The sequence below is a fragment of the Shewanella maritima genome (assembly GCF_043643735.1).
Taxonomy (GTDB): Bacteria; Pseudomonadota; Gammaproteobacteria; order Enterobacterales; family Shewanellaceae; genus Shewanella; species Shewanella maritima_A.
Map to the genome: position 1 here is coordinate 152,443 of NZ_JBHZSM010000006.1, position 46,396 is coordinate 198,838.

A 46,396-nucleotide genomic window follows, 5' to 3' on the forward strand; every position below is an offset into this window, starting at 1 on the left:
CTGAAAACTCAGTGTCACCAGTTAAAGTAAACGCTAACTGATAAGCCACATTAGACACGACTGCGGAGCGAGACATTGCTTGCGCTTGGGTAATATTACTGCTGCCGTCACGCGCTTGAGGATCTTGGGTGGTAGCCGTGCAACCCATGAGTAGTTGAGTTGCTGCGATAAAGGCCAGAGATATGCTGACAGCCTTAGAACTAATTTGACTTGTGATAGTGCTGAACAATGACACTGATATCATCCTGATAGGCATAATTTAATTGCGAATAGAGTACCAAGTTAAGCCATAAAAAAAACCGGCAGCGGCCGGTTTTTTTTACTTAAAGCTTGTGAAGATAATCAACATTCATTGATAGTGACAAAATGTGTCATTTACAAACCTAGGAATGAGCGCGTTTTCGCTTTGCGGATTTCTTTTTCATCAGACCATTCAATTAAGCCTGTTTCTAAATCCATCAGGCGCATCGTCATTTTGTAGTAAACGTCAGTTGTGCTGCCTTCTTGTTTCACAATGCTTGATAGGTTGCCATAAAGCATGTATTGCGCACCAATTTGACGACCAAATTGGATAGCGGTTGTTGGGTCAACCATGCCTGAATTGTTTTGGTAGTCCAGTTGCTTACGCACAGACTCAACACGAGTCATATCAATAAAGCGGAATTTACCTGAACGTAGTAACTTGTTGCTGATTGAGTCTGTCACTGATTCAGTATCAATGTGCTCAGAGGTTTTGTTCTTGATTGAGTCGACAAAGATAATTGGGCGATCATTTTGAGTCAGCATCATGACAGGTGGGAAGGTCAACATGCTGTCAACCATCTTAGCCGAAATAGCTTGTAGGTCAGTAGAGCCAAAGTTCTCGTTGACAGTTTCAACTTCTGAGGCGTCACCGTATTGAACCTTGCTTTGACAAGCAGATAAGCCGATAACCGCGGCCAGTACAAATATCAGTTTAAAATGTTTCATAATTGATTCCGTCAAAGATTCTGTTGTGATTAAGGATAAATAAAAACTTAAATAATTATTGAATAAAACCGGCTTTGATTACCAGTTTCTATAACCCAAATTAATGTTGCTCGATTAGGTTGTACTTCAATTTCTGTTGCTGTGCCTGGCCGCAATTGAATATTGTATTGACCCGCGTCGACAAACTTACGTGCAATTTGCGCTTCTTGCGGCAATGTCAGCCAGCTTCGGCGGTCTGCCTGCTCAGTAATGACGTTGAATATCTGCATTGCAATGGCACCAAAATCGTTATTGTGGTTGCCATGCTCACCAGCCACCTTTCGATTCATTTCAGCCTTAGCGTAAACTCGAGCTGCCTGCCTTACTAACGCCGCTGGTAATTCCTCTTTAAGTGCATTGTAAGCCAAGGCATCTATATTAGCGATAGGTTCAGTGCGTAAAACTGTGCCAAGTCCTTGAATATTGCTGTTAGTCATACTCTGACTTTGACCTGGGTAGGTGGCTAACGATGCGGTTTGAATATTGCCATTGATGGTAAAAGGCACGGTAAAACTTTGCTTAACTGGCGCAAAGCCTTTTTCTACCACAAAAACGACCTGACCTTGACCCTCTTGCATTGTGGTTGCTTCACCCCAGCGCTTTTTAAACTCTTGGTATTGTGGCATGGAAAGCTGTTTGGCAAGTCGCACAAGATCTTGTTGAAGGTATGTGTTATTTGGAGTGATTTGTGCAGCTTTGCGGTAATCAATGTAGGCATCATTCGGTTCACCTAATAGCTCATGTAATAAACCTGTAGTGTAAAAACTATAGGCATTTAAAAATGAACTGGTGACCGTTCCTGAGGCTTTGCCCAGTCTGTTGACTTCAGTACTGATAGTACCGTTAGCCATTTGTTTTACTGACTCTTGTGATTTGCGATAACGCCTTTCTTCACTGGCTTGTAATTGGTTGCTCCTGCGCACCTCAACTAATGCACCTTGGGGATCGCCGCTCATCAAGTAATTCATGGCCTGATATTGATGCAGCATAATACGCTCATAGCCAGGCCCGCGATAAGGAATGGCATTGTCATTGAGTAAAATACTACTGGCGCTGGCGCTGATGTCCGATGCACTAATCACTGCGCGATCATCGAACAACCGATATGCTGCCATTGCCTGTTGGTAATAGGTTTTGCTGGCATCAAAATCACCGTCAATTTGAGCAATGCGTCCTGCTTCTTGAGCGTAAAGCAGTCCATCATTGCCATCAATCTTGTCACTAATATTATTGACTGGAATGCCCGTTTTAGACTGGTTCAATTGCTGTTTATAAGGTGCAATTTGGGAAGGATAGTTAATGAATACGCTATTCATTGCGCATCCAGTTAACGTTATGCTGCAGACTAACACGGCCCACATTTTCTTCATGCTTGTGCCTCTTGCCCAGTGGCGTAGGTGCCAACTTTTTTAATTTTGGTGCGCTCAAGCAGAGTGATGCCTAATAGGTGGTCGAGCTCATGTTGGAAAATTCTAGCAACAAAGCCTTCAAGGTGCTGCTGAATTTTTTGGCCGTGAATATTTTGATATTCCACCATGACTGTTTTATACCTAGAAATAGAGAAACGTTTATTGGGAATGGATAAACAACCTTCGAGGCCGTCATCTATATCAATACTATGGTAAATAATTCTTGGATTCACCATTAAAGTTGGATTCATTAACGGGGCATCTGGGTAGCGCTCATTAGGCGCTGATGCAATGATAAACACAGCTAAAGGACTAAATACTTGCGGAGCGGCGATACCAATACCATTCGCGGCTTGCATGGTTTTCAGCATCCTGATTGATAACTGCTTCAAGTGGTCATCAAATTGGGTCACCGCCACGGCCTTTTGTGTCAACACCGGTTCACCTGTGGTTGCGATAGGCAAAATATCTTGCTCATCTAACTGGGATGACTTTATGTTAGTCGGTATAAGTTTTGAAATTAGATTTTTAGTAGAAAACATGTGATTGCTTCTTCGAATCTATTCCTATTATATCCATAAAAATATCAGACTTTACCCTAAACCATTAAATAGCTTAATAATGAGGTGGTGGTGTTTCTTCTGCTTGAGTTGCCATATTGCTCGGCTCCATGGCTTTGAGCTTATTGACCAATAGCACCATTTGTTGCTGATGCGTGGCCAGCATCTCATTGAGCTTAATCACTTCTTGGTTTAACTCTTCAATTGTATGATCTTGGAATGCGATTTTGGTTTCGAGTTCAGCGATTTTTTGTGAAACGTCTTGCATGAATACCTCAATAAAACTAAATAAAGCAAGCTAATCAAGGGTAAAGGTTTCTAAAAGACCTTTACTGCTTATGGATAAAACCTTGTCAGCCTGATGCTGTGCCACAGAGTATACTACAGCGCCGCGCACTTTCGTGTTTTTCGTCAACTGTACTTCCCAGCGATTTAAGCGTTTGCCGTTATCAACTTGCCATAAAAACACTTCTTTGGACGGCGTCCCCGTGAGTAAATACTGGTTTTGTTGGGTGAATTTGGCCGCGCTGAAGTTCATTTGTCTACGTTTGATGTTGAGTTGACTGACTTCTGTGGCATCCTGATTTTGCCAAATAGTCCCATTACCCGTGATGTCGGCAGCAAAGCTTAATTTGCCATCATCGCTGAGCGCGATATGGCTAATACGTGAATCCATCTGCCATTGATGAATAGGCTGGCCTGTTTGAGTTTGCCACAGTATTACCTTGCCGGCATTATCTCCGCTTAACGCTAAAGTGCCAGTGGCCATAATGGCGACGCCATTAACCTTCTCTTGATGGCCTAGAAACTGGATCAGACGGTTTTGCAATATTGATAGAGACATAACCGAACCATCAATTAAGCCAACCAGTGTATGGCCATTATCGGCGATGGCAACATGTTGAGCGTAGGCTGGAAGGCTCCACCAACCTAATGATCGGCCATCGTTAATATCCCATATCGCTAATGAGTCGCTGCTTAAAGTAGCCGCATAGCGATTATTGTTCGATATGGCAGTGTCGATGACGGTATTTTGCTGATCTTGACCATGTTGCCACTGATATTTAATTGAATGCTGATGGATGTCCCAAAGCTGTACGCCATTATTGGCTGTGCTGATCATTAATAAGCCGCCATCCGTTGATATATCTGCACTATAAACGGCTTGAGTTGTGATGACTTGAGTATCTTGGGCTTGTGGCTGGCAAGCTGTTAGCCAGAATGCACAAAATATCAGCATATAAATGCGTGGCATGAACTTGCTCCTTTATTTACTGTCTTATTGTGAAAATCCAGCCTTTGGAAAAGTGAATATCTAAATCTTTGTTAATTTACCTTATTCACTTTGGGGCTTGGTATAACCCTATAGTTAGTATAAAGTGGCTTATCAAAATTACATCTAAGCACTTCATTTTTTTGAAGTCACATATATTGTAACCACTAAAAGATGCTGAGGAAGCTTTTAAATGAAATCTATGTATAAATTATCACTTGTGGCATTAGCTGTTGTAGGCCTGACCGCTTGTAATCAAGAACAACAAGTTGAAGCGCCTAAAAAACTTGAAATCACTACTGATGCACAAAAAGAAGCTTATAGCGTAGGTGGTTCAATTGGTTCTTACATGGCTGGTCACATTAAAGAACAAGAAGAGCTTGGCTTAGCTGTTGATCGCGAACTGATTGTTAAAGGTTTTGCTGATGGCATAAATGAAAACATGCAGTTAACTGAAGAAGAGATGCAAACTGTATTACAAACGCTTGATCAAAAATTGAATGAAAAGCGTCAAGCTCAAGCGACTGAACTAGCTGCTAAAACAGTTGCTGAAGGCCAAAAGTTCCTAGAAGACAACAAAGCGAAAGAAGGTGTGACTACCACTGAATCAGGTCTACAGTTCGAAGTGTTAACAGCTGCAGAAGGTGACAAGCCAGTTGCTGAAGACACTGTACAAGTGCACTACCGTGGTACCTTAATCGACGGTACTGAGTTTGATAGTTCATACTCTCGTGGCGAGCCTGCTAAGTTCCCATTGAACCGTGTTATTCCAGGTTGGACTGAGGGTGTTCAGTTAATGTCTGTTGGCTCTAAGTTCAAGTTTGTTATCCCATCAGAACTCGCTTATGGCGAGCGTGACACTGGAACTATTCCTGCTAACTCAACACTAATTTTTGAAGTTGAATTACTTGATATTGAAAAAGCAGCAACTGAGCAGTAACCGCTGAGCAATTTGTTTAAAGGCGCCTTATAGGCGCCTTTTTTATTGGCTATTGTTTGGCTCTGTCATTGCTGCTATTTATTCATCTCATTCCAATTAGCAATGATTTTTATCATATGAAGTAGCACACTAGTTTTATTGGCAAAATTCAGCAGTGCTATTGAGGCAGGTTAGTCGTTAATAGGTTAAAATAGACCTAGACCCGTAATGTTGGAATTGTCATGGAATATGAATTTCGTCGAAATCGCTTAGAAGGGACTGTCTTTGCGCAATTTAGCATGGAGCATGTTGTATTAGGTCGTTGGTTTACTGAAGAGTTGGGCGCTGATGAAGCGCACATTCGTCATATTTTATCGCAAATATTACTTCTGCAATCAGGTAAAAATCAGCAATGGCACCATGTTGGCGGTGATTTAACCATTGATATCGATCGCGAGCAAGTTCGAGTGTATGTCAGTGCTATTGCCGATGAGCAAGAATATGAATTACAAGAGTCGATGTCTGTTTATAATGCTGAATCAGAAGCATATTGCGGCCTTGAAGACTTCGAACGTGTATTGACTGACTGGCTCAATTTCATCAATGAAGCTTAAGTCTTTAAACATTAACTGGTTATTTGGGCCATCACTGCAAATAGCTGTTAGATGGCTAACCGACAATATTGCAAGAGCACTAACTAAAGAATCCTATCTTGTACATACGTCCACAACAGTTATCGCACAGACTCTTATGCTGTGCGATACTCCTGCTTAAAGCTTTGTTTCAATAGCTTTATTTAAATAAATTTTCCGCTATTGCAGCTTAAATTTATCTATTAAGCTAGTTAGTTCGTTGTTGACGCCGCTAATATCAGTATTGGACTGTGTTTGATTTTGTCCGTGGGAATTTAATGTGGTTACCATGTCATGGATTTGATGCATGCTACGGTTTATGTCTTGTATAACAACATTTTGCTCATTTGCCGAAGTGGCAACCTGAGCATTAATGGTATTGATTTCACCCAAATTGTGGCTCATTTGCTGTAGGTTATTGGCGGTGAGTTCCACTTCGCTCACAGCATTAGTGCAGGCTTTCTCGGTATTCTCAATGGAATTGACCACAGCACTGGCTTCCAGCTTTAATTGACTGAGTGCGGTTTCTATTTCACTGGTACTTGTTTGAGTACGGTTAGCAAGGGCTCTAACTTCATCTGCGACCACGGCAAAACCTCGACCTTGTTCACCAGCTCTGGCAGCTTCAATTGAGGCATTTAATGCCAGCAAATTGGTTTGTTCAGCAATGCTGCCAATAACATCAACAATACTTTGTATGCTGCTGGTTTCAGTGTGCATGTTCTGCACATCTGATGCGGTTTGGCGGATTTGCTTGGCGAGAGTGTGAATTTGTTGCTCTGTTTTCTGTATCGATTGTAACGATTGTGCGCCGCTTTTATCAACGTTTTGGGTCAGTGTCGTTGCGCTTTGGCTGTGTTCAACAACTGTGATAGCTGAGTTAGATAGTTGCTCAACTGCCGTTGCAATTTGCTCAGTTTCTTGGCTGTGACTGGATAAAATCGCTGCGCTACTATCACTATATTTTTTGAGATCATTTAAGCCAGAAGATAGCTGAATCGTGGCACGCTGAATTTCTTGCATCATGCTTTGTAGTTGGTCAATGAAGCTATTGACGCCTTGTGCAATTAAACCAAGATCATCTTGGCTATTAACTTGTAATCGCCTGGTGAGATCGCCATTGCCTTGTGCCAACTCAGTCGTTAACTTCTTTAAAGCCAAAATAGGCTGGTAGAGTTTATTTAACAGTAATAATAACGTCACTAACGCCAGTAGCAGTACGCCTAACATCATCAATGCCAGAGTAATGCTCGCATCGGTTAACTCTGCAAATGCAATTTTCTCGTCTATAGTTATCACCATAAACCATTGCTGCTGGTTCAGTAGTGGAATGGCTTGAATAGCGACTAATTTATCGGTACCCGCAAGATCTATGTATTGTAACTGGCTATTTTTTCCAGTGTTTATCTTAGAAAAGAGTTGGTTAAGTTGGGGCTGTTCAGATAAATGGGTTTGCTTGTCAATATGGGGGGAATTAGAAGCTAATATCAAACCATCTTGGTTGACGATAAAACCTGTCGCACCTTCAATTTCAGTTAATGAGTCTAATTGTTGCTTTAGAAAGTCAAAGCGTAAATCAGCCATAATAATGCCGCCCTCTATTGGGTGCATCACACCAACCATAGGGACTTTTTCTGTACGGGTAAAAAACACGTCACTGATAGATGTCCCTGTATACTGTCTCCCTTTTTGGTACCACGGTCGAGTTCTTGGATCATACTTGTCTTTCTGTCCAACCCCATTAGGGAAAGATTCAGAAGGAATAGAAACAAATGAGCGGCCATCATCAAAGCCGACAATGACTTTTGATACGCCACCTAACTTTTGAGTGTATTGAGTCATGGCAACATGATCTAGTTGCTCTGTGGTTTGTTGATAGATGTTAGCCAGCTGACTCACTGCTTGCGCCGTTTGGCTAAGAGAGCGATTGATTTTAATGACTTTTGTTTCGATTTGATGATGTATCTCGCGCTGTAGTGAAGAGGTAATTTGTTGCTTAAGTAATGAATGGGTCACTAGGCCACTCACTATCAGTGCCAGAATGAGCAAAAAACTGTAGGACAGCACTAAGCTGCCTTTAAAACCCAGTTTAGACATAATCTATCCTTAATTGTTTATTTGTATTATTTATTTTTGGTTTATTTTAAGTGTATGCATGTCGGTAAACTGGTATCTAGTTCAATAATTTGATTATTAACAGTTTCTAAATTTGATTTTACTTTTTGAGTATATGGCTAAGTTGGGTAGGTATAATTCATTTGTCTTACAAAATAGCTTGTATTCCTTCATGACGTGGCCTATTAAGGGGGGGAACAATAAATTAAAGCATTACCTTGGTAGTGCAATATTCAAGTTGGTAGATATTGTATACTGTTTATTTATACAGTACCATTGGTTAATACTGTGCCAGATAAATTGCTTATGCGTAAAATCATTCACATTGACATGGATTGCTATTTTGCAGCTGTAGAGATGCGCGACTTTCCTGAGCTGCGAGATAAGCCTATTGCGGTTGGCGGACGCAGTGATCGTCGAGGGGTGATCAGTACCTGTAATTATCAAGCTAGAGAGTTTGGTGTGCGCTCTGCGATGTCTAGCCACCAAGCATTATTGTTATGTCCTGACTTAGTATTAGTGCCCGGCAGAATGTCTGTTTATAAAGACGTCTCGCAGCAGATCCGTGAGATTTTTAGTCGATACACATCAATTATTGAACCCTTATCATTGGATGAAGCCTATTTAGATGTGACGGATACAGAGCAGTGTCAAGGCAGTGCGACATTAATGGCCCAAGCCATTCGAGATGAAATTTTTAATGAAACCGGGTTAACAGCCAGTGCAGGGATCGCACCGGTTAAGTTTTTAGCCAAAATTGCATCAGATCTAAATAAGCCCAATGGTCAATTTGTGATAACACCAAATCAAATAGATGAATTCGTTAAAACCTTACCACTTAAATCTATTCCTGGAGTGGGTAAAGTCACAGCCAAGAAGTTACTCGACCATGGTTTAAGCACTTGTGCTGATGTGCAGCAATTTCCTAAGGCTAAATTAGTTGCCGCCTTTGGTAAATTTGGACATGTAATACATGAACGTGCGTTCGGTCGAGATGAACGCGCCATCAGCCCAAATAGAGTGAGAAAATCTGTTGGTGTTGAAACCACATTAGCTAAAGATATTTATACACTCGCGCAATGTCAGCAAGTGATGCCCCAGTTAATTCAAGAGTTATCAGCCAGAATGCAGCGAAGCGCCAAAGAGAGAAAAATACATAAGCAGGTAGTGAAAATAAAGTTTAATGACTTTAAGCAAACGACGATGGAACATCGTAGTGATGAACTTTCAGTGAATCTGTTTTCAAGTTTACTGTCTGAAGCCATTCAACGGGCAAATGGTCGAGGTATCCGTTTACTGGGGGTCAGTGTTGGACTCGCTGATGAAACCGTGATGCAACAAGACTCTCAAGCTGTGTCTCAGCTTGACCTACCTTTATAATGATACCAATCAGCACAAGTATGTGGACATGCTTACTGGTTAAAATCGCTTATAACTTCGTTAGAAATTTTGAAGATAGAACAACTGGTTAGCTGCAATTTGAGCCTTGTGCTAAGCGATTTTCCCTGCATGATTTCTGCTCACTTTTTTTATCCCGATTGGTATGACAGAGAGCTTTGAATACACGATTGCTGAAAACGCCTTAAGATGAATAAAAAAGGCTGCAATGTGCAGCCTTTGTTTTATCTATTTGTTTACTGAGTCGGTTTATATGCTGACTCGATTAGCCTTTCGCAGGTATACGCTCAAGTACAGCTAACAATAGCTCCCAATATTGGCCAACAGTAGTAATGTTAACCATTTCATCTGGGCTGTGCGGGTAGCGAATCGTCGGGCCAATTGAAACCATATCCATGTGTGGGTAAGGCTCCTTAAATAAGCCACATTCTAGACCTGCGTGGATCACCATGATTGTCGGGTCTTTCTTGTAGATGTCATTGTACGTTGCACGAACAATTTCCATGACAGGAGAGCTGTTGTCTGGCTTCCAACCTGGGTAAGCACCGCTAAACTCAACACTTGCACCTGATAGGTGACAAATAGAAGTCAGCATACCTTCAATTTCATCCCGACCAGAATCAATAAGTGAGCGGATCAAGCATAAGATTTGTACTTCTTGCTCGTCAGTACTGATCACGCCAACGTTTAGAGAAGTTTCAGTGACGCCTTCTACTTCATCACTCATACGCATCACCCCATTCGGGCAGGCATTTAAGATATCAATTAAGGTGTTTTGAGCTGCTTCTGTCATCACTTTGGCAGGCGTATCGATGCTTGTTAACGTCAACAACATATCAGGATCAGCAATAGCCAGTTCTGCACGGATAAGCGCTTGGAATTGTGCAATAGCAGCTTCTAAGTTTGCTACTTTGTCAGTCGGTACCATTAAGCTGATGCTAGCTTCGCGTGGAATAGCATTTCGCAAAGAGCCACCGCTAAACTCAACCAACTCTAGTGCTAAATCGTCGGCATGGTTAAATAAGAAGCGTGCCAGTAATTTATTTGCGTTACCACGACCTAAGTGAATATTGACACCAGAGTGGCCGCCTTTTAAACCCGATAGCGTAAGGCTAAAGCTACTCATTGATGCTTCTGCTGCTTGCCAGCTCATTGGCACACTGATTTGACCGTCAACACCGCCAGCGCAGCCCATGTAAATTTCGCCTTCTTGCTCCGAATCAGTATTGATCAAGATGTCAGCATCTAGCACACCTGACTGTAAGCCAAATGCGCCTGTCATGCCGGCTTCTTCATCTACTGTTAGCAGCACTTCGATTGGACCGTGTTTAATGTCATTGCTGGCTAAAACCGCTAATGCTGATGCCATGCCAATACCATTGTCAGAACCTAGCGTAGTACCTTTAGCTTTAACCCATTCGCCATCAACATAAGCTTCAATTGGGTCTTTTTCAAAGTCATGCTCTTTGTCAGCATTCTTTTGCGGCACCATATCGATATGAGCTTGAAGTGCAACGACTTTACAATCTTCCATACCTGCAGTAGCAGGCTTTTTGATGATCAGGTTTCCAACTTCATCTTCGATGACTGGTAAGCCTTGAGATTTGGCCCAATCTTGAATGTGTTGAGAAAGTGCTTGCTCGTGCTTAGAAGGGTGGGGAATTGAGCAAATTTGTTCGAACCATTGCCAAAGTGGCTGCGGATATAATTGGTTTAATGCTGTCACTGGAAGTTCCTCAAAGATTGACTGATTTATCCGTTTGCAGGAGGCACTTTAGCACATTTAATGTATGAACTTGTTAACTGGCAGTGCATTTTCAAACAAATAGGATTGGTTTAAAGCCCATTTTTTGTAAATATTAGTTCACCAATTGCTATCAACTCTTATGAAGGATTCAACATGTTTCAGAGCCATATCGTCGACGTCACGACACAACAAGCTATTTTTGAAGGGGAAGGTTGGGATGCAGTAGTAGTGATAACGCCATCAATCACCGCAATTGAGCAGGACGAAATAAAGCTATTAGCGGAACATGCAGCCACCATTGATCAGCGTGTGGGTAAATCAGCCACTTTGTTATTTGCTCCAGGTTTAGCTGGAGGGCGTTTGATCATTGCACCTGTGGCAAACATTGATGATGAATATGTAGATGTGAGGCAATACGGCCAAGCGGCCAGACAGGGCATTGATATTGCAAAACAAGCAGGTGCAGTAAAGCCATTGTTAGTGGTATGTGCGAGCGATGATGCTCGTTTTGTGCAAGCAGCCAATGTGGCCGCTTTGGCTTGTGGCCAGCAATTATGGCTACCGTTAGAGGCGCGGGAGGCAAATGATCTAACGCCATCCATACAGCAAATAGGTTTATTACACACAGGTGCAAATGCTCAGCAGTTGAATGCCCTAGAAGCGGGTAGAGTGTTAGCACGTGATCTTTGTGGCACAGAGCCTGAGCGTATGAGTGCGATTAACTTTGCGCAATATTGTGTAGATGCTCTTGCTGATTCTGATTTATCAGTATCTGTTATTGAAGATAAACAACAGTTGATTAATGACTATCCTCTTTTAAGTGCAGTTGGTCGTTGCTCATTTGACGTGCCTCGTCATCACCCTCGTGTGGTTAAAATTGAATATGTGCCTGACGGAGAAGTTGAACACAACATTTACTTAGCTGGTAAAGGTGTGATTTATGATACCGGCGGTGCAGATTTGAAAATTGCTGGGGCGATGGCGGGAATGAGCCGTGATAAAGGCGGTGCGGCTGCGGTGGCTGGCGTGATGAAAGCCTTATCGATTCTAAAGCCGAAAGGTGTGCGTGTGGTTGCACAGTTAGGTTTGGTACGTAATAGCATAGGCAGTGAAGCGTTTGTGACTGACGAAATCATCCCAAGTCATGCAGGTGTGCGAGTGCGTATTGGTAATACTGATGCTGAAGGTCGATTAGTGTTAGCTGATTTATTGTCACACCTTAAACAAGATGCTCAGCAAGCGAATAATGCTCAGCTTTTCTCTGTTGCGACATTAACGGGTCACGTGGTGCGCTGTTATGGTGGTTATACTGCGTTAGTCGAAAATAGTGTCGCCCGCCAACAAGCCGTGGCACAGAAGCTTCAAGTTTATGGTAGTGACTGGGGTGAACCGTTGGAGCGCTCATTCTTACGCAAAGAAGACTTTGACAAAATTGCTGATAAGAATGGCGTATGTGATGTTATTTCATCAAATAATGGCCCTTCATCAGTCACCACCCGCGGTCATCAATTCCCCGCGGCATTTTTGATTAAAGCTTCAGGGCTTGAGCAACACGGTTGCAGTTCATCACAACCCTTAGCTTATACCCATGTGGATATTGCCGGTAGCGCAACAGAAGGTGATCCTTTATACGGTAAACCGACAGCAAACCCTGTGGTCGCGTTATACCAATACATCATTGGCCAGTAACCAGCTTGGTTGCACCATAAAACAGCATTAAGCACGTTTTTCGTACAAAAAGAACAAAATCATGTTTCAACAATGTAAATTCGCAACCAGTTTTGTTCTTTTTTTGTGGTTTTTATATCCACTTTTGTAGTTAACTTTCCATTTTCAGCATTTTTGTGACTTTTTTCAAATTAAAGCTTGTAATTAAATTACCAATTTGTATAATTGTTTTCGTTGAGAGGCACTTCTCTCAATTCTAGTGTTATCCAGGATGGATAAAATCTCCAAGGATCCGAGCGCAAGTTGTCACAATGGAATGTGAAAAGTTAGTTCCAAGGAACCGAGCCAATATTTACTAGGTTTACACAACTTTATATTTGGAGAATGACTATGTCTTATTTAGGTAATCGTAATATTTTCTGGCAAAACACTTGGTTAGACACAAAGGTTTTGCAAAGTGGTTTTTACCCAATGAAATAATAGGTTTGTCCGCCTATTTTCATTAATTTCCACGACCCTTTTGTTTGTCGAAAGACACTTTAGACTTCGATTGAGGTATTGCTCAATCATCATCACTAAGTGATGCTAGTTTCCTTTCCCCAAAAGGAATACTTGATACATGTCTGCCTGCTCTGTTTGAGCAGGCTTTTTTTTACCTTTTTCCTGATTAACCTAAGCCAAATTATCACTTTGATGTGAGATCTGCGTTAAAGCCAACAGTGTGATTTGCATCAAATTGTGACTGTTCTCATCCATGCATTAGATGCATAAGCCCTTATACTGCTTGTCAAATCTAGCTATAGCGGCATTTAGTCTTTATAATCAGCACGCGAAGTTGATACATTTGTTTTGTGAAATACTCAGTCGTTTCGAATTGGGAACAATAAAAGATAATTTAACCCTACACACCAACCTTCAAGGAACACTGTTCCATGTTAGAAAAACTATTTAAACTAAAAGAAAATAACACCACCTTAAAACAAGAAGTGATTGCCGGTCTGACTACGTTCCTGACTATGGCGTATATCATTTTTGTAAACCCTATGATGTTAGCCGATGCCGGTATGGATGCTGGAGCGGTTTTTGTTGCTACCTGTTTAGCGGCTGCAGTAGGGTGTTTAATCATGGGGGTAGTGGCTAATTACCCTATTGCATTAGCACCGGGTATGGGATTGAATGCATTTTTCACCTATACCGTAGTGGGCGAAATGGGTTACAGCTGGGAAACTGCACTGGGCGCGGTATTCATGTCAGGTATTTGTTTCCTTATTCTGTCTCTGGTCAAAATCCGTGAGTGGATTGTCAATTCTATTCCTATGTCTTTGCGCTTTGGTATTGCAGCCGGTATTGGCTTATTTTTGGCTCTAATCGGTCTTAAAAGCGCGGGTATTGTTGTGGCAAGTCCAGCAACATTAGTGACCATGGGAGACATCACTTCATTTCCTGCATTGATGGCTGCATTGGGTTTCTTCTTAATTGTGGCGATGGTTTATCGTGGCATGAAGTCTGCGGTCATTTTAAGCATTATCTCTATCACTATCTTAGGTATGATTTTTGGTGATGTGCAATATCAAGGTTTGATTTCAACGCCACCTTCAATTGCGCCAACTTTAATGAAAATGGACCTGTCTAGTGTGCTTGAAATCAGTATGATTTCAGTCATTTTTGCTTTCTTATTCGTTGACCTATTTGACACTTCAGGCACCTTAGTTGCTGTTGCTCAACGCGGTGGCTTCCTTGATGAAAATGGCAAGCTTCCTCGTGTTAAGCGTGCTCTTACTGCCGACAGTGTGGCGACGATTGCGGGTGCGACCATGGGGACGTCAACTACCACCAGTTATATTGAAAGTACGGCAGGCGTGAGTGCTGGTGGCCGTACAGGTTTAACTGCTGTGGTTGTCGGCCTGATGTTTGTAGCGTGTTTGTTTATTTCACCACTGGCTGGAATTGTGCCAGCCTATGCTACGGCTGGTACACTTTTCTATGTTGCTATCTTAATGATGTCTGGGTTAGTCAATGTGTCGTGGGAAGACATTACTGAAGCAGCACCGGTTGTGGTGACTTGTTTATTAATGCCATTAACATTCTCTATTGCTAACGCCATCGGTTTTGGTTTCATTTCTTATGTGGCGATTAAAGCAATGACGGGGCGCTTTAAAGATCTCAATATAGGTATTGTTGTGATTGCAGCGTTATTCGTGGTTAAATTTATATATGGTTAGTTCAGTAATAAATTAAGCCACAAGCTAGATTGATTAAGGGTTATGCAATGCATAACCCTTTTTTATGTCAAATCGCTATTTAGCTCACGGTTTCTAGCAACATGACGTTTCTTCGCTATCAATTAAATTTTTAATTGGTTATAAAAATATGCCAATGTAAATTTAGAGTGGATGGAATGAGTTACCGCCGAGTTGTAGTGAAATTAGGCACCAGTGTATTGACATCAGGCAGTACCCAACTGGATAAAGCCCACATGGTTGAACTGGCCAGGCAAATGGCACAGTTAATGAAATCTGGCGTTGAGGTCGTGTTATGTACCTCAGGCGCGATAGCCGCTGGCCGTGAACATCTACAATTCCCCGCATACCCCGATAACATGCCCCACAAGCAATTGCTAGCGGCTGTGGGTCAAAGCCAGCTTATCTTAGCTTGGTCGCAATTATTCAGTATTTACGGATTACACGTAGGTCAGTTATTGCTAACCCGAGCGGATTTGCATGATAGGGAGCGATATCTCAATGCTCGCGATACGTTAAATACCCTATTAGAAAACAATATCATTCCAATCATTAATGAGAATGATGCTGTGGCAACAACCGAAATCAAAGTCGGCGATAATGATAATTTATCGGCGCGAGCTGCACTCTTGTGTGATGCCGACTTATTGATGTTATTGACAGACCAAACCGGTTTATTTGATGCAGACCCAAGACACAACCCAAATGCAAAATTGATTAAACAAGTGGTCAATATTGATGATAGTTTACGTCAGCTAGCTGGTGGCACGAATAACGGCTTAGGCACAGGTGGCATGGCGACCAAGCTAGAAGCTGCAGACATTGCTAGACGGGCGGGTGTTGAAGTGGTGATTGCGTCTGGGCATCACCCTGACGTCATCACTAAAGTTGCTACCAAAACCTCAGTAGGTACGCATTTTAGTGCTAAAGAAAACCCTTTAGAGAGCCGTAAACAGTGGATTCTTGCCGGTCCAACTACCCAAGGACAAATTGTCGTTGATGATGGCGCGGTTAATGCGGTAGTGAATAATGGCCGAAGCTTATTGTCAAAAGGTGTCATGAAAGTGCAAGGTCGCTTTAATCGAGGCGAAACCATTCTAGTGGTTGACTCAGCAGGCAATACCATTGCCAAAGGTATGGCGAGATACAGTGCGCAGGCTGTCAATATCATTGCCTCGAAACATTCAAATCAAATAGAAGTATTACTGGGCTATAACTATGGTGGTGCAATTATTCACCGCAACGATATGGTTGTGCTAAACAATTAAGGAGCAATTATGACAAACAGCAACAGCGTCGACTTAGCACAATTTGGTCAGCAGGCTAAAGCCGCCAGTTTTGCTTTAGCACAGTTATCTTCGGTGCAAAAATCAGCTTTGTTATCCACTATCAGTCAGCGGTTAACAGAAAACAGTGCTGCTATTCTAGCTGCCAATGCGATTGATATTGCCCAAGCGAAAGACAATGGACTAACGGATGCATTAATCGATCGTTTATTACTGGATGAGTCTCGATTAGCAGGGATCATCGCCGATATTGATAATGTGATTAAACTCGACGACCCCGTAGGCAAAGAGTCTGAATCTAAGTTGTTAGATAATGGTTTACGTTTATCAAGACGCAGTGTGCCATTAGGGGTCATTGGAGTGATTTATGAAGCCAGACCTAATGTGACGGTGGATATTGCTGCGCTAGCATTAAAAACTGGTAATGCGGTTATTTTACGTGGTGGTAAAGAAACCATTAATTCCAATATCGCCTTAAGCGATGTGATCCGTCAGGCATTGCAACAACATGACTTGCCTGGTGATGCTGTGCAGCTCATTACTTCACCTGATCGCGCTTTAGTGACGCAACTGCTTAAGATGGATCAATATGTAGATATGATCATTCCACGTGGCGGACAAAACTTACAACGTTTGTGCGCTGAACAGGCAACCATTCCGGTGATTTTGGGTGGCATTGGTATTTGTCATTTATATCTTGATAAAGCTGCCGATTTAACTCGCGCGGCTGAGGTGATTATTAACGCTAAAGTGCAGCGTCCTACCGTGTGTAATGCACTCGATACCTTATTGATCCACAAGAATATTGCACAGCAATATTTGCCTCAAATTGGGCAGCAATTACGGGAGCAAGGTGTGACTCTAGTGGCGTGTACAGACAGCCAAAAAATCTTATTGATGTCTGGCATTGAATGCGATGAAGCTGACGAGCAAAGTTATTCAACAGAGTGGCTATCTCTGACATTGGGTGTCAAAGTCGTTGATGATATGGCCAATGCTATTGAGCACATTCGTCAGCACTCTAGTGGTCACTCTGAAGCAATCTTAACTGACAACCTCAGTGCTGCTACCGAATTTATGAATCAGGTTGATTCATCGGCGGTGTATGTGAATGCCAGTACTCGTTTTACTGATGGTGCGCAGTTTGGCTTAGGCGCCGAAGTCGCCGTGAGTACTCAAAAGCTGCATGCCAGAGGGCCTATGGCGTTAGAGGCGTTAACCACCTACAAATGGTTGGCATGGGGAGATTACACAGCAAGAAGCTGATCATTTGTTACAGGTAAAAAACTTAACATAGCGTCCATTTGGGCGCTTTTTTATTGGGGGATTTGGCGTGAAATGAATGAACTGCAGGTTGTTGAATGAGAACAATTAAAGCTGTTTGTGAAAGACGTAGACTGGGTGGTTTAATGGGGTAGCTTTCTGATTTGAAAATGATTTATAAAGCTGTTGCCGGAAAATATTGGTGATAAACCGTGAATAGCCAAATAGCAAAAAAAGCGATACTCATTAAAAATGAGATAATTCTTAAAGCCTGCGCATACTCCATGATCGAGGTAAACAATTGCCTTTGTACTTTATTCGTCAAAAAAGCTGCAATGAGCGCAAACAAACACAGGTACATGCCCGCAAATTGTGACATGCCAGATCCAAATTGGAACTCATGAACCAAGATAAGCACAACAATCAATAAAATCGTGATGCGTATTCTGGACTCAATTTCATCCTTTAAATTCCATCGTGGCATTCCCATTGCCATCACTCCTTAAAAACTAATAGCTAATTTATAGAGCTATTTGTGCATTTTTTCAACACAACAGAGCAACACCAAAGACTTATTTTTGTTTAGATGAGAAAATTTTAGGCCAAATCTTCTGAAGAATGAGGCCTGATAAGATCAGTAATAAGCCAACAATGGTTGATTGATGAATTGATTCTTGCAAAACCGCAGCGATAACACCGACAGACAATACAGGCGTTAAGAAAGCCAACGTACTGATGTTAGCCGTTTTAGTCGTGTTCTTTAGCGCTAACAGCCACAACACAAAAGTTAAACCCATTTCAAATAGCCCAACATACATACCCGCTAATAAGGCTTTGACACTGAGTTGAGGCAGACCTTCCGTCATTAAAAGAGTGATTAAAATAATGGGTAATGCAGCAATAAAGCCCAAAAACAGACTAATGATAGGATCGCCATTGTCTTTGGCATTCAACATCCAATATAAACACCAAATCACAGTGCTCAGTAGCGCTAACCCTACACCTAATGGGCTAGTAATAGACATTTGTGTTATCTGGCCATTGGTGGCGATGACGAATACGCCACAATAACCAATGATCGCAGCCAAAACATCGGTGACGATCAATTTATGCTTTAACATTGGCACAGCTAAAATCGGCAGCAAAATGGCCCAAGTATAGTTCAATGAGAGGGCTTGTTGAGCTGGCAATAAATCATAGGCCTTAAACAGCACAAAGTAGTAAAGAAAAGGATTAAGTAGCCCCATAAAACAATAAAAGAGGGGGCGTTGTTTAAACTGTCTAGCAATCAGGTGCAGCTTCTTTTGTACAACTAATATGGTAAAAATGGCGAGTGCTGAAGTGACGACTGCCACCCATACTAGTTGGATGGGGCTAAAAAAAGTCAGCGCGATTTTAAAAGCGGATGCAACGGTAGACCACAATAGCACCGCACCAAGACCATAAATATAAGCAAGTTGATTAGACGTCACACCGTACCTAGCAAAATTGTATACAATATTCAATACTGTGATTATAGGTAATCATTCTCTCCTCTACAATCTAGTAATAACAAATTTATTTCAAAAAAATGCCAATTAACCCTTGTAAATGATTTTGCTGTCCCAATATAGGAGTTAAGGACGATGTGAAGGGCTAAATTGAACAGGTAAATATACCTTAAATGCTCGCGTCGGCAATCAGATAACAGATTTACAAGCGCAAAATTAGCGCTATTTTCGGAGGACCTCATGGGTAAAATTATTGGTATCGACTTAGGCACAACCAACTCTTGTTTGGCAGTCTTAGATGGTGATACAGCACGCGTAATTGAGAATGCTGAAGGTGAACGTACTACACCTTCAATTATCGCTTATACCGATGATGAAACAATTGTAGGTCAACCTGCTAAACGTCAGGCTGTGACCAACCCAACGAATACTTTCTTCGCAATTAAGCGTTTAATTGGTCGTCGTTTTAAAGATGACGAAGTACAACGTGACGTTGACATCATGCCATTCAAAATCATTGGCGCTGACAATGGTGACGCATGGGTTGAGCAACGTGGTAACAAGATGGCGCCGCCACAAGTATCTGCTGAAATCTTGAAAAAGATGAAGAAAACTGCAGAAGACTTCCTAGGTGAAGAAGTAACAGAGGCGGTTATTACTGTTCCTGCATACTTTAACGATTCACAACGTCAAGCAACTAAAGATGCTGGCCGTATCGCGGGTCTTGATGTTAAGCGTATCATCAACGAGCCAACGGCCGCAGCACTAGCTTACGGTATTGATAAGAAGCAAGGTGACAACGTTGTTGCTGTATACGATTTAGGTGGTGGTACATTCGATATCTCTATCATCGAAATCGATAGTCATGACGGTGACCAAACTTTCGAAGTACTTGCGACCAACGGTGACACCCACTTAGGTGGTGAAGATTTCGATAACCGTTTAATTAACTACTTAGCTGATGAGTTCAAAAAAGAGCAAGGCCTAGACTTACGTCAAGACCCACTAGCAATGCAACGCTTAAAAGAAGCGGCTGAGAAAGCAAAAATTGAGCTTTCAAGCACGACTCAAACAGAAGTTAATCTGCCTTACATCACTGCTGATGCAACAGGCCCTAAGCACTTAGTGGTTAAAATTACTCGTGCTAAGTTAGAGTCATTAGTTGAAGATTTAGTGACACGCTCTTTAGAGCCATTAAAAGTTGCACTCGCTGATGCTGATTTATCAGTATCAGACATCAACGAAGTTATTTTGGTTGGTGGTCAAACTCGTATGCCTAAAGTACAACAGGCAGTAACTGAGTTCTTTGGTAAAGAGCCTCGTAAAGACGTTAACCCTGACGAAGCTGTTGCCGTAGGTGCAGCGATTCAAGCGGGCGTACTTTCTGGTGACGTGAAAGACGTACTACTTCTTGATGTGACGCCACTATCATTTGGTATTGAAACCATGGGTAGTGTGATGACTAAGCTTATCGAGAAGAACACGACTATCCCGACTAAAGCATCGCAAACGTTCTCAACAGCTGACGATAACCAAAGTGCAGTAACCATTCACGTACTACAAGGTGAGCGTAAGCAAGCAAGCTACAACAAATCTCTAGGTCAATTTAACCTAGAAGGTATTGAGCCTGCCCCACGTGGTATGCCGCAGATTGAAGTATCTTTTGATATTGATGCTGATGGTATCTTGAATGTGTCTGCTACCGATAAGAAAACCGGTAAAGCACAGAACATCACGATTAAAGCTAACTCTGGTCTAAGTGACGAAGAAGTTGAGCAAATGGTTCGTGATGCAGAAGCAAATGCAGATGAAGACGCGAAATTCGAAGAGCTAGTGACTGCACGTAACCAAGCTGATGGCATGGTTCATGCGACTAAGAAGCAAATTGAAGAAGCGGGCGAAGAGCTGCCAGCTGAAGACAAAGAGAAAATCGAAGCTGCAATGGCTGAAGTTGATACCGCAACTCAAGGTAACGACAAAGAAGCAATCGAAAAAGCAACTCAAGCATTAATGGAAGCGTCTGCGAAATTAATGGAAATTGCTCAAGCTAAAGCCCAAGCTCAAGGTGGCGCTGACGCTGCTGGCCAAGCACAAGGTGCTGAAGAAGCTAAGCCTGCTGATGATGTTGTTGACGCTGAGTTTGAAGAAGTAAAAGACGACAAAAAATAATTAGTTAGTTAACTAATTACTTGTTAAGCGGGCGTTGAGGTTCACCTCTAACGCCCGTTTGTATAAGTTGGACTTTCAAAAAACTGAGTAAAATACACTTTCTTCGAGAAACGAAAATATTATGTCAAAGCGCGATTATTACGAGGTTCTAGGTGTCGGTCGAGACGCTTCAGAGCGTGAAATCAAAAAGGCGTATAAACGCCTAGCAATGAAGTATCATCCTGACCGTAATCCAGGTGATAAAGAAGCTGAAGTTAAATTCAAAGAATCTAAAGAAGCTTATGAAATCCTAACCGATAGCGATAAAAAAGCGGCTTATGATCAATTCGGTCATGCTGGCGTTGATCCTAATCGTGGTGGTGGTCATGGTGGCGCCGGTGACTTCGGTGATATTTTCGGCGACGTGTTTGGTGATATTTTCGGCGGTGGTCGTCGTGGTGGTGGTCAACGTCAAGCCGCACGTGGCAGTGACTTACGTTACAACCTTGAACTATCACTTGAAGAAGCTGTGCGTGGGTTAACTAAAGAGTTACGCATTCCTACTTTAGCCAGTTGTGATAGCTGTGATGGCAGCGGTGCTAAAAAAGGCACTCAAGCGACAACTTGTGGTACTTGTCATGGCCAAGGCCAAGTACAAATGCGTCAGGGATTCTTTGCTGTGCAACAGGCATGTCCTACTTGTCATGGTCGCGGTAAGATCATTAAAGACCCATGTAACAAGTGTCATGGTGAAGGTCGCGTAGAGAAGAGCAAAACGTTAAGTGTTAAAATCCCAGCGGGCGTAGACACTGGTGACCGTATTCGCCTTTCAGGTGAAGGTGAAGCCGGTGAGTTTGGTGCTCCTCCAGGTGACTTATATGTTCAGGTTAGCGTGCGCGAACACAATATCTTTACCCGTGACGGTAACAACCTTTACTGTGAAGTACCGATTTCATTCAGTAAAGCTGCATTAGGTGGTGAGATTGAAGTGCCAACATTAGATGGCAAAGTTAATCTGAAAATTACTGCTGAAACACAAACGGGCCGTATGTTCCGTTTGCGTGGTAAAGGTGTGAAATCAGTTCGCAGCCATGCGGTAGGTGACTTGCTGTGTAAGGTTGTTATGGAAACGCCAGTCAACCTTAATGAAAAGCAAAAAGAATTACTGCGAGAATTTGAAGCGACATTAACTGGGCAGTCTAAAAAGCACAGTCCTAAAGCTGAAGGTTTCTTTGATGGCGTGAAAAAGTTCTTTCAAGATCTAAATAGCTAAACACTATTTTTGATTTTAAAAGTGCCTCGCTTAATGCGGGGCATTTTTTTATCTGTCGAGTTTCATTACACTATTGGGGTCTGTTAATCTTTGCTGCAAAAATAATCTTGAAAAATCAACAGACCCTAGTAACCCTTTCATCCATATGGAGTTGTCGATGAAGCTTAAACTCACTCTTTCAATCATTACTACTGCAATACTTGTCAGTGGTTGCTTATCAAAATCACCAACTGGCCGCTCACAGGCATTGTTATATTCAAACGACCAAATGCAGCAAATGGGGGCGCAATCCTTTGAAACCATGAAGCAGCAGCAAAAGATCAGTGGTGATAAAGCTAAAACGGCTTATGTAAATTGTATTGCTGACAGGGTGACAAGTGTATTACCGCAAAAGCAAGCTTGGGAAGTTGTATTGTTCGAGTCTGATCAAGTCAATGCATTTGCCTTACCCGGTGGTTATATTGGGATATATACAGGTTTGCTAAATGTGGCAACAAATCAACATCAAGTCGCCACAGTGATGGGGCATGAAGTGGCACATGTATTGGCACAACATGGTAATGAGCAGGTGTCTAGAGCGCAGTTAACGGATATCGGTATGCAAGCTGCAAGCGCGGCTCTCGGTGCAAGTGGCGTTGAAAACCAAGACTTATACATGGCAGGGCTTGGCTTAGGGGCACAAGTGGGAATATTACTGCCATTTGGTCGGGACCAAGAAAGCGAAGCTGATGTGGTTGGTCTGGAGTTGATGGCACAAGCCGGTTTTGATCCTGCTCAAAGCATTGAGCTTTGGAAAAATATGGCCAATAACAGCGGCTCACAAGGGCCTGAGTTGTTATCTACACATCCATCACATTCGACGCGAATTGAAGATTTACAGTCCATGCAAGCAAAAGTGCAACCTTTGTATGTGGCGGCAAAACAGCAAGGCGTGAAAGATTGTCGCTTAACTGAAAATAAATAATGCTCAAAGGGCCTTAAAGGCAACATTTGAAAGTTAATTTATGCTAAACTCCGTGCGAATTTTTAATCGATGAATGAGAGTGAAAAATATGTCTGATACATTCAGCACAATGGAACAGCAAGCAAGCTACGGTGTAGGTCGTCAAATGGGCGAGCAATTAGCTGCAAATCCATTTGATGGAATCGAAATTTCTGCTGTTCAAGCTGGTTTAGCTGACGCATTCGAAGGTAAAGAAAGCCAAGTTTCTATGGAAGACTTACAAGCTGCTTTCACTGAAATCAGCCGTCGTTTACAAGAAGCTCAAGAAGCGAAAGCTGCTGAAGCATCAGCTGAAGGCGAAGCTTTCCTAGCTGAAAACGCTAAGCGTGAAGAAGTTATCGTTACTGAATCTGGTCTACAATATGAAGTACTAGTACAAGGCGAAGGTGACAAGCCAAACCATGAGTCTACAGTACGTACTCACTACCACGGTACTTTCATCAACGGTGAAGTATTTGATAGTTCAGTAACTCGCGGTCAACCTGCTGAGTTCCCAGTATCAGGTGTTATCGCTGGTTGGACTGAAGCACTTCAGTTGATGCCTGTTGGTACTAAGTTGAAGCTATTTGTTCCTCAACACTTAGCCTACGGTGAACGTGGTGCTGGCGCATCTATTCCACCATACTCAACCTTAGTATTTGAAGTTGAGTTGTTAGACATTCTTTAATGTCATTGAAAACGCCTAAGTCATTGCTTAGGCGTTTTTGTATAAAGATTTATTAGCATCGATTTCTTGTGTTGCTAGGAGAGCAAGATGACTACTAGAGTGAAAATTGCTGTTGTTGGGGCCAGTGGCCGTATGGGGCGCACCTTAATTGAGTCAGCCAAACATCAAGACGCGATTTACCTGGGCGCAGCAATTGAACGTTCAGGTTCGACATTAATTGGAGTTGATGCGGGCGAGTTAGCTGGCGTTGGATCAATGAATGTGCCGATTGCAGATTCGCTCGATGATGTTGTAAATGATTTTGATGTACTAGTGGACTTCACATCTCCTGAAGCGTCACTGGTAAACCTTGATTGGTGTGTGAAAAATCAAAAAGCTATCGTGATTGGTACGACGGGTTTTAATCACGCACAAAAAGAACAAATCAGTGCATTTGCAGAGCAAACGCCTGTTGTAATGGCACCCAATATGTCAGTGGGCGTGAACTTGATGTGGAAGTTATTAGAACTGACTGCAGAAGTGATGGGGCATTATACAGATATTGAAATTCTTGAAGGTCACCATCGCCATAAAAAAGATGCGCCATCTGGTACTGCATTAAAAATGGGGGAGGTGATTGCTGAAGTGCTAGACCGTGATTTAGAAAAATGTGCGGTTTATGGGCGTGAAGGCATCACGGGTGAACGTGATCGTGAAACCATTGGTTTCGCTACTGTACGCGCAGGTGATATTGTTGGTGAGCACACCGCTATGTTTGCCGATATCGGTGAACGATTGGAAATCACCCACAAAGCATCCAGTAGGATGACCTTTGCCAATGGCGCTATGCGTGCTGCTTGTTGGCTCAATGATCAAGACGCTGGTCTGTATGATATGCAGCAAGTATTGGGTCTGAATTAATTAAAAAAAACCACCAGTAATTGGTGGTTTTTTTTGGAAAACTAAATATTGATTTTCAGTATAGACGTACTGATAAAAAACCTATAAGATCGCCCGAATTTGTCAAAAATTCGCCTTTGATGGATTGGTATCTTACACACTATAAATACTTTTAATTAAGTGGCTTGGCTCTATTTGGAGGTCGCGTTGACACAGTCTGCCTTACTCGTACTCGAAGATGGAACCGTATTCTCAGGCACAGCAATTGGTGCACAAGGGATGTCTGTTGGTGAAGTTGTTTTTAACACTTCAATGACAGGTTATCAAGAGATATTAACGGATCCTTCCTACTCTCGCCAAATGGTGACCCTGACTTACCCACATATCGGTAACACAGGAACCAATGGTGAAGATGTTGAATCAACAGCAGTTCATGCTTGCGGATTAATCATCAGAGATTTACCTCTCATTGCCAGTAACTTCCGTAATGAACAATCATTAAGTGAATATCTCAAGGCTAACAATATTGTTGGTATTGCAGATATTGATACGCGTAAGCTAACCCGTATCTTACGTGAAAAAGGCGCACAAGCCGGTTGTATCATGGCTGGTGATGTTGATGCTGATAAAGCACTTGAGCAGGCTAAAGCTTTCCCTGGCTTGAAAGGTATGGACCTTGCTAAAGAAGTCACAACAGACAAGACATATTCATGGCGCTCAGGCAGCTGGAAGCTGGTCGGTGGTTTACCATCAGATACGCCTGAAGCAGAACTGAAATACAAAATTGTCGCGTATGATTATGGTGTAAAGCGTAATATTTTACGTATGTTGGTTGACCGTGGTTGTGATGTCACTGTTGTGCCAGCTAAAACGTCTGCTGCTGAAGTATTAGCGATGAACCCTGATGGTGTATTCCTATCAAATGGCCCTGGCGACCCAGAACCATGTGATTACGCCATTGCTGCGATTCAAGAAATTCTAAAAACAAATATCCCTGTATTCGGGATTTGTTTAGGTCACCAATTATTGGCGCTGGCTTCAGGTGCAAAAACACTGAAAATGAAGTTTGGTCACCATGGTGCTAACCACCCTGTAAGTAACCTTGAACAAGGTAATGTGATGATTACCAGCCAAAACCATGGTTTTGCCGCTGATGAAGCATCACTGCCAGAGAACATTAAAGTGACCCATAAGTCATTATTTGATGGCTCTTTGCAGGGAATCCACTTAACTGATAAGCCTGCATTTAGTTTCCAAGGCCACCCAGAAGCGAGCCCTGGACCACATGACGCTGCGCCATTATTCGATCACTTTATCGAATTAATTGAGCAATATCGTCAAAGCGCTAAATAGTTAAGTTACCCAGGAGAAGATTGAAGCAATGCCAAAACGTACCGATATTAAAAGTATTCTTATCCTAGGTGCTGGTCCAATTGTAATTGGCCAAGCCTGTGAGTTTGACTATTCAGGCGCACAAGCATGTAAAGCCCTACGTGAAGAAGGTTATCGAGTTATTCTAGTTAACTCTAACCCAGCAACCATTATGACTGACCCAGAAATGGCTGATGCGACTTACATCGAGCCAATCCACTGGGAAGTTGTTCGCAATATTATTGAAAAAGAACGTCCAGATGCAGTATTGCCAACAATGGGCGGCCAAACGGCACTTAACTGTGCACTTATGCTTGAAGAAAAAGGCGTATTAAAAGAGTTTGGTGTTGAAATGATTGGCGCGACAGCTGACGCGATCGACAAGGCAGAAGATCGCAGCCGCTTTGACACCGCCATGAAATCAATTGGCCTTGATTGTCCACGTGCTGGTATTGCACACAGCATGGAAGATGCTTACAAAGTATTAGACCAAGTTGGCTTCCCTTGTATTATCCGCCCATCTTTCACCATGGGTGGTAGTGGCGGTGGTATCGCATACAACAAGGAAGAGTTTGAAGAAATCTGTTCTCGTGGTTTAGACCTATCACCAACTAAAGAATTATTGATTGATGAATCATTAATTGGTTGGAAAGAGTACGAGATGGAAGTGGTTCGTGACCGCAATGATAATTGTATTATTGTGTGTGCTATCGAAAACTTTGACCCTATGGGTGTGCATACGGGTGACTCAATTACAGTTGCTCCAGCACAAACCTTAACCGACAAAGAATATCAAATCATGCGTAACGCTTCTTTAGCGGTATTGCGTGAAATTGGTGTTGAAACCGGTGGCTCAAACGTTCAGTTTGGTATTTGCCCGAACACTGGCCGTATGGTGATCATTGAGATGAACCCGCGTGTTTCGCGTTCATCTGCACTTGCATCAAAAGCAACCGGTTTCCCAATTGCTAAAATCGCTGCCAAACTGGCTGTGGGCTTCACGCTTGATGAGTTAAGCAATGATATTACAGGTGGTAAAACACCAGCATCATTTGAGCCAGCAATTGACTACGTTGTGACTAAAGTACCACGCTTTAACTTTGAAAAGTTTGCGGGATCTAACGACCGTCTAACCACTCAGATGAAATCTGTTGGTGAAGTGATGGCCATTGGCCGTACTTTCCAAGAGTCGATGCAAAAAGCATTGCGTGGATTAGAAGTGGGTCGTAACGGCTTAGATTCAATTTCAGGTGATTTAACTGCAGCGGAAACACTACAGAAAATTCGTCATGAGCTAAAAGAGCCGGGTTGTGACCGTATTTGGTACATTGCTGATGCATTCCGTGCAGGCTTATCTCGTGATGATATCTTCACATTAACTAACATTGACCACTGGTTCTTGATCCAAATTGAAGACTTGATTGCCCTCGAAGGTAAAGTGTCTGAAGTGGGTCTGTCAGGTCTAAATCAAGATTTTTTACGTCAGTTAAAGCGTAAAGGTTTCTCTGATGCACGTCTTGCTTCAGTGTTAGGCGTCAGTGAGACTGAAGTTCGTAAATTACGTCAGCGTCACGAAATTTACCCAGTTTATAAGCGTGTTGATACCTGTGCAGCGGAATTCTCAACTGATACGGCTTACATGTACTCTACTTATGAGGAAGAGTGTGAAGCAGCGCCTTCTAACCGTGACAAAATCATGGTGCTTGGTGGTGGTCCTAACCGTATTGGTCAAGGTATCGAGTTTGACTACTGTTGTGTTCATGCAGCTCTTGCACTGCGCGAAGATGGTTACGAAACTATCATGGTTAACTGTAACCCTGAAACGGTATCAACTGACTATGACACGTCTGACCGTCTGTACTTCGAGCCAGTGACGCTTGAAGACGTCTTAGAAATTGTCCGTATCGAGCAGCCTAAAGGGGTGATTGTTCACTATGGTGGTCAAACACCATTGAAACTTGCTCGTGAATTAGAAGCTGCTGGCGTACCTATTATCGGTACAAGCCCTGATGCGATTGACCGTGCAGAAGATCGTGAGCGTTTCCAGCAAGCGATTGTGCGTTTAGGTATGAAACAGCCAGAAAACGCAACAGTGACTACGGTTGAAGGTGCGGTGATTGAAGCTGAAAATATCGGTTATCCGTTAGTTGTTCGTCCATCATATGTACTGGGTGGCCGTGCGATGGAAATCGTATATGACAAGCAAGACTTACTGCGTTACTTCAATGAAGCGGTTAGCGTATCTAATTCTTCACCAGTATTACTTGACCACTTCCTAGATGATGCGATTGAAGTTGATATCGATGCTGTATGTGACGGTGAAACCGTGGTTGTTGGCGCTATCATGGAGCACATTGAGCAAGCGGGTGTTCACTCAGGTGACTCAGGTTGTTCATTACCACCTTATAGCTTAAGTGCTGATATTCAGTCACAAATGCGTATGCAAGTTGGCAAGCTAGCCTTTGAGCTGGGTGTTATTGGCTTGATGAATGTACAGTTTGCCGTGAAGAATAACGAAATCTATATGATTGAAGTTAACCCACGTGCAGCACGTACTGTGCCATTTGTGTCTAAGGCAACTGGTGTGCCACTTGCCAAGATTGCAGCACGTGTGATGGCTGGCCAAAGCTTACTAGATCAAAACTTTACCCAAGAAGTGATTCCACCATACTTCTCGGTTAAAGAAGTGGTATTGCCATTTAATAAGTTCCCAGGTGTTGACCCACTACTAGGCCCAGAAATGCGCTCAACGGGTGAAGTCATGGGCGTAGGTGAAACCTTCGCTGAAGCTTATGCTAAAGCACAGCTAGGTGCGACAGCTGAAGTGCCTAAGTCAGGTCGTGCGTTAATTTCTGTGCGTAACAGTGATAAGAAGCGCGTTGCCGAGTTAGCTGCTCAGTTAATTGAGCTTGGTTATGAAATCGATGCAACACACGGCACTGCAGTGGTATTAGGTGAAGCGGGAATTAACCCTCGCCTAGTGAATAAAGTACATGAAGGTCGTCCTCATATTCTTGACCGTATTAAGAATGATGAGTACACCTACATTATTAACACCACTGAAGGTCGTCAGGCGATTGAAGACTCACGTCAAATCCGCCGCGGCGCACTACGTTACAAGGTGAACTACACCACAACCTTGAATGCAGCATTCGCTACTTGTATGGCGCATTCAGCTGATGACCGTAGCAATGTAAACTCTGTACAAGAGTTACATAAGCGCATTACCGGCTAATCATGTCAATTTGATGAAAAAGGCCACAAATATGTGGCCTTTTTTTATTATTGTCGAGTGAAAAGCTATCAGGCTCTAGCAACTTCGGCTGAGCTTAGGTAAGCTGTCATCAATAATCATGAGCAGGACTGCGTCCCATGTGACGTGCCAGATCCTATACTCCCAACTGTATTTACTGTGTTGAATTTATTCGGCACGGGATGCTTTTGTTTTGAAAGGAGACAAAAACATTATGAATAAAGTACCTATGACAGTCGTTGGTGCTGATCAGCTACGTAAAGAGTTAGATGTACTTAAATTTGAACGTCGTCCAAAAATTACTGAAGCCATTGCTTCAGCTCGTGAGCTGGGTGATTTAAAAGAAAATGCTGAATACCATGCAGCACGTGAAGAGCAGGGGATCTGTGAAGCGCGTATTCGTGACATTGAAGGTAAGTTATCTAACGCGCAGATCATTGATGTGACCAAGATGGAAAACACGGGCCGCGTTATCTTTGGTGTGACAGTTACTATCGTCAATGTGGATACTGATGACGAAGTGACCTACCGCATCGTGGGTGATGATGAAGCTGATATTAAACAAAACTTGATTTCAGTTAACTCACCTATCGCACGTGGCTTAATTGGCAAAAATGAAGGTGATGAAGTATCGATTACCACACCCGGTGGTATGACAGACTATGAAATCTTAAAAGTGGATTACGTCTAGTTCATTTTGAGTGCCGAAACAAAAAACCACTGCATGGCAGTGGTTTTTTTGTACAACACTGTGTGTTTAACACAAAGGTGGTTTATTTAGCTCTTGGTAGAGCAATTTTCATCTCTTCTGATTGACGGAAGAGGATCAGTACATGACCGATTAGTTGCACTTTCGTAGACTGAGTCTCACGTACAATGGCGTCAACGATGGCATTTTTTAGTTCTCTGTCCGTAGAGGCAACTTTTACTTTAATCAGTTCGTGGTGATTAAGTGCGCTATCAATTTCAGCCAGTACACCTTCAGTCAATCCATTGGCACCAAGCAGTACAACTGGCTTTAAGTTATGCGCCAGTGCTTTTAAATGCTGCTTTTGTTTGGTTGTTAAGTTCATTTATACCAACTTTTTCTGAGTTACTGTTGAAAAACCGCTATTCTACCCTTATATACAGCTTATGTAACTTTAAATTGTTGCGGATTTTGAATGGCAGCTAAAAAACGTACAGCGAGTTCGGCTCGTTGGATGCAAGAACATTTTGATGATCACTATGTAAAACTGGCGCAAAAAAGAGGCTTGCGTTCGCGTGCCGCTTTTAAGCTTGAGGAGTTACAAGAAAAAGATCACCTTATCAAGCCAGCTATGACCGTAGTTGATTTAGGCGCTGCCCCAGGTGGCTGGTCACAAGTCGCGGTAAAGTTGGTTGGAGACAAAGGTAAAGTCATTGCGTGTGATATTTTACCGATGGACCCAATGGCTGGCGTAGATTTCCTGCAAGGAGATTTTCGCGAAGATAAAGTACTGGAAGCATTGCTTGAGCGTGTAGGTGAAGACAAAGTGGATGTGGTACTATCCGACATGGCGCCTAATATGAGTGGTTCAGGCGCAGTTGATCAACCAAGAGCAATGTATTTGGTTGAGTTGGCGCTTGATATGTGTCATCAAGTATTAGCGCCTAATGGCTGTTTTGCCGTTAAAGTCTTTCAGGGGGAGGGCTTTGATGAATACATGAAAGCAGTTAAGCAGGCTTTTAAAGTAGTAAAAACCCGTAAACCTGATTCTTCTAGGGCTCGCTCTAGAGAGGTTTACTTAGTGGCGACTGGTTACAAGTTGTAGTAGTCTAACGTTAACAATCTCAGGACTGTCAAGAGGTCTAGTAATTTTGAGTGACATGGCAAAAAATTTAATACTCTGGGTCGTCATCGCCGTTGTGCTGATGTCGGTATTTCAGGGTTATTCCCCCTCTTCTTCGAATTCGCAGAAGATGGATTATTCGTTATTCTTAGACAATGTGCGTAATGGCCAAATCAGTAAGGTTGAAGTAAAAAGCGACCAACGCACCATTGAGGGAACAAAACGTAATGGTGAACAGTTTGTCACCATTATGCCGATGTATGACCAAGATTTAATTAATGATCTTGATCGCAAAGGTATCTCCATGAAAGGGCAAGAAGCAGAAGAATCAAGCTTCTTAACCCAAATCTTTATTTCTTGGTTCCCAATGTTACTCCTTATCGGTGTATGGATTTTCTTCATGCGCCAAATGCAAGGTGGCGGTGGCAAAGGCGCAATGTCCTTTGGTAAAAGCAAAGCCAAGCTAATGAGTGAAGACCAAATTAAAACCACTTTTGTTGATGTCGCAGGTTGTGATGAAGCCAAAGAAGAAGTGAAAGAGTTAGTAGATTATTTACGTGATCCAACTAAATTCCAGAAGCTTGGTGGCCGCATTCCAACAGGTGTATTGATGGTGGGACCACCAGGTACAGGTAAAACCTTACTTGCAAAAGCGATTGCCGGTGAGTCAAAAGTACCGTTCTTTACCATTTCGGGTTCAGACTTTGTTGAAATGTTCGTTGGTGTGGGTGCATCACGTGTACGTGACATGTTCGAACAAGCCAAAAAGTCAGCGCCTTGTATCATCTTTATCGATGAAATCGATGCCGTCGGTCGTCAACGTGGCGCAGGTTTAGGTGGTGGACACGATGAACGTGAACAAACCCTGAACCAAATGCTAGTTGAAATGGATGGCTTTGAAGGTAACGAAGGTATCATCGTCATCGCAGCGACTAACCGTCCAGATGTTTTAGACTCAGCACTACTTCGTCCAGGTCGTTTTGACCGTCAAGTTGTGGTTGGTTTACCTGATGTTCGTGGTCGTGAGCAAATTCTTAAAGTTCATATGCGTAAAGTGCCAATTGGTGATGATGTTAAAGCCAGTGTTATTGCGCGTGGTACGCCTGGTTTCTCTGGTGCAGATTTAGCTAACCTCGTTAACGAAGCAGCACTGTTTGCCGCCCGTGGTAATCGCCGCATGGTGGGCATGGAAGAGTTTGAGCGTGCTAAAGATAAAATCATGATGGGTGCAGAGCGCCGCTCAATGGTGATGTCTGAAGACGAAAAAGAAATGACGGCTTACCATGAAGCAGGTCATGCTATCGTGGGTTGTTTAGTACCTGAGCATGACCCTGTGCATAAGGTCACGATTATTCCACGTGGACGTGCATTGGGTGTGACATTCTTCTTGCCTGAAGCTGACGCTATTAGTCAGAGCCGACGCAAGCTTGAATCTCAAATCTCAGTTGCCTATGGCGGACGTATCGCAGAAGAGTTGATTTACGGCAGTGAAAAAGTCTCTACCGGTGCTTCACAAGACATTAAGTATGCAACTTCTATTGCACGTAATATGGTTACCCAGTGGGGCTTCTCTGACAAGTTAGGTCCTTTGCTATATGCCGAAGAAGAAGGTGAAGTATTCTTAGGTCGTAGCATGGGCAAAGCTAAAGCAATGTCAGGTGACACTGCAGCGTTGATTGACTCTGAAGTGAAAGTATTCATTGATAAGAACTATGAGCGTGCGAATCAAATGCTGTCTGATAACATGGATATCCTCCATGCGATGAAAGAAGCATTGATGAAGTATGAGACCATTGACTCTAATCAAATTGACGATTTGATGAATCGCCGTGAAGTGCGTCAGCCTGCAGATTGGCAGGTAGATGATTCATCTGATGACAGCAACGGGAATAAGCCTGAAAAAGCGGTTGAGCCTGAAGCAAAGCAATCATCAGAAGATGAAATCAAACAGGAAAATACACCTGATACAAATGCAGATGATGCCGGTGAAACACCAGCTAAGTAAGCATGGTAATTAAGATGAAGAAAACCCCGAGAGGGGTTTTCTTGTTTCTGATGCGTAATTAATACAAGTTAAGTTTAAATTCGCAAACTTCTTTGTGTACGCACATATACAAATAAATGCATGTGTCAGCGTATGGATGATAGGTAGGAAAGATAGTGTTTCAATTAAAAAGTGCAGATAAACAACTGGAGTTAACATCCCCTCAAGTGATGGGAATTGTCAATGTTACGCCTGATTCATTTTCAGATGGCGGTGAGTTCTCAAGCTTTGAGCGAGCTTGCAAACATGTTGACCTTATGGTGGCTGAAGGGGCTGTGTTTATTGATGTAGGTGGTGAATCAACACGACCTGGTGCAACGCCTGTTAGCATAGAGCAGGAGCTTGAGCGCGTTATTCCTATTATCAAGCATATCGCTGAAAATCATGATGTTTGGATTTCTATCGACACCAGTAAGCCAGAGGTTATGGAGCAAGCGGTACAAGCTGGCGCAAACATGATTAATGATGTACGTGCTCTACAAGAGCCCGGTGCATTAGCAATGGCAGCAAAGCTTGCGGTGCCTGTTTGCTTAATGCATATGCAAGGCTCTCCTGAAACCATGCAAGACTCGCCTGAATATTTAGATGTAATTGATGATGTGATTCACTTTTTTGAACAACGTATTGTGGCATGTTTAGACGCGGGTATCTCACGTGACAATCTCATTTTGGACCCAGGATTTGGTTTTGGTAAAACCATTGAGCATAACTATCGTATTTTAGCATGTTTACCTCGTTTTCATGAGCTGCATTTACCGCTACTGATAGGTTTGTCGCGTAAGAGTATGATTGGTGACTTACTTGAACGAGATGTATCAAAACGATTAGCAGGTAGCCTTGCTGGAGCACTTATAGCGGCACAGCAAGGTGCACAAATTATTCGCGTTCACGATGTGCCTGAAACGGTAGATGTTTTAAAAGTGATGTCTGCTACAATGGCTAGCATGTAAAGGAACCACTAATATCTGGTTTAAATAATAAATAGACTACTCAGTGCAAACACCATCTATCAGAGAAGGGGGACGACTCTGATAGAGATGGCACTTAGGCGGAACAGTTGAAACAAAGACAGTTTTTTGGAACGGACGGGATCCGTGGCAAGGTTGGCGCAGGTAAAATGACGCCAGAACTTGCACTTAAGCTTGGTTGGGCTGCAGGACGTGTATTAGCGCGCAGTGGCACCAAAAAAGTCATTATTGGTAAAGACACACGAATTTCTGGATATCTTTTTGAATCGGCATTAGAAGCAGGTTTGTCAGCCGCAGGGCTTAACGTGTTACTGCTTGGGCCGATGCCAACGCCAGCGATTGCTTATCTAACGCGTACTTTCCGCGCAGAAGCAGGCGTAGTGATCAGTGCTTCACATAACCCCTATTATGATAATGGCATTAAGTTCTTCTCTACAGACGGCAGTAAACTAGATGATGCGTTAGAGCTTGAGATTGAAGCTGAGCTTGAAAAACCACTTGAGTGCGTTGAATCACATCTACTGGGTAAAGCTAAGCGCGTAGATGATGCTTCAGGGCGTTACATTGAATACTGTAAGGGCAACTTCCCAGCTGAACACACCTTGTCAGGCTTGAAGATCGTAGTTGACTGTGCTCATGGCGCAACATATCACATTGCGCCGAGTGTATTTGAAGAGCTTGGTGCTCACGTTATCGCTATTGGCGATAAGCCCAATGGTTTAAACATCAACGACAACGTCGGTGCCACTTCAATGGCTAAGATTTGTGAGACAGTGTTAGCTGAGAAAGCTGATCTTGGTATCGCTTTAGATGGTGATGGCGATCGAATTATGATGGTTAACCACCTTGGTGAAGTCATTGATGGTGATCAAATTCTGTATATCTTAGCTGTCGATGCCCAAAAACGAGGTGTGTTGCAAGGTGGTGTTATCGGTACCTTAATGTCTAATTTAGGTTTGGAGCTTGCCCTAAAGCAGTTGGATATTCCATTTGCGCGCTCCAATGTTGGCGATCGTTATGTCATGGAGTTATTAAAGCAGCATCAATGGCGTATTGGTGGGGAAAACTCAGGCCATATCTTAGATTTAGCCCATGGCACAACGGGAGATGGTATTGTTGCGGGCATTCTTGTGCTAGCGGCAATGTGTCGCCAGCAAGCCACATTAGAACAGCTTGTAGCACCTATGACCATGCTCCCTCAAGTGTTGGTGAATGTCCGTTTTGAAGGTACTTCTAATCCATTGGAGTCTGAGCAGGTAAAACAGGCTCAAATAGATGTTGAGCAAGCACTTGGCGAAAGAGGCCGTGTGTTACTGCGTAAATCGGGCACCGAACCTTTGATCAGAGTCATGGTTGAGGGGGATGAACATGCTGAAGTTTTACACCATGCAAATGTAATTGCTGACGCTGTTAAATCAGTTTGTGCTTAATCAAATTAGGATAAGTGTCGCTACGTTTAAAAAATAGACATTTCGACAACTTATCTTAATTATTCCGGCTTTATCTATTGTAAGTTTACTAGTGGTTCGCTATTATTCACGCCGCTTTCAGAGGAGACAGTGATGGCATTAAGACGTCCTATGGTCGCAGGAAACTGGAAAATGAATGGCAATGCGCCTCTTGCGCAAGAGCTATTTACCAAGTTTGCCGCAAAACTCCAAAATGATTCAGCTGAAGTGGTTCTATGCCCACCTTCAATTTACCTTGAAAGTGTTAGGCAACTACTTGAGCAAAATAAGCAAACCTTAGACGGTGCGCTTGTTAGAATGGGTGCCCAGAATTTAAGTCAGCATGACTTTGGTGCCTATACTGGTGAAATTTCAGGTCAAATGTTAAAGGACGCTGGCTGTCGATATGTCATTATCGGCCACTCAGAACGTCGTCGTATGTATGGCGAAACCAGTAATATCGTAGCTGAGAAATTTGCAGCTGCACAGAAACATGGTTTGACTCCGATACTATGTGTTGGTGAGTCTGGCCCAGCTCGTGAAGCAAGACGCACATTTGAAGTGATTGCTGAAGAGCTAGATGTAGTTATTGAAAAAAACGGTACCATGGCTTTTGATAACGCAATTATCGCCTACGAACCTTTATGGGCAGTAGGAACAGGTAAGAGCGCTACACCAGAGCAGGCTCAAGAAGTACATGCGTTTATTCGCAGCCGCCTCTCTGAAGTGTCTCCATTTATTGGAGAGAACATTAGAATTCTATACGGTGGCAGTGTGACACCGAATAATGCGGCAGATATTTTTGCCCAACCTGATGTTGATGGTGGACTGATAGGCGGTGCTAGCTTAAACTCTACCGAGTTTTTAAGTTTATGTACCATAGCAATGAGCGCGTAATATGTACGAAGTTCTTATAGTAATTTATTTATTGGTAGCAATTGGTCTTGTAGGACTGATTCTTATCCAACAAGGAAAGGGAGCCGACATGGGCTCGTCTTTCGGAGCCGGTGCGTCTGGTACGCTATTTGGCTCAAGCGGTTCAGGTAACTTCCTGACTCGTAGCACAGCAATCTTAGCTGTTGGTTTCTTCGCGTTAAGTTTGACACTAGGTAACCTTAGTGCCAACCATGAGACAGAAGACAAGCAGTGGAATGACCTAGGTTCAGCAGCAGAGCAAATTGAACAAGCACCTGCAGCTAGCACTCAGTCAGAATCAGAAATCCCTGATTAATCGCTGTAATACAATTTAGTAAATGCGGATGTGGCGGAATTGGTAGACGCGCCATCTTGAGGGGGTGGTGAGCTATGCTCGTGTGGGTTCAAGTCCCACCATCCGCACCACTAAATTGGTTGAAAAGATTTGAAAGGCTCGTTTCTTCATGAAACGAGCCTTTTTTGTTTGGTTGTTAATTTGGTTGTTAATTTGGTTGTACGTAGTGAATTACATCTCAGTAAGTTTTCGTGTTAATTAAATTTAAGCTAAATGAGTATGAGGTACCTCATGAAGTACACGTTAAATTGGATACGCTTTTATTGATGGAAGGTATGAAAACTTCATTGAACTGTTTGATCAATTCTACTTGTCTAGCTCTCTTCTGAATTAAATTAGTTTCGGCAAACAAGAGAGTTTACATTGCTTAAATTGTAACCATCCCTTATATCGGTCATATTTTAAGAGAGTTTTCTTTTTTTAGCCGCTCATATAATTTGGGCGGTAGATCATTCAGTGATTCATGTGGTCGATCATAGTTATATTCTTCAAGCCAACTATCTGTGATTTCTCTTACTTCAGTCAAGCTGTTGAACAAATAACAATCTAATACTTCATTTTTGTAAGTACGGTTAAATCGTTCAATATATGCATTTTGTGTTGGTTTCCCGGGTTTAATAAAGTCTAACTTGATGCCATGTTCGTCTGCCTAAATCTCAAGTGCATGTGAGATAAATTCTGGTCCATTATCTTGTCTTAATCGTTTTGGATATCCCCTGTAGGCTGCAATTCGGTCCAATACTCGAATGACTCGCAGTGCTGGTAAGCTAGAGTCTACTTCGATAGCTAACGCTTCACGATGGTAGTCATCAATAATATTAAATGTTCTAAATGACTTACCCAAAACAAGTTGTCGCTCATAAAATCCATCGACCAACATTCGTTAGCTTTTGCCGGAACAGCCAGTGGCTCAGGCTCACGAGTGGGTACGCGCTTATTGCCTTTACGGCGTAAATTAAGCTTCAAACCACAATAGATGCGGTATACGCGTTTATGGTTCCATTTATGGCCTAAGAGTCGTAGCCGTTTAAAAATCTTCCAAAAACCATAAGCCCTGTGACTCTCAGCCATATTTGATACGGCCTCAATGATATCTCTATCATCGATACGCTTGCGTTGATAATAAAATGTACAAAGACTGATACGTAATGCATCACAAGCCAACACAACACCTAAACCAAATTCGTGAATGGCATAGTAGGCTAATACCTTTCGTTCTGCTGGCTTTACAGCTTTTTTCAACAATATCTTTGAGTGCCATGTTCTGCAAGCTGACATCCGCGAACATTTTTTTAAGTTTAGCGTTCTCGGCTTCGAGTTCACGCATACGAGTTAAATCAGAAACCTGCATCCCGTCGTATTTAGATTTCCATTTGTAATCGGTACTTTGGCCTACATTATGTTTACGGCAAAGCTCTGGGACTGTGAGCGCGCCAGACTCGCCTTCTTTGAGGATATTGATGATTTGGCTTTCAGTAAAACGTGTCTTCTTCATGTGATTCTCCATTTGCTTTAGTGTAAATGGAAAACTCTATTTAAAACATTCTGATTTTATGGGGGGGGGACAGGTGTGCAAATGCTTATCTAAGTCTCTTTTTAAGCAGTTAGCCATTTTATTGTTATCAAGTGTATGGATTTTGAGGGTTTTTGGTCAATGCTCTTTTCCTTCTTTTTTATATATATGTAGTATTCCAGTTGGTTGAAAAGTGTAATTGATACTAAAGTGTTAATGGAGAACCTTGTTAGTTTTAAGTGAATCTGCTAGTTGTAAGTGCTGCACCTAGTTGAATTTACAGCTTTTGATTTAGATTAATCATTAGACATAAAGTGAGTAGGTGGCAACCTTGCCATGAACGCAGAAAAGGAATTTTTCACATGCAGGAAAACTTTAAGCTTTTTTCTAAAAATAAGGCATTCCCTGAGCTGTTTCTTTCTTCGACTTTTATTAACTTATTGTCGCTCGCTTTGCCCTTCACCATGCTACAAATTTATGATCGTATTTTGCCTAATCAAGGTTACGGAACCGCAACTATATTAGTATCTGGTGTTGCGATAGCTATTTTACTCGAATTATTACTGAGGTATGGCCGTAGCTGGATTCTTGCAGCATCTGCAGCCAACTTTGAGTTATCAACGACATCAGATGTTGTTGATAAGTTAATGAAAGCTAATTATCGCCACGTTGAGAGCATGGGGACAGGTCGTATCGCCAATGGGTTATCTAGTATTTCAAGTATGCGAGAACTTTACTCAGGACAAGCAATTGTTGCTTTGATGGATTTCCCTTTCGTACTAATTTTCCTTGCACTGGTGGCTTATATAGGCGGCCCTTTAGTCTTTATTCCAATCGCTGTATGGGTTGTTGTAGGTGCATTAGTTTATTACATAGGTAAGCAATTGGCCTCTGCTACCCATGATTTAGCCCTGTCAGATGCAGAGCGAACTCGCATGCTAATTTTAGTGCTGTCAGGTTTAACAACTGCTAAAGCATTATCACTTGAAGACCGACTGTCTGGTATTTATAACAATATCAATTATCAACGATTGGATAATCAACAAAGAGTAGACTGGCTTTCAGCCAAACTCCAAGAGGTCATTCAAGGTGCATCTCAGGGAACCACCCTGATACTTGTAATGTTGGGTTGTCTTGAGGTTTTAAATGGCTCTCTCACAACTGGTGGGCTTGCTGCTTGTTCGATTTTAGCTGGTAGAGCTATCGCGCCATTAAGTGCCATCATTAGTTTACGATCAAGGCTTGTCAGTGCTCAAACGGCTATGTCGCATGTTAATGATTTAACGGAAGTCCCTGCAGAGCCTTTCAAAGCTGAAATCCTCTATCATCAAAAGCTACCTTTTGGCCCAATTCAATTTAGCGCCGTTTGTAGTCAGAACCTTGGAACTGTAATAGATAATTTTTCCGCAAAGATTGAACCCAATACCTTGGTAAATCTTCAATCTAACCCCTTGAGTCATGCAAGCCATATTTTAAGCATGATTGCTGGGTTTCAGCAGATAGCATCAGGCACTATCACCATTTGTGAGACGCCTATCTACCAACATAGCGCAACAGAGTTTAGGCAATCAGTTACTTATGTTGCGCCCTGGCCGACATTGTTTGCGGGGAGCTTATTAGAGAATATGACTATGTTTCGGGCTGAATATGAACCTCAGGCTATGGCTGTCGCAGATAGTCTAGGGTTAACTAACGCTATTGCTCAACTACCCAATGGCTACAAAACCCTCGTCGCAGATAGTGATAGCCAAATGCTCAATAAAGGGGCAATAAAACTGATTGCCATAGTACGAGCCGTGGTTCAGCAACCTTCAATATTGCTATTAGATGAGCCTATGATTTCGTTAGACGCCGATGCACAAAGTCGCCTGATTTCCCTGCTCAATGAGCTAAAGCAGAACATGACGATAGTAACCGCATCACATTATGCTGAACTCAGTCAAATAAGTGATCAAAGCATTGATATCGTTGGCCACATAGAGGCGTCTACTGAACAAAAGCTTTCCCAAGCTGCAAGCCATGCTAAGGAGAGTTGCTCATGAACCAGGGAACATTGGAATTTAAACCACTGCTCATTACTCTATTCAAGCAGTTAGGGTTATATACTCAAGCCAGTAATATTGCTAGTGATACTAGCGACAATGACTTGAACACCCTTGAGGTCTCTCGATTACTTAAAAAGCACCAAATTAACTTTTCAGTGGTTCAGCCATCAGCTAAACACCTCCATTTAGCGATTCATCCATTTCTTGTGGTACCTGAAAATGAAGCTGGATTTATTGTTAGGCGCCAAGGCGATGTTTTTGAAAAACTGCATAATGACAACACATGGCAACGGATTGATTTGAGTCTGCAGGATGATCAAACACATGTTTTTCTAATTGAGTCACTGCCAAACAGTAAGCAAAATGTACAGGCTTTTGCCGCGCAAATGAGTAAACGGACAAAATGGTACCGACCTGTATTTTGGCTCAGTTTACTATCAAGTATCACTGCTCTAGCCGTGCCATTATTTACCATGGCTGTGTATGACCGGGTTATTGGTGGTCAAACGTCTTCAATTTTACCTAGCATTGCATTAGGCAGTGCATTGGCCATTGCTGTTTTGATTAGTACACGTCTAGTGCGGGCACAAATATTGGCAACTACCAGCAACCGCTTCGCCAGAGACTTATCTGAAATAACCTTTTATCGTTTGCTTCATATGCCGCTAATGGTGCTATCTCGAGTCGGAATGTCAAACCATATTGCACGAATGCGAAATGCTGAAAAAGTCAGAATGTTGCTGTCAGGTCCAGGTGGTGGTGGCCTAGTGGATTTGCCATTCACGCTAATCGCCTTACTCGCCATAATGTTTTTAAGTGGTTGGTTAGTCTTAATTCCTCTTGGTATGTTGCTGCTCTATTACCTTGTGATGAAGCTATTAACTCGTTATGTACAGGCAGCCTCTCCGACAATCAGTGGCGAATATCAAAATGCCATGAGTGAGTTATCTAAAAACTTACTGCAATTGAAGGCCGCTGGTGATACCGAAGGCTGGCAAACAAAGTTTATTCGCCAAGCAAGAGAAAACAGTCGACAGAATTTTTTATACGCTAAACGCAATGGCTTAAATGCAGCGGTTGCTCATTCACTTAGTCTTTTTACCGCATTAATTACTGTATTTACGGGCATATTTTTAGTGTTAGATCAGAGTATCTCTCCGGGGGCACTAATTGCCTGCGTGATGATGATTTGGCGTATTACTGGTCCTGCTCAATTAGCATTTTCCTCTAAACAAAAATTCACCATGATGGATATTGCGGTCAAACAGTTTGATAGGTTCATGCAGGCCAATACCGAGCAGTCAGAACTTAGGTTGGATACACCAGATAATAGTAAGCCACCAGCAGTTGCTTTTCAGCATGTCACGCTTCGATACAGCGCAGAAGGTGAACCTGCACTAGCAGGGGTAAATGTAGAGATTGAACCAGGTGAATTAGTGGCCATTATTGGACCAAATGCTTGTGGTAAATCAACTTTATTACTCAGTGCTTTAGGCGTTTTAGATGCACAAGCAGGCTTTGTGACCATCAACGGTAAAAATTTGAAACAATATGATACTGCCATTTTTAGGCAGTGGGCTGGTTATAGCCCTTCGCAACCTGATATTTTCCCAGGTACCTTGGCCGAAAATATTCGTATTGCTAAGCCTAACGCTACAGATCAGGAAATCATTCAGGCTCTAGTTGCCGCTGGAGGACAAAGCTTTTTTAACAGCATCAATAATGATTTATCTGTAGACCTTTTGGGCGAAAATAACGCCATGCTTTCAGCCATTGAAGGTAGCTATATTAATCTCGCTAGGGCCTTAGTGAAACAATCTCCATTACTGCTGCTTGATGAGCCATTACCACATCGAAACCCAACCTCTAAAGCCACATTAATTAATACGCTAATAAACCTAAAAGGACATTCAACCGTATTATTTACTAGCCACGATCAAGACTTAATTCAGCAAGCAGATAAAGTCATCATTTTAGATAAAGGAGCAGTAGTTTACGCGGGCCCTATTCCAGACAAAAAGCCCCAAGAACAGCCTGCACCAAGTGCCGCACAGGAGTCTTCAGTCAATGGATAATCGTCAATTAGCTAACAGAATATGGCCTAAGCATGAGTTTGCTGAAGCGATTGAAGCACCGGCAGAACGAAAAATGATCCGTAATGTGATCTTGATTATTGCAGGGTCTATTTTATGTATGCTTATTTGGTCGATTTTTACTGATGTTGAAGAAATATCAAAGTCTAAAGGGCAAGTTGTACCATTAGGTCATCGACAAGTGATCCAAAGCCGCGCCGGTGGCACCATTGATTCAGTCGTTGTTGAAGAAGGTGATGTCGTAAAAAAAGGCGATATTTTAGCAAGTTTTGTCTCCATTGATAGCTTATCAGCAGAAGAAGAACTCACCAGTAAACGTGCCAATTTAATCATGCGAATTGAGCGTTATGATGCATTCATTGAACATCGTGAAGCTGATTTTAGCGATTTTGACGTTGAATATCCTCAACTAGTCAGGTTGCATAAGGCGTCATTAAAGCGGATGAATGACGAACGTGCGGCCATGGAGCAATTGTCTGAATCGGATATTGATAAGACTCAAGCAGAGCTTGACGGCCTAAAAGCAGAAATACCGCCATTAAGCGATCAAATACAAACCGCTAAGCAAACTTTAGAAATGATGCTGTCTGTCACTGAAGAGCAGGCGGTATCTAAACTGCGAATTTTAGAGTCACAACAAAAGTTGGACTCTTACGTGCGTGAGCTTAAGTCAATGGAAAGTAAGCAACAAGTGCTTTCCAAAAATCTCGTTAATTTAGAACGTCAATTAAAGCAGAAACAAGCCTCACTGTTTAAAGATGTCGGAGAAAAACGAACTGATACTCAAGCAGAATTATTGGGTGTGATTGCAAGGCTTAAATCTTCCGATTCTTTGGTGTCTCAAAATACTGTTACCGCTCCTGTTGACGGTATTATTCAATCTATTCCTACTAGTTCAACTGGTAGCGTGATTCAGCCTGGTGGCACTGTTGCAGTGATTGTTCCTATGACTAAAACAGGGCTAATGGAAATTAAGCTCTCACCAAGAGATATTGGCTTTGTACGAGTGGGTCAGGCTGCCCGAATTAAAATTGATGCCTTTGATTACAGTCGCTACGGCGCATTAGACGGCATCGTCAAGCGCATCTCTCCCAGCACAGATTCAGATGAAAAAGGCGGCGTTTTTTACAAAGTGCAATTATCCATCGAAAAACCCTACTTTTTAGATACGCCTGGTCAATTTGAACTAATTCCTGGCATGACAGGAGAAGCAGACATAGTGACTGGGGATAAAAGTGTTTTCCAATATTTGTGGAAACCCGTGTTTACTAATATTAATGAAGCATTTGGTGAGAGGTAGAGGCTAGTATGACGGAAGACAATCAAGGCAAGACTCCACCAAATAGTGAGCAAAAAACGGATACCAACCAGGTCAATAAGCCCAACACGGACATGCAAATTGAACAAGCTAAGCGAGATAAAAAAGCAAAGGCTGCGGCCAGTAAAAATGTCGCTGAAGCCAAAAAGCTGACAGCAAAAGAAGCTCGAGATACCGCCCAAACAACTGTAGGTATTAATCAGGATCTTGTTGCAGATAAATCGGTTAGTTCTACACTGGCACATAGGGAAATAAAACCAAACTTACCATCTGATCAAATTCCACAGACTAAGAGTGATGAGTCGCAAATAACCAACCAGAAAAGCGAAGAAGCAGAGACTAACACTGGCACTCGCCAAATAGCATCGGCAGAGCATTCAAATGACGCGTTAAAGGAACCTCAAGTAGCACCTGAAAGTAAATTAATCAAAGAGGCAGGTTCAACCGAAACAACAAGAATTGGCAATACTGAGCCGTTTAAAGCGGGCAATACTGCAACAGAAGATATCAGTCAAATTCAAGTAGCCCAAGCTAATACTAATCAGAAAAATTATCAGCAGCCAGACCAAGATACGACAACCCCAAATTCTGCATCCTACGCCCATGTCACTCAGCCAACACCACTCAATCCAGGCGCACAAACTCCAGGTACCCATGGCCAACCACCAATTACTGTCACTCATGAAAAGTCGCTCACGGTAGATGGTCCACAGCAAACTCAACAAGTCAAAGAAGACGGTGCAACAGATAGTGTTCAAGGTAAGTTGATTGCTCACGGTGATACTAGTCAGACAGTGATTTGGTCATCAGCAAAAAGCCAAGGTCAATTTGGCAGTTTGCAAATCAATGCTGCTACTGGGCAATGGCAATACCATCTCGATAACACCTCAGTTAATACCAACTCATTGAGTGAGGGGGAAAAGCATACTGAGCAATTTGTTATTACTGCTACAGACAATGAGGGCAATCACGTCGATAGTCTGGTAATTATTAATGTAGAAGGAACTAATGATCTTCCAACAGTATCCGGAAGTCATCACGGCTCGCTCACTGAGCAAGGGACCGTTGACTCTGTTGTAGGTCAACTGGTGGCAACTGATGTTGACCATAATGACAATGCAAACTGGTCGATTTTAAATGGGCAAGGTAATTTCGGACAGTTGACGATTAATCCAAATACTGGGCAATGGCAATATCACTTAGATAATCAGTCTGCCAATACACGAGCTCTCAATCAAGGTGATAAAGCAACTGAGCAATTTATTGTCAATGTCACAGACAGTTCAGGTCAATCAGTTAGTCAGCAAGTCACTATTGATATCCAAGGGAAGAATAATTTAGCCAGAATATCAGGATCTTATGCTGGTTTGTTAAGTGAGGATAAAGATGTTCACGACGGCCAGCTTCGCGTGGATGGGGTGCTAAGCGTCACTGATGTTGATAACGGCCAAGCACAGTTCACAGCCGAAAGTCTGCAAGGCCAATTCGGCACACTCTCCATTAATGATTTGGGTCACTGGACTTACACAGCGGATAATGCTCAAGCTGCAATTCAAGGGCTGAAAACCGGTGAGTCGCTGACCGATACCTTGCTAGTGCATTCGGTGGATGGTACTGAGCAGAAAATTACTGTCACCATCAACGGTACTGATGATAAGGCGGTAATTGGCGGAACTAGCACTGCAAACCTCACCGAAGATAAAGATGTTCATCAAGGGGGGCTTCGAGCAGATGGCAATTTAAGCATCACCGATCCCGACAACGGGCAAGCCCAGTTCACTGCTGAAAGCCTAAAAGGCCAATTCGGCACGCTCTCCATTAATGATTTGGGTCATTGGATCTACACAGCTGACAATTCACAAACGGTGATTCAAGGCCTGAAAACGGGCGAGTCGCTGACCGATACCTTGCTAGTGCATTCGGTGGATGGTACTGAGCAGAAAATTACTGTCACCATCAACGGCGCTGGTGATAAGGCGGTGATTGGCGGAACTAGCACTGCAAACCTCACCGAAGATAAAGATGTTCATCAAGTGGGGCTTCGAGCAGATGGCAATTTAAGCATCACCGATCCCGACAACGGCCAAGCCCAGTTCACTGCTGAAAGCCTGCAAGGCCAATTCGGCACGCTCTCCATTAATGATTTGGGTCATTGGATCTACACCGCTGATAATTCACAAGCGGTGATTCAAGGCCTGAAAACCAGTGAGTCACTCACCGACACCCTGCTGGTGCACTCTGTTGATGGCACTGAGCAGAAAATTACTGTCACCATCAACGGTAC

General features: G+C 42.7%; 36 protein-coding genes, 1 tRNA gene and 1 pseudogene (1 of these 38 cut by a window edge). 26 read left to right on the forward strand and 12 right to left on the reverse strand.

Annotated elements, in window-relative coordinates:
* The 6 genes from pepN to ACHUGF_RS09175 form a co-directional block, all read right to left on the reverse strand.
* Positions 1–148, reverse strand: partial view of an aminopeptidase N gene (gene pepN / locus ACHUGF_RS09150; protein ID WP_394130638.1) — the beginning only. It extends 2,438 nt beyond the left edge of the window; the window shows 148 of its 2,586 coding nt (coding positions 1–148); its start codon is at positions 146–148; its stop codon lies beyond the left edge, outside the window.
* 227 nt (positions 149–375) lie between these two features.
* Entirely contained in the window at positions 376–969 is a 594-nt protein-coding gene (lpoB, locus tag ACHUGF_RS09155; protein ID WP_394130574.1) for a penicillin-binding protein activator LpoB, read from the reverse strand.
* Between the two features lie 47 nt (positions 970–1,016).
* The gene (locus ACHUGF_RS09160; RefSeq protein WP_394130575.1) at positions 1,017–2,378 is read right to left on the reverse strand and encodes a COG3014 family protein; all 1,362 of its coding nucleotides are present in this window, start codon (positions 2,376–2,378) and stop codon (positions 1,017–1,019) included.
* Positions 2,375–2,959 (reverse strand): peptide deformylase, encoded by a 585-nt coding sequence (gene def / locus ACHUGF_RS09165; RefSeq protein ID WP_394130576.1) that lies wholly within the window; start codon positions 2,957–2,959, stop codon positions 2,375–2,377. Before def ends, ACHUGF_RS09160 begins: the two co-directional genes overlap by 4 nt.
* A gap of 73 nt (positions 2,960–3,032) precedes the next feature.
* Positions 3,033–3,245, reverse strand: a complete 213-nt coding sequence (locus ACHUGF_RS09170) for a SlyX family protein (protein WP_394130578.1) — start codon at positions 3,243–3,245, stop codon at positions 3,033–3,035.
* A gap of 30 nt (positions 3,246–3,275) precedes the next feature.
* On the reverse strand, positions 3,276–4,232 hold the full coding sequence (locus ACHUGF_RS09175) for a WD40 repeat domain-containing protein (protein WP_394130580.1): 957 nt from the start codon (positions 4,230–4,232) through the stop codon (positions 3,276–3,278).
* Positions 4,233–4,443: 211 nt separating this feature from the next.
* Between ACHUGF_RS09175 and fkpA the strand changes: the two genes are divergently transcribed.
* Both fkpA and ACHUGF_RS09185 read left to right on the forward strand, forming a co-directional pair.
* Positions 4,444–5,190, forward strand: coding sequence for an FKBP-type peptidyl-prolyl cis-trans isomerase (gene fkpA, locus ACHUGF_RS09180; RefSeq protein ID WP_394130581.1), 747 nt, complete (start codon positions 4,444–4,446; stop codon positions 5,188–5,190).
* A gap of 221 nt (positions 5,191–5,411) precedes the next feature.
* Entirely contained in the window at positions 5,412–5,783 is a 372-nt protein-coding gene (locus ACHUGF_RS09185) for a YacL family protein (RefSeq protein WP_394130583.1), read from the forward strand.
* A 198-nt stretch (positions 5,784–5,981) separates the two neighbouring features.
* Here ACHUGF_RS09185 and ACHUGF_RS09190 read toward each other — a convergent pair whose 3' ends face one another.
* Entirely contained in the window at positions 5,982–7,898 is a 1,917-nt protein-coding gene (locus tag ACHUGF_RS09190; RefSeq protein ID WP_394130584.1) for a methyl-accepting chemotaxis protein, read from the reverse strand.
* 324 nt (positions 7,899–8,222) lie between these two features.
* On the opposite strand from ACHUGF_RS09190, the gene dinB reads away from it, so the two are divergent.
* A complete protein-coding gene (dinB, locus tag ACHUGF_RS09195) occupies positions 8,223–9,296 on the forward strand; it encodes a DNA polymerase IV (RefSeq protein ID WP_394130640.1) in 1,074 nt (357 codons plus the stop codon).
* Positions 9,297–9,579: 283 nt separating this feature from the next.
* On the opposite strand, the gene ACHUGF_RS09200 is transcribed toward dinB, so the two are convergent.
* On the reverse strand, positions 9,580–11,040 hold the full coding sequence (locus ACHUGF_RS09200; protein ID WP_394130585.1) for an aminoacyl-histidine dipeptidase: 1,461 nt from the start codon (positions 11,038–11,040) through the stop codon (positions 9,580–9,582).
* A 174-nt stretch (positions 11,041–11,214) separates the two neighbouring features.
* Here ACHUGF_RS09200 and ACHUGF_RS09205 point away from each other — a divergent pair, with 174 nt between their 5' ends.
* The 4 genes from ACHUGF_RS09205 to ACHUGF_RS09220 all read left to right on the forward strand — a co-directional run bounded on the left by ACHUGF_RS09205 (position 11,215) and on the right by ACHUGF_RS09220 (position 17,521).
* Positions 11,215–12,750 carry a M17 family metallopeptidase gene (locus ACHUGF_RS09205; RefSeq protein ID WP_394130586.1) on the forward strand — a complete coding sequence of 512 codons (1,536 nt, stop codon included), beginning with the start codon at positions 11,215–11,217 and terminating at the stop codon, positions 12,748–12,750.
* A gap of 911 nt (positions 12,751–13,661) precedes the next feature.
* Complete coding sequence (locus ACHUGF_RS09210; protein ID WP_394130590.1) at positions 13,662–14,951, forward strand: NCS2 family permease; 1,290 nt, start codon at positions 13,662–13,664, stop codon at positions 14,949–14,951.
* A 176-nt stretch (positions 14,952–15,127) separates the two neighbouring features.
* The gene (gene proB, locus ACHUGF_RS09215; RefSeq protein WP_394130592.1) at positions 15,128–16,237 is read left to right on the forward strand and encodes a glutamate 5-kinase; all 1,110 of its coding nucleotides are present in this window, start codon (positions 15,128–15,130) and stop codon (positions 16,235–16,237) included.
* A gap of 9 nt (positions 16,238–16,246) precedes the next feature.
* Positions 16,247–17,521, forward strand: a complete 1,275-nt coding sequence (locus ACHUGF_RS09220; protein ID WP_394130594.1) for a glutamate-5-semialdehyde dehydrogenase — start codon at positions 16,247–16,249, stop codon at positions 17,519–17,521.
* 172 nt (positions 17,522–17,693) lie between these two features.
* On the opposite strand, the gene ACHUGF_RS09225 is transcribed toward ACHUGF_RS09220, so the two are convergent.
* Both ACHUGF_RS09225 and ACHUGF_RS09230 read right to left on the reverse strand, forming a co-directional pair.
* Positions 17,694–18,014, reverse strand: a complete 321-nt coding sequence (locus ACHUGF_RS09225) for a hypothetical protein (RefSeq protein WP_394130595.1) — start codon at positions 18,012–18,014, stop codon at positions 17,694–17,696.
* A 76-nt stretch (positions 18,015–18,090) separates the two neighbouring features.
* Positions 18,091–18,990 carry a DMT family transporter gene (locus ACHUGF_RS09230; protein ID WP_394130597.1) on the reverse strand — a complete coding sequence of 300 codons (900 nt, stop codon included), beginning with the start codon at positions 18,988–18,990 and terminating at the stop codon, positions 18,091–18,093.
* A gap of 258 nt (positions 18,991–19,248) precedes the next feature.
* On the opposite strand from ACHUGF_RS09230, the gene dnaK reads away from it, so the two are divergent.
* The 8 genes from dnaK to greA all read left to right on the forward strand — a co-directional run bounded on the left by dnaK (position 19,249) and on the right by greA (position 30,293).
* Complete coding sequence (gene dnaK, locus ACHUGF_RS09235; RefSeq protein WP_394130599.1) at positions 19,249–21,177, forward strand: molecular chaperone DnaK; 1,929 nt, start codon at positions 19,249–19,251, stop codon at positions 21,175–21,177.
* Between the two features lie 121 nt (positions 21,178–21,298).
* Complete coding sequence (gene dnaJ, locus ACHUGF_RS09240; protein WP_394130601.1) at positions 21,299–22,429, forward strand: molecular chaperone DnaJ; 1,131 nt, start codon at positions 21,299–21,301, stop codon at positions 22,427–22,429.
* A gap of 157 nt (positions 22,430–22,586) precedes the next feature.
* Complete coding sequence (locus tag ACHUGF_RS09245; protein ID WP_394130602.1) at positions 22,587–23,393, forward strand: M48 family metallopeptidase; 807 nt, start codon at positions 22,587–22,589, stop codon at positions 23,391–23,393.
* Positions 23,394–23,481: 88 nt separating this feature from the next.
* A complete protein-coding gene (locus ACHUGF_RS09250) occupies positions 23,482–24,099 on the forward strand; it encodes an FKBP-type peptidyl-prolyl cis-trans isomerase (protein ID WP_394130604.1) in 618 nt (205 codons plus the stop codon).
* An 87-nt stretch (positions 24,100–24,186) separates the two neighbouring features.
* A complete protein-coding gene (gene dapB, locus ACHUGF_RS09255; RefSeq protein ID WP_394130605.1) occupies positions 24,187–24,999 on the forward strand; it encodes a 4-hydroxy-tetrahydrodipicolinate reductase in 813 nt (270 codons plus the stop codon).
* 174 nt (positions 25,000–25,173) lie between these two features.
* Positions 25,174–26,331, forward strand: a complete 1,158-nt coding sequence (carA, locus tag ACHUGF_RS09260) for a glutamine-hydrolyzing carbamoyl-phosphate synthase small subunit (protein WP_394130607.1) — start codon at positions 25,174–25,176, stop codon at positions 26,329–26,331.
* Between the two features lie 28 nt (positions 26,332–26,359).
* Entirely contained in the window at positions 26,360–29,584 is a 3,225-nt protein-coding gene (gene carB, locus ACHUGF_RS09265; protein ID WP_394130608.1) for a carbamoyl-phosphate synthase large subunit, read from the forward strand.
* Positions 29,585–29,816: 232 nt separating this feature from the next.
* On the forward strand, positions 29,817–30,293 hold the full coding sequence (gene greA, locus ACHUGF_RS09270; protein ID WP_394130609.1) for a transcription elongation factor GreA: 477 nt from the start codon (positions 29,817–29,819) through the stop codon (positions 30,291–30,293).
* A gap of 82 nt (positions 30,294–30,375) precedes the next feature.
* Here greA and yhbY read toward each other — a convergent pair whose 3' ends face one another.
* Entirely contained in the window at positions 30,376–30,675 is a 300-nt protein-coding gene (gene yhbY, locus ACHUGF_RS09275) for a ribosome assembly RNA-binding protein YhbY (RefSeq protein ID WP_394130611.1), read from the reverse strand.
* A 90-nt stretch (positions 30,676–30,765) separates the two neighbouring features.
* Between yhbY and rlmE the strand changes: the two genes are divergently transcribed.
* The 7 genes from rlmE (at position 30,766) to ACHUGF_RS09310 (ending at position 37,214) form a co-directional block, all read left to right on the forward strand.
* A complete protein-coding gene (rlmE, locus tag ACHUGF_RS09280) occupies positions 30,766–31,395 on the forward strand; it encodes a 23S rRNA (uridine(2552)-2'-O)-methyltransferase RlmE (RefSeq protein WP_394130613.1) in 630 nt (209 codons plus the stop codon).
* Positions 31,396–31,441: 46 nt separating this feature from the next.
* Positions 31,442–33,418 (forward strand): ATP-dependent zinc metalloprotease FtsH, encoded by a 1,977-nt coding sequence (gene ftsH, locus ACHUGF_RS09285; RefSeq protein WP_394130614.1) that lies wholly within the window; start codon positions 31,442–31,444, stop codon positions 33,416–33,418.
* A 209-nt stretch (positions 33,419–33,627) separates the two neighbouring features.
* The gene (gene folP / locus ACHUGF_RS09290) at positions 33,628–34,407 is read left to right on the forward strand and encodes a dihydropteroate synthase (RefSeq protein WP_394130641.1); all 780 of its coding nucleotides are present in this window, start codon (positions 33,628–33,630) and stop codon (positions 34,405–34,407) included.
* A gap of 107 nt (positions 34,408–34,514) precedes the next feature.
* Complete coding sequence (gene glmM / locus ACHUGF_RS09295) at positions 34,515–35,855, forward strand: phosphoglucosamine mutase (RefSeq protein WP_394130615.1); 1,341 nt, start codon at positions 34,515–34,517, stop codon at positions 35,853–35,855.
* A gap of 132 nt (positions 35,856–35,987) precedes the next feature.
* Complete coding sequence (tpiA, locus tag ACHUGF_RS09300) at positions 35,988–36,770, forward strand: triose-phosphate isomerase (protein WP_394130617.1); 783 nt, start codon at positions 35,988–35,990, stop codon at positions 36,768–36,770.
* 1 nt (position 36,771) lies between these two features.
* Positions 36,772–37,104, forward strand: coding sequence for a preprotein translocase subunit SecG (secG, locus tag ACHUGF_RS09305; RefSeq protein ID WP_394130618.1), 333 nt, complete (start codon positions 36,772–36,774; stop codon positions 37,102–37,104).
* 24 nt (positions 37,105–37,128) lie between these two features.
* Positions 37,129–37,214: transfer RNA gene (locus tag ACHUGF_RS09310), tRNA-Leu, on the forward strand.
* Positions 37,215–37,537: 323 nt separating this feature from the next.
* Here the strand turns inward: ACHUGF_RS09310 and ACHUGF_RS09315 are convergent.
* Positions 37,538–38,638 (reverse strand): annotated as a pseudogene (locus ACHUGF_RS09315) (IS3 family transposase).
* Between the two features lie 380 nt (positions 38,639–39,018).
* Here ACHUGF_RS09315 and ACHUGF_RS09320 point away from each other — a divergent pair.
* The 4 genes from ACHUGF_RS09320 to ACHUGF_RS09335 form a co-directional block, all read left to right on the forward strand.
* The gene (locus ACHUGF_RS09320; RefSeq protein ID WP_394130620.1) at positions 39,019–40,698 is read left to right on the forward strand and encodes an ABC transporter transmembrane domain-containing protein; all 1,680 of its coding nucleotides are present in this window, start codon (positions 39,019–39,021) and stop codon (positions 40,696–40,698) included.
* The gene (locus ACHUGF_RS09325; RefSeq protein WP_394130621.1) at positions 40,695–42,776 is read left to right on the forward strand and encodes an ATP-binding cassette domain-containing protein; all 2,082 of its coding nucleotides are present in this window, start codon (positions 40,695–40,697) and stop codon (positions 42,774–42,776) included. Before ACHUGF_RS09320 ends, ACHUGF_RS09325 begins: the two co-directional genes overlap by 4 nt.
* Positions 42,769–44,094 carry an HlyD family type I secretion periplasmic adaptor subunit gene (locus tag ACHUGF_RS09330; protein ID WP_394130623.1) on the forward strand — a complete coding sequence of 442 codons (1,326 nt, stop codon included), beginning with the start codon at positions 42,769–42,771 and terminating at the stop codon, positions 44,092–44,094. Before ACHUGF_RS09325 ends, ACHUGF_RS09330 begins: the two co-directional genes overlap by 8 nt.
* Before the next feature lie 8 nt (positions 44,095–44,102).
* On the forward strand, positions 44,103–46,396 hold a 2,294-nt coding region (locus ACHUGF_RS09335), incomplete at its 3' end, for a VCBS domain-containing protein (protein WP_394130624.1).

Excerpts from the sequence above, each read along its gene's own strand:
- lpoB (WP_394130574.1), bottom strand. The coding sequence starts at position 969 with ATGAAACATTTTAAACTGATATTTGTACTGGCCGCGGTTATCGGCTTA.
- ACHUGF_RS09160 (WP_394130575.1), bottom strand. The coding sequence starts at position 2,378 with ATGAAGAAAATGTGGGCCGTGTTAGTCTGCAGCATAACGTTAACTGGA.
- def (WP_394130576.1), bottom strand. The coding sequence starts at position 2,959 with ATGTTTTCTACTAAAAATCTAATTTCAAAACTTATACCGACTAACATA.
- ACHUGF_RS09170 (WP_394130578.1), bottom strand. The coding sequence starts at position 3,245 with ATGCAAGACGTTTCACAAAAAATCGCTGAACTCGAAACCAAAATCGCA.
- ACHUGF_RS09175 (WP_394130580.1), bottom strand. The coding sequence starts at position 4,232 with ATGCCACGCATTTATATGCTGATATTTTGTGCATTCTGGCTAACAGCT.
- fkpA (WP_394130581.1), top strand. The coding sequence starts at position 4,444 with ATGAAATCTATGTATAAATTATCACTTGTGGCATTAGCTGTTGTAGGC.
- ACHUGF_RS09185 (WP_394130583.1), top strand. The coding sequence starts at position 5,412 with ATGGAATATGAATTTCGTCGAAATCGCTTAGAAGGGACTGTCTTTGCG.
- ACHUGF_RS09190 (WP_394130584.1), bottom strand. The coding sequence starts at position 7,898 with ATGTCTAAACTGGGTTTTAAAGGCAGCTTAGTGCTGTCCTACAGTTTT.
- dinB (WP_394130640.1), top strand. The coding sequence starts at position 8,223 with ATGCGTAAAATCATTCACATTGACATGGATTGCTATTTTGCAGCTGTA.
- ACHUGF_RS09205 (WP_394130586.1), top strand. The coding sequence starts at position 11,215 with ATGTTTCAGAGCCATATCGTCGACGTCACGACACAACAAGCTATTTTT.
- ACHUGF_RS09210 (WP_394130590.1), top strand. The coding sequence starts at position 13,662 with ATGTTAGAAAAACTATTTAAACTAAAAGAAAATAACACCACCTTAAAA.
- proB (WP_394130592.1), top strand. The coding sequence starts at position 15,128 with ATGAGTTACCGCCGAGTTGTAGTGAAATTAGGCACCAGTGTATTGACA.
- ACHUGF_RS09220 (WP_394130594.1), top strand. The coding sequence starts at position 16,247 with ATGACAAACAGCAACAGCGTCGACTTAGCACAATTTGGTCAGCAGGCT.
- ACHUGF_RS09225 (WP_394130595.1), bottom strand. The coding sequence starts at position 18,014 with ATGGCAATGGGAATGCCACGATGGAATTTAAAGGATGAAATTGAGTCC.
- dnaK (WP_394130599.1), top strand. The coding sequence starts at position 19,249 with ATGGGTAAAATTATTGGTATCGACTTAGGCACAACCAACTCTTGTTTG.
- dnaJ (WP_394130601.1), top strand. The coding sequence starts at position 21,299 with ATGTCAAAGCGCGATTATTACGAGGTTCTAGGTGTCGGTCGAGACGCT.
- ACHUGF_RS09245 (WP_394130602.1), top strand. The coding sequence starts at position 22,587 with ATGAAGCTTAAACTCACTCTTTCAATCATTACTACTGCAATACTTGTC.
- ACHUGF_RS09250 (WP_394130604.1), top strand. The coding sequence starts at position 23,482 with ATGTCTGATACATTCAGCACAATGGAACAGCAAGCAAGCTACGGTGTA.
- dapB (WP_394130605.1), top strand. The coding sequence starts at position 24,187 with ATGACTACTAGAGTGAAAATTGCTGTTGTTGGGGCCAGTGGCCGTATG.
- carB (WP_394130608.1), top strand. The coding sequence starts at position 26,360 with ATGCCAAAACGTACCGATATTAAAAGTATTCTTATCCTAGGTGCTGGT.
- greA (WP_394130609.1), top strand. The coding sequence starts at position 29,817 with ATGAATAAAGTACCTATGACAGTCGTTGGTGCTGATCAGCTACGTAAA.
- yhbY (WP_394130611.1), bottom strand. The coding sequence starts at position 30,675 with ATGAACTTAACAACCAAACAAAAGCAGCATTTAAAAGCACTGGCGCAT.
- rlmE (WP_394130613.1), top strand. The coding sequence starts at position 30,766 with ATGGCAGCTAAAAAACGTACAGCGAGTTCGGCTCGTTGGATGCAAGAA.
- folP (WP_394130641.1), top strand. The coding sequence starts at position 33,628 with ATGGGAATTGTCAATGTTACGCCTGATTCATTTTCAGATGGCGGTGAG.
- tpiA (WP_394130617.1), top strand. The coding sequence starts at position 35,988 with ATGGCATTAAGACGTCCTATGGTCGCAGGAAACTGGAAAATGAATGGC.
- secG (WP_394130618.1), top strand. The coding sequence starts at position 36,772 with ATGTACGAAGTTCTTATAGTAATTTATTTATTGGTAGCAATTGGTCTT.
- ACHUGF_RS09320 (WP_394130620.1), top strand. The coding sequence starts at position 39,019 with ATGCAGGAAAACTTTAAGCTTTTTTCTAAAAATAAGGCATTCCCTGAG.
- ACHUGF_RS09325 (WP_394130621.1), top strand. The coding sequence starts at position 40,695 with ATGAACCAGGGAACATTGGAATTTAAACCACTGCTCATTACTCTATTC.
- ACHUGF_RS09330 (WP_394130623.1), top strand. The coding sequence starts at position 42,769 with ATGGATAATCGTCAATTAGCTAACAGAATATGGCCTAAGCATGAGTTT.